We start from the raw sequence: 57,671 nt of genomic DNA, 5'->3' as shown, positions 1-57,671 counted from the left end.
TGAATAAAGTCGCACGGCTCGCTGCACAAATACTTGTTGTGACAAACGCATTGCGGAAGCGTGTCCCGCGACTGGCAATTTTGTCGATGTTCGGCGTTTTCAGAATGGGATGTCCGGCACACGAGAGGAAATCCGCCCGTTGGTCATCCGACAAAAAGAACACCACATTCGGTCGCTCGGCCGCTTCGACAATCGCCCGAGTCCCACCAAAACAACACAATAACGCCAAAGCGACGAACGGAATTTTCATAGAGACGCTCATTCAGAGAAGGGATCGTTCGACCTCATTGTAATGGTCACGCATTGCATCGCAATCAACCCCAAAACTATTGATCTGAGGTTGCAGTTGCAAAAACTGGGGATGACTTGGGGGGCACGCCAGAACCGGGGGGGCACGCTGTGACCAAAGGGAAGGAGGTCGGCTCTGCGTTCGCCACGCCCATCGCTTCGCTCTGGGACGTGTCACCCCTGTCTGATGCGAACCAAGAATGCGATTCTTTACGCTCAATAATCGATCGCTCGAATCATCAAGGGGACACCGACGCGTGTTGCCTGATGAACTTCACCACCTGGTCGGGCTTGGGGTGATCGAAGTGATGGCCATTCGACTTTTCCGTCCCGACCGGCACGGATATGATTTCCATCTCGTGTCCCAACTTGGCCAGGCGGCTTTTCAAGAGATACGTGTTCTCTGGCGGAGGCACGACCCGATCGTTTTCGGAAACGATGTGTAAAAGCGGAATCTTGGCGGCAGCAATGACTTCCGCATGATCAATCGGGTTCTTGCGGAATTCTAATGCTTCTGCTTCCGTAAACCCGTAAGCATCCAGGCACTGTTTCCACGCCGCCTCCGAACCGAGTCCCTTGCCGCGACCGCCCGGCCAACTTTTGAAGTCGCACACGGGCGTATCACAGTAGATGCAGGCGACTTGACTCGGGTTCTTGGCGGCCCAGTTGTAGACGAACAACCCGCCGCGACTCACACCTTCCAACGCCGGCTTGGCTGCGAGTTTTCGTTGAGTGGTCAGGTACTCGTAAAACGCATCGCCAATTTGCATCGCCTGCGGGCTGCCGAACATCCCGCCCACATCAATGTAGGCGATATGAAAGCCCTGCTTCACCAGTTTAACATCCATCTCAGCGTGATAACCCGGGAATCGAGCCCGCCAAACCCAAGGATGACCGGGAGCCGCTTTGGCCGGGGCAACGATATACGCGTTTCGATCCGCGACCCGAAAATGGTACTGATCGAAGCCATTCCACTTCGTCTGGCGATCGAACCAGTTCTGCTCCTCCGCGATTCCCACTCGCTGTCCGAAAGTGAAAATCTGTAGCAAACAGAAGATGATGATGCTCGCTACGCGTACCCAATTCCGGCTCGACATGCTTTTAATTCCGATTGATAGTCCAAAAAAATCGCGGCGGTCACTTGTCCGATTTGGTTCCCATTTGCCAGAAAAGCAGTGAGAAAACCGACGCCGGAACCGCCCACACGGTGATTTGGCTAGTCTGGCGAGGATAGAACGATTCCTCAAGCGGTACGGATTCGTCTGTTCCTCATAAACGTGGGCAAGTTAAGTCGAGTTCACCAATCATTCTGGCGATAACTAATGTACGGGTTGGTCGGATTGTAGTAATTTGGCCAACAATCGGCTGCTCCACGGCGGAGGATGACGTGATGAAAGCCACAAAATGGTTGTTCGCAGGAATCGTTGGTGTTTGCGCAATGGGGGTTCCCGCTGCCGGCCAGGCACAGGAATTTTCACTGCTCTGGGATCGAGCACCAGCGGCAGACAATCTGTTCGTCGAACTGGATGCCCTATTTTTAGCTCGTGACGAAACCGACGGGACGGTCGTTGCGGCTCTTAATAGTCGCGGACAAGTCGGTCGGCCAGACATCCTCGTCTCCGAGGAAGTCCACTTCGATCTGGAAAGCGGCTTCCGAATTGCAGCGGGAGCGGCCCTGACCGAACGACAATCTGTCGAAGCGGTTTACTTCGGCATCAACGATTGGACCGGCGATCGGGAAAGCATCACACGCCCCGCGAATTCCGGCTTGCGAATCACGGCGGCATCGCTCGCGATTCAAAACTTTGCGACACAAGTTTCTGCCAGCGGCGAATCGGAGTTGCACAACGGTGAATTAAACCTGCGGCATCGTCTTCGAGATTGTTCCTGTGCGTTACAAACCACGTTGATCACGGGTTTCCGGTTCATCCACTTTGGCGATCAGTTCGACGTCTTTGCACTTGCTCCGGAACCGGGACCGGCTCCCGCTACCGAACGCACGACGGTCGAGACCGACAACTACAACATTGGTTTGCAACTCGGGGGCGTTCTGGATTGGCATGTGAAGAACTTCACGCTTTCAGCGTCTGTCAAAGGGTTGATGTTCGCGAACGCCTACGATTCTGTCGCTACCAACACGCTGAACGACCCGAACGGTTTTTTCCGTCCCGGTCAGACGAGCCGTGTCACTCAGAACGATGATGGTGATGTCGAATTCGGCGTGGGTGCCGATTTGGGAATTCAAGGTTCCTACTGGGTCACAGAGCAACTTTCGGTGCGAGCCGGTTACCATTTGATCGTGTTGGGAAGTCAAGCGATGGCATCGCAACAACTCCCAGGGATTGCAGTCGCCCCGGCACTTGGAGCGAACACCCCAAACCGACTCAGCGAAACCACCGACGCTCTATTCCACGGCCCTTCCTTCGGGATTGTCTACGCTTGGTAACGGAGTCCGGCGTCTGAATGACGTCAACAAGTGATTCCGAGATGCAATGCTCTGACTCATCATGAGTTGTGAAGTCTTTGCATTCTCGCCATGATGCTAAGTGAACACCGAAACAATCGGCTGTCCAAGCCGTGGGCTTTCAGGAGCACTTGCACATGACACCGCGGGAAAACCGCACGGGAACGCAATTCACTTCTGACCCATCTTCACCGGTTTGGAAGACAGACATTCTGGCTTCGGTGGTGGTGTTTTTGGTCGCGTTGCCATTGTGCATGGGGATCGCGATTGCATCAGGCGTTCCTGTCGCCGCCGGTCTCGTGACGGGCATCGTGGGCGGCATTGTCGTCGGGACACTCTCTGGGGCACCGTTGCAAGTCAGCGGGCCCGCCGCCGGACTGACGGTCATCATCTTTGATCTCGTCCGCCAACACGGATTAGAAAACCTCGGGATTGTCGTGCTGCTTGCTGGCGGATTGCAGTTGCTCGCTGGCGTTCTTCGACTTGGTCAATGGTTCCGGGCGGTTGCACCAGCAGTCATCAAGGGGATGCTGGCGGGCATCGGCGTGTTGATTTTCGCTAGCCAATTCCACGTGATGGTCGATGACTCGCCCCAAGGCAGCGGACTAAAGAACCTCTTGACCATTCCACGGGCGATTGCCAAAGGTCTCCCCTGGCCAACACTGCACCCTCGTGAAGAACGGGTATTCCGCACGCAACATTTGAAAGAACTGGGGGTCCTGCACGCGGAGCAAATCGCGTTACGGGAAGAGGTGGGTGAAGTCGTCCCGGAGTTGGCCTTCACTCAGGTCGAAGACGGGCAAATCGATCCTGCTCAACTCAGGATCACGGCGGCAGGATTCCAACAGTTGATCCCGCGGCAAGAAAACATCAACAAGGAGTTGGACCGTCTCTCGCAAGAACTTGAGGAATGGGAGGTCACGCACGGCGAAAGCCAGGAGGCGAAGCGAGTTCACGAAGCGGTCCTTGTAGCTCGCAAGGCGAATGACACCGCACTGGCGGATTTACGCAAAAATCGCGTTTTGAATGTCCGCAATTCGCAGGAAGTTGCCGCCAGGAGTATTCTGCGACTCGAACAAAGTGTGACCAATCACGCATGGGCCGCCAAGTTGGGAATCTTGACGATCCTCATCATTTTGGCTTGGAATGCAATAGCGAAACTGAAACTTGTACCAGCCCCGTTACTTGCCATCAGCATTGCAACCGCGTTGGCCGCATCATTGCAGTTGCCGGTGCTCTACGTCGAAGTGCCGGACCAATTGCTGGAATCACTGCATATGCCGTCAGTAACTTTCCTGAAGAACGCCGACATTCCGGCGATCCTCGCGGCTGCCGGTGTGATTGCCTTGGTGGCAAGTGCGGAAACCTTGTTGTGTGCGGTGGCTGTCGACCAGATGGCGGTCGGCGTTCGTACCGATTTCAACAAAGAGCTGCGAGCACAAGGCGTGGGTAACATGGTTTGCGGGATGCTTGGCGCGTTGCCGATGACCGGCGTGATCGTGCGAAGTGCCGCCAATGTTCAAGCCGGCGCTCGGACACGATGGTCCGCCGTGCTGCATGGAGTTTGGTTGCTGGTGTTTATTGTTGGACTAACCTTCGTCCTGCGTTTGATTCCCACCGCCGCCCTCGCCGCGATGCTGGTTCACGTCGGTTATAAACTCGTTAATCCCGCTGGCGTGAAGAAACTGGCCCAATATGGGAAAGGCGAAGTTGTCGTCTATTTCGCCACCGTTACTACGATTGTGTGCTTTGATCTCTTGAGCGGTGTCATCGTGGGGATCCTGATTTCCGCATTGAAGCTCCTTAAGAATTTGTCGTACTTGGAAGCCAACGTGACAATGCAATCCGACGGCTCCGCAATCCTCAATCTTCACGGAGCCGCCACATTCTTACGCCTGCCTATTCTCGCGGCGGAATTGGAGAAAGTGCCCGATGGTACGGATCTGCATGTGCAATTTGATCAGCTGACGTTCATCGATCATGCGTGCCTCGAGTTGCTGCAAAACTGGTCGAAGCAGCACCAAACCACGGGAGGCTTGCTCGTCGTGGAGTGGGAACAACTTCGAGCCCGCTATACCAGCCCCTTGTATAAGTAACACCCAACCCGAAGCCGGTAATTCCATCGAGCATCGTGATGAAGAAGTTCTCGATTCCAAATGGAATCGTAAGGAGATGCGGCAGTTGAGTAAGTCAATTCAGTTGCGGATCGGCCCGGTGATTGAACGGGCCGAGAAACTCGCCGAACGAGTCCGCCAAGAGCTTCCCACACACGCGGGGCTGGCGACCGTCGCCGAAGGGGTGCGAGATTCCGCGCGGGAAGCCGAGGGTGTCGCCCGACAACTCCGCAAACCATGGGGGTTTCATCGGCTGCCAGTGATTTTTCTGGCGCTGAGTTTGATCGTGTTTAGCTTATGGTTGTACTTCCGCTTCTTTCATGTTTCCACCCTGCGAATTGCGTTACCGGTCCGTGATGCCGTCGCGTTGCACGATCGAGTCGCCGGAGGCGGTCGGGTCAAGTTCGAACAATTGGATGTCCTCGGTTCGCGGGAAAGCGTTGAGAAACTGCAATCGGGCGACGCCGACGTTGCATTCGTACAAGGCGGGATCCAAATTCCCAACGAGTTGCCTCGTCTCAGTATCCCAAACACCGAAACCCTGTTGTTCTTTCTGCGAGACGGAATCGAGAACACACAAGATGTGCGGACGATTCTGACATCATTCCCGGATCAAGGTAGTCACTCGGTCGCTCGTGATGTTGTCGCGCTTTGGGGATCTACCGATCGTGTGAAATACGTCCACGAATGGCGTGAAATGACAGCTGACCCAGAGTACAAAATCGCAGATGAAATTGACGCAGCATTGATTGTCAAAGATCTAACCAGTGATCAGACACTTGCAGGAATTCAACACATCCGTCAAGCGGGATTTCGTTTGGCGTCGACAGGTCTTGGGGCGCGTTATGCACGGTTGAAGTACCTCTCGCCTCGTGTCATTCCACAGGGCTATCTGCTCGCAAACCCGCCCACGCCCAGTAAACCTATCGAGTGTTATACGGTAGCCGCGTTTTTGGTGGCCCGGGCGGACCTGACACCACGCCTCTTCGCCGAAGCGGCTAAACTACTAGATACCAACCCTAATACACTCACCGATCTCGGATTCGAACCAACCGTTCGCGAGTCGATTGGTATGTTTGAAGGTATTGAAGCTTTTTTAAGTATCCTAGTTTATATCGGACTCGCATTCCTAGCCTTGATGGGCCTCGAAGTGACGACATATCGACGGCGTTTCAACGAACTCAACACGCTTATTAGCTTAATCAGCATGCATCAAAGCAACAAAGACGTGTTAGGTGTCGAAGATGCGAAACGTCGTCGCGAGTTCTTATTGTATCTTGGTCTGTGCAGTGACTTGCTGGGGTTGATCAGTGTGATTACGGGCTACTATTCGCAGGAAAATCCTTCACTCCTATACAACAAGCTGTTAGAGATCATCCACCATCGTAGTAGTGGTTTGAAACTCAATATCCAACTTAAGATCCTGCACGCAGGGCTATCGACCGAATCACTAGGGCATCAGAAAGCTGGCGATTGAAGCGGTTTGTCAAGTAGACCGTTCATTTCCGTAACGCATTGCAAGGCGCGTTCGAGTGTGTTCTGCAATCGCGTGGCATCATTGCCGTAACCGAGTCGTCTTGAGAGGAAGATAAATTCCTCGCTGTCGGTGGACGGAACAGTCAAGTCTTTCGCGTTCCCACGGACGACTCGTAAGGCATCGATGAGTCGTCTTAGGAAAATATAGGCTTCCCGAAGTTCTTCATAGTCGATTGATGACAAATAACCGAGTTCGTGCAATGATTCCAGGGCCTGAAGGGTGTTCGGCGTACGAAGTGAAGGATGCGATTTGCTATAAGTCATTTGCAGACCTTGCACGAGGTATTCGCAGTCGACTAATCCTCCCGGGCTAAGTTTCGCATGCACGGTGTCGGCTTTGACAAGTTGCATGACCTGTCGCTCACGCATGGCTCGCATTGCAGCGCGATCGAAAGCGTTTCCATTGTAGATCATGTCGTCACGTAATTTTTCAAGTTCCGCTCCAAAATCAGCATCACCGGCGACTGGGCGGAACCGAACTAACGACTGGCGTTCATAGGGCCAGGCATCTCCCTCTGGACCGAAGTAGGAGGCGAATACTTTTTTAGGAACAGCCAGTTGTCCGGCTCGTCCGTAGGGGCGCAATCGTAAGTCGACCTGAAAACTAGCCTCTTCCCGAGCCGTGATCGCCTTACGGAACGACTTTGCAAGTTCGACATAATAGTCGGATGCCGAAATCTTAGCACCGCTTCGATCTGTACGGCCTTCATCTTCATAGAGAAACATTAGCTCGATGTCGGACGCATAACCGAGTTCACGTCCGCCAAATTTTCCAAGAGCCGCGATACACATCCGTGATTCTTCACCATTCGACAAGCGTGGTGTGCCGTATCGCTCGCGGAGCTCACGATCACAGATCTGGTAGGCGTGCTGCACGATAATCTGTGCAAGTTCAGAGAGTTCTTCGGAGAACTCGCCAAACTCCGCAATATGTCCGAGAATATGACGCATATCGATGCGGAACATTTCTCGGTCTTTGAATTCGTTGAGCACTTTCCGCTTTGTCTGGGGATCGGAGGTTCGTTCCAGTAGACTTTCGAGTTCTGCCCCGAGTTCTTCCGATCGCTTACGTTGCGCAAGCGCTTCGACATCACGGATGATCGGAAATAAGTTTTCGTGCTGAACACGAAGGAAATCTTCCCAAAGAAAATCACTGGCTCCCATCACTTTCGCGAAGGCATTCAGGACACTCGGTTGATGCAATGATGCTAGTTCTTCGAGCCAATTGTCTCGTCGTCGAGCTTCGTCTAGGAATTCTCGAAAGTGAACCAATGCCGCTTCCGGGTTCGGTGAGCGGGGCAACATATGCGTAAAGTGTTTGATCAATACGACTGTCGTTCGCAACTCTTGAAGTCGAACCGGATCGATAATCTTCGCGTGGTCTGTGTCTGTGACATAGATGGTGTCGAAAACTTGGTTGCCGACCGAACTAATGGTGACTCGAGACATATCGATACCGGCAGTCGTGAGGGCATTCGATAGTTCGTAGAGAAAGCCGACAGTATCTTCGCCGCGAATATGTAGTACGGTGTGCAAGTCGGAACTCTCGACATCAATGTCGATTTGCACAGGAAGCAAAGCGCTCACAGGTTCGGACGTCGACTTGACTGCACTAGCAACACGTTTTGCCAAATGCCCTTGAGCTTTGCTGCTTCCTCCGTCGCGGACTTCTTGCATCATCGTGGCGAGTTCGTTGCGATAGCGTGTCCATAGATCGACAGGTGTCTTTTCTGGTGGACGTACTCGGAACACGTTGACGAACTTTCGATGCAATGTCTCACCAGTATGACGCGCCTCCCAACCGCGTTCGCCGTCGAGCATTTTCCGGTCTGGCATTTGGGTTTCGGTGAAGACATTGCCACATTCAATATCAAAACCGTAGACAAACATGAGACCGCAAATTAGCGATAGATCGCCTGGCAAGTCAAAACCGACAATTGTGACGAGCCATCGCGAGGGCGTTTCTTCGACGGAGTCGACTTCGACGACATTGTCGCTTGAAAGTCGCCGCATGAGGACGGCATGTCTAGCAATTGCCGCTTCGCTAAAGGTGTCTGTATACGACCGATCCATGTGTGCCAGATGGTCGGGCAGCCGTTCAGAATCGGCTAGCGATTCGGCAGGGGGCTCGTCGACTTGTTCGAGGTACTTTTCGAAGATTCGCCGAATGGACGCGCATTGCTGTTCATAGTGATGCAAAAATTCTTGGCTGTTCGGATAGTCTAACCGCCTTGCCAACCACGCCCGTCCGCGTTCGTCAGACGGAAGGGAGTGCGTCTGTTTATAGTGCAGCAATTGCAAGGCATGTTCGACGGTTCGCAGAAACGTATAGCCGGTCGATAACAGACGATACTCATTGGCCTGGATTAAACCAGCGTCGGCAAGACGAGCAATTCCGTCTAATGTGTTAAAACTGAGTATCTGCGGATACTCCGCTCCATGTGCGAGTTGCAGGAACTGCGTCGTGAATTCCACGTCTCGGATCGACCCGGCACCGCTTTTGACTTCGCCCCACTCACGACCTTGTTTTTTGAGGTCGTCCTCGATGCGTGCCTTCATCTCTCGAACTTGCGAGCGGACCGATTCGATTGGCGTCGAAAGAATCAACGAGCGGGTCTGTTTCACAAACTCAACGCCCAATTGCAAGTTTCCGGCGATCGGTCGAGCTTTGATGAGCGCCTGTTTTTCCCATTGTCGGCCGTCACGTTTGAGATATTGCCAATAGGCATCGAGCGAATTCACTAACGCTCCCGAACGCCCCCACGGTCTCAACCGCATATCAACGCGATAGAGAAACCCTTCGCCCGTGGTCTCCGACAGGGCTTGAATGAGTTTTTGCCCCATCTGCCAGTATTTCGTGGCATCATCGCGAGACAGAAACACAAGGTCGATATCGGAACTATAATTGAGTTCCTCACCGCCTAGCTTTCCGAACGCTAAAACGACGAAGTCGTCAAGAGCCGTTCCGGTTTGCTCCGCGAACAACGATAGACAGCATTGCACAATGGCATCGGCAAGTAGAGAAAGTTGGATCGTCGCGGACTTCAAATCGAATAGACCGAACGAATCACACGCCCCAATGCGAAGGAGTTCCCAGTGTTGAAACCGTCGCAGTCCGTCAATTTTCTCCTTCACCGTCGGCAATGAGTCAATTTGCTCGCAGGCTTCTTCGAGAAATTGGTCCCGACTTTTCATGTCGGCTAATCGACGATGTTGTGTGAGTTGCTGCAAGTACTCGGGGTTGCGAAGTAGAATTTCGGTGAGGAACTGACTTCCCACAAACAACTTGACCAGGATTTCAACGGCTCGTGGATTCGAAGCCAGGCACTCGAGAATGTCGACACGGTCCGTTACGTTTTGGACAAAACGCTCGAAGTTGACGAGTGAACCGTCCGGCATCACGGCGTCCGACAATGCAAACAACAACGCCGGCAACGAGGTCGCCAATGCATCGCGACTCTTTGGACTGGTGGGCAAACCACGAATCCGTTTAAGGGCCTGTTCTGGGTCTGAAAACCCGACTTCGCGAAGCAAATCCAAAGCTTCCGCATCGTCGAGCGACCCCGGTGTGAGCAACAATTTGGCTTTCGTGAACATCCTGTGGCCGTTTTCAAGCTGGTCGGAAGAATCGCGCTGGTTTCGCCATTGTTATCAGCGGAGGTTCTGAATCCGCGTGATACACTGAGGGTTACACGAAAACGTGGTCCAAGGAAACCCATCGCCGTCAAGTTGGTGCTTGGCTGGATGTTTTCGGCGCAAGAGACCGTTTGCATCAGCCAGCATAACGGTTCGAATCGTATCGGCATCCAGCTCACAAAGCTGGCAATACGCATAAGAGATTGATTGCCGAGTCGTCGCCGAACTTGAAGATCCGATCAGCAACTGAGCTGCCGAGTGTCATTAAATGCGATAAATCTCGAAGCCGGATATCAATAGGTGACAACCGGCAGGAGTTTATGTGATTTGCGAGTCGTTTGTTGCGGGTTCTTCTTCGAGTTCCACAGATGATTCTGCTTCGGAATTCTCTTCGCTTGCCGATGTTTCGTCGGATTCGTCTGTGGCTTCTTCCGGTTCAGGCGGTTCGGGTTGCTTCCGGCGTAAGCGTTCGGCCATCGGTAAATCGTCTAGCGAACGCAAACCAAAGACTTCGAGAAATTGACGAGTCGTATCGTACAAATACGGACGCCCGAGCGTGTCCTCTTCGCCACATATACGGACCAAACCACGTTCCATGAGTTGCTTGATCATCTCGGCCGATTGCACGCCACGCACGGCTTCCACGTCGGCCCGTGTGACAGGTTGCCGGTACGCGATGATCGTGAGCGTTTCCATCGCAGGCGGAGACAACTTCAGCTCAGATTGCCGTTCGTGTACGCGTCGCAACCAATTGCTGTAAGCAGGTCGCGTGAGAAGTTGAAACCCGCTGGCGACACGTTCGATACGAAACGCCGAGCCGGAAGCGTCGTAATACTCGTTGAGTTCATCCAGCAATCGTTTGGCTTCCGCAGTGTCGGCGAGCGTGGCGACCTGGGCGAGTCGTCGCACGGACAACGCCCCGTCAGCCACAAACAACGCCGCTTCCAACCGCCCGAGTTTCTCGGACCGCAAACCCTCGCCCGCGGCTGGGTCAATGCGATCCGCCCGGTGCCTGTCGGTTTTAGCATTCCGATAGTGTCCGGAAGTCTCGTCGGCTAAACAACTGCGAGTCCAGTCGCCAGGACGATGCCAAGGCGATGCATAATGACTGTGGTCAAACATATGGGACTGCAAATTCAGGAGACAATTGGGCGATTGGCAACTCGGCAAGCACAATGGCAATCATGAGACAGACACAAGGACTTGTCGTCGCCGAACGGTTATCGGTTGCTGTTTCGCCACTGTTCGACTTGTGTCAACACCCGTCCGATGGCTTCCAACGGTTCACGACCAGACGCCTCGAAGTTGCGAGTGATTCGTGGATTCACTGGCGATTCAGACACACAGCGGAAGTAGAACAGTCGATCATTCTCGGCCGGTTGCAATGAGAACTTGGTGATGTTCAACTCCTGCAGTCGCTCACGAGCAGCCAACCAAGATTCCGGCTTCTCCGGTTGAGTGTTCTCGGGAGTCGCCGGTTGCCGGGAAGTCGCAGCTGGCGGCGGTTCCCAACCCGCGTTATTAGTGGCCACGGGTTCGCGAGGCAACGATCGTTGCGGGTCGGGAATATCGACCCGCCGATCATTGGTTTCTGGCGGTCCGAAAAGTGTTCGACCGGGAGTTTGTCCTTGGTCGTTTGTTGCTAACCGGCGTGGTGGATTCGATGTTGTCGACGGCGGACCGAAAACGGAATCGTCGACAGCCGGGGAACCTGACGGCTTTGCGGTTTCCGTCGGATTGGGGTTCCTATCGAATGGGTTCGTCGATTCGTGGGACAGCGTTCGCGGGGGCGTGTCCAGGTCCGGAAAGTCTTGTGGGTAATCGGTCGATGGCTGTGAGGGTTCACGGTTGACCGGTGGTTGATGAGGAGTCACCGATTCCGAAGGTGTCGATTTGCCGAAAGCTGGGGAGTTCTCAAACGGGTTGTTCCAATTCGTTTCACTCGGCTGATGAGCCGGCGTGTTGACCATGAGAGAGGTCGGTTGCGACGCTTCTTCGACACGTTCACTGGGCGTGGTGTTTGTTTCGGGGGGCGTGTCGAGAGCCGGCAAACTTAGGGGGTGTGACATGCGGTTCGCATTGCTCGTCGATGACGAGAACGAAACCGGGGTGCCGGTTGGTTGTGTTTCGTCGAGCGGAGCGAACAAATCCTCCGGGGTTCGACGAGCCGACGCAGAATGACCGGCGCCAGGTTCAGGAAGTTCAGGCGCGAAATCCAACGCCTCTAAATCCACCGCACCGGCGGCGATATCCTGCGTGGGCATCGACACCCCAAACGCGGCTAGAAACGGTACGGCCAAAAGCGGCACGAACATTAGTAAAGTGGCTGTCAGACCGTTGGCTACAGAATTCATGAGCGGGGACCTCCTTGTCGGACCGCGATGGTTTCTTTTCGGACCAGTCTGTTCAAGTCACTTGATTGCATGGATTCCAGGGGAAAACGGGTTCTGCAATGTTATGACCACTGGTTCTCGGTTTCTCTCGGAGAGAAATCGAATTCGATTTTTCGGAACCGGTCAACGCGTCCCCCCTCTTCAGCCGACCGGATCGCCAGTAACTCAGGCAGTTTTCATGCCAGAACAGAAAAAAATGACATTTCGGCATCAAATGTGCCTTGGAGCGACCCCTGTGGCGGTCTTCGGAGCGGGAATGGAGAAAAATCCTGCTCGCCGCGACCCGGTTCTGGTAATCTTTACAACAGAATCGGCAGATATTGCACAACGCAGCCGCAAAAGGGAGTCAGCCGGTGAACACTTGGAAAAATTTGCGACGCTCTGCAATTGTCGGGCTTTTGATTCTGCTCGCCACTGCCGTGTGGTTTGGTTGGAGTCACGGCGTCGATCAACTCGATGCACAAGATTCCACTGTGCCGAAGCCCGCGATTGATCGTGGCTTGGTCCAAGTGGCTGCAACTCAAGATTCCGTTGAAACGCATTCGCTCACTGCCCCGCTTCGATTGGCCAAACGATCTCGGGCGGCAGTGGAAAACCTCGAAGAATACGCCTGCCGATTCGCTAACCGCGATGAAGTCAAAGGCCGAATCTATCAACATCAGGCGGCTGTCAAGTTTCGTGCTCAGCCGCACAGTGTCTACATGCGATTCGAGGGGGAACACGTTGGCCGAGAAGTGTTGTACGTCGAAGGACGACACGATGGCAAACTTCTCGCCCGAGAGAAACGCGGTTTGGCCGCCCTCGTCGGAACCGTGATGTTGAGACCGGAAAGTTCGCAGGCCCTGTCGGAAAGTCGCCAGCCGATCACCAAGTTCGGGATGGCTTACGTGCTGCAAGGGATCATCAAGCAATGGGAGACCGAAGCGCGATTTGCATCATCGGAAACCGTCTCGCAGTACTACCCGAGTGCAAAACTTCAGGACATGGATTGTCAGGTCATCGAAACCTATCACCCTGTCCGACGCCAAGAGTTCCCCTATTACCTGACGCGATTGTTCATCGATAAAGCCACGCAACTTCCGGTTCGTGTCGAGCAGTACGACTTCCCGTCGCGACCGGACGCCACGCCGCCGTTGGTCGAAGAATACACCTTTTGGGATATCGTTCCGAACCCCGGTTTCACCGAAGCCGACTTCGATAGCCGTAACAGCGAATACAGTTTTTGATCCGCATTGAAACAACACTTTAGCGAATCGCTAAACATGTAAGTGTTCCTTTACGGTCTTTGGTGTAGATCCGCTGATTTGCCAGCACGACGTGTGGCCATACATCACCCGAACCAAGTCGCTCCCGGCGAGCCAATTCCTTGTAGGAGTCGGCTCGCTTTGCTGTTTCCACCAGCAAAAGTTCCCCACGTCCGCCCCAGACGATGAGGCGATCGTCGCTTGTCAAAATGCAGGAACCGGCATCACCAAATCGACCACCGCTCCATTGAGATTTGCCGGTTTCGAAGTCTAAACAGTGGAGTTCCCGCCACGCCCAGTAGACGTGTCCATCGTGAATGATCGGGCTGCAAACCTTCGACGAAAACGGTGCCTCCCAAACTTTATTCGCACCGGCCAAAGTGATTTCTAGCTTGCAGATGGCTTCGTGATTGTACGCCGAAGTGATGAGCACAAAGTTCTTATGAACTGCAGGTGTTGCAATATTGTTGATAAAACTTGTGGTCCACTCGTACTGGGCAACCGTTTCGCCCGGCGATTTCTCATCAATTCGAATCACGTAAAAGTGGTAGCAACTCAATACTGCGATACAGGGAATGTTCTCGACGGTGATCGGCACTAAGCCGCCGGTATGCCCAGCCGGTCCATTGGCCTCTGAAGTCCACACGCGTTCGCCGGTCGCTTTGTGAAAGGCCATTACTAAACCGTCCGTAGCCCCCACTTCGACCAGCACCCAATTACCGTGAACGAGTGGAGCTGTCGTGTACCCATAGTCTCGCAAACCCGACCGACCGATCCTAGGACGCCGACCGATCTTGTATCGTTCGTACAAATTGAGACGCCAAACATTCTGGCCTTGGTTTTTCGTGTCCCAGCAAATCAAATCACCGTCACAACTGAGAGTGTAGAGAAATCCAGTTCCAGGGTCGTATTCTGGTGTGGACGTCGGTCCGGAGTACAACCCTTGATCGCCGGTCGCAAGACGACCAAAACGCGGGCATTGATAGCTTTTCGACCATCGCACTTTGCCGGTTGTCGTATCGAGACAGGACAGCACATCTTGTCCACGTTGCCAGCCGAGAACGAACACCTCGTCGTTAACAACCAACGGAGAACTTGCACCTTCCCCCACATTCGCGGACCAGACCGGTTCGTCAGCTAACCATTGACCATCACGAAATCCGGATGTTTCACCAACAATGTCGTTTCGATTAGGACCACGCCAATGCGTCCAATCGTCTGCCGAGCCATTCGAAGCGACAATCAGCGTGCCGGCGAGAAACAATAGTATCCACTTCATAATCACGCTTTCGGTAAGCGGCCTAACAATTTCTTGCCCTTGCGACGCCAGCTGTTCTGTCTTCTTGCGATAGCTTTCGGGCTACCATCGATGTCCATAAACATCGCCCGCAAATATTCGCGAGCGGCTTGGTAATTCTCTTGGTCTGCGTGCATCACCGCAAGAAGGTACATTGCTTCGGGATGTCGCCATCGATCGATATGTTGCTTGAGATGCTCAGTCGCTTCGTCGGTTTCATCCATCAGGTAGAGACACTTGCCATAAGCAAGACTGACATCACCGAACTTGTAACCAAAGTCGGACTCTAAGATGCTCAGCAGATGACTCTTCGCAGCAACGAATTCTTCGAGTTCAATCTCTGCCAAAGAGATGCCCCACAATGCGGGGTGGTTTTCCGGTTCGCGTTGAAGAGCGTGACTGTAAGCGGTTCGCGCGTCGGCGTACCGACCGTGCTCGCGAAGAACTTCGCCGTACTCAATATGCTGATACGGGTTCCCAATCTGTTCCGCCGCAATGCGTTTTTGTTCGATCTCTCGCTTTCGGCCAAACCGTTTCAGCAAGCCCGAACTGATCTGCCGTCGCGAAAAAATGACCCGCGCGAACACATAGACGATTGCCGTTGGCGGGATAATTAGCATCGTAAAGAACCAGAAATCCCGATCGGGTTCCCAGAGGTAACAATGGATCAACATGGCGAGCCAGAAGAGGCCCAATAGTGTCACGACGATCCACACGCCGTATGGTCCGAGAAAATTCATCAAGACATGCATAAGACAATCGGCTCACCGAAGACAGGAGTTTGCGACGCCATTGTGGCATAGCGACTGCCAGTTTCCAACGACGTGACATCGCCTGCGGTGAAATCTCTCCGGCTGCATAGTGTAGGCAAATTGAGAACGAATTACCGATTAGTCGGGTTGTTCCCCATGGCATGCTACAATCGCTTTAATTCACACGCAGATCGAATTCGAGTTGTTGTCTTAGTCGGATTCGGAAATAAGCTAAAGTTACGCATTCCCAGCGGTTTCAGAGAACATTCTTTATGTGGTTGGTGAAGGGTCATCAAAATCGTTGCTCCGTTGTCTTCCTGCTGAGTCTTTTGATTTGCCAGGCGGCTAACGCTCAGGGTCCGGTTTTGCTTCCCCCACCAAACTCGATGCCCGGCGACTCAATCCCCTTTGAAAATCAGCAAACGCCCGAACTCGAATCCGGGAACGATTTTCCGTCTGAGCCAGCAAATACCTATTGGGTCGTGAGTAGTCGTCGTTGCCGCCAGAACGGTTCGCCGGGTTGTGTTTCTGGCGAATTCGGTTATGTGTTCTCAGGGCCGGATGGCCAAAAGGAAGTCCGAGATGCCGCTGCGTTTCAGGCGACGCTACGACCGGACTTGCCGATCTGTGTCATCGTGCATGGAAGTTTTATGGAGTGGGCGGAGCTGTACGACTTCGCTCCGAAAGTCCAGCGTTGGATTCAAAGTGGGCAACCCTTAGCTCGTGCACAGTTCGTATTTTTCACTTGGCCAAGCGAAGATCGGAACTTGAATCTCGGCCCGATCGATCTGGCTCCGCGTGGTATCCAAGCGAGTTACAACGGTATCTATTTGGCTCACTTTCTCACGCAACTCCCGCCGCAAGCTCCGGTAAGTTTAGTGGGGCACAGTCATGGAACTCGAGTCATTGCGGCGGCTTTGCACATGCTTGGCGGTGGTTACGTGAGTCGTTACCGCTTGGCAATGCAGCCTCAGCCAAGGCGAATTCGCACGGTATTTCTCGCCGCTGCTTTGGACCGTCATTGGATGATGCCGAACGGCCGATTCGAAGCGGCACTCCCTATGATGGAACGCATGCTCAACATGGTGAATCGGTCGGACTACAGTCTGCAACTGTATCCGCTCCGGCGACCATTCTCGGACGTTGCGATCGGTCATGTGGGACTTGGAACTTCCGGCTCTGCATACTTAGGACCATATCGGGACCGCTACCGGGACTATGATGTGACGAACTTTCTCGGCGCGAGTCACGGTTGGGAAGCCCACGTTCGCCATCCGCAACTTGCTCAAGTGATGGCGAACACCGTGTTTTTCAGTGAACCCGTCGCAATTGGACAGCGAATCAACCACTACCGACCAGTCCCGAGTCGAGCAACTCCAGTCCATTCGCAGGGATGGTGCGGTTGCAGTTCGGATCAAGAAGCACAGCGCAAAAAATAAGCCTCGAAGAAACGACTTCGAGGCTTATCATCTGATTGGTCACGCTACGTGTTAGGCGGCTTTCTTCTCTGCCGTTGACGGGGCGGGTTCTTCGTCAGGCTTGCCTTCGAGTTTGTTCTCAAGGTACTTCAATGCCCGCGAGAGTTGTCGATCTTTAAATTCGCTCTCGGACGTTCCTTCTTCGCGAATGATGTCGCGGTCTCGGCGGTCATCGAGGTACTTCTTGATTTCCTCGTTCGAGAACTTCACGACGACATCAGGCATGACGCCCCACTCACCGGTCTTCTCAGACTCAGCATTGCGGTGGATGTTCTTGCCACTCGGTCGGTGATACGTTGCGGTCGTCAATTTGAGGGCGCTGGCACCGTTGTCCAACTCGATCACGTTTTGCACGCTGCCCTTACCCCAGCTGCGTTCGCCGACGACTAACGCTCGCTTATGGTCCTGCAAAGCGGCACTCAGGATTTCACTGGCAGAGGCACTAAAGCGATTGATGAGCACGACCATCGGGAAATCTTTGAACGTGCCCGGTTTATGGGCGTCCCAAACTCGCTCGGGAGTGTTCCGTCCTTTGGTACTCACAATTCGGCCATCTTCCAAGAAGAAGTCCGCGATCTGAGTCGCTTGGGAGAGCAACCCGCCCGGGTTGAATCGCAAGTCGAGCACAAGGGCTTTCATCCCCTTCTCTTGCAGGTCTTCCATAGCCTTGAGTAACTCATCGGCAGTCCGACGGCTGAAATGCGACATCCGCACGTAGCCGATCTTCCGTTCGTCGTCGAGCATGAAATTCCAGGTGTCTTTGCCTTCGACACGGTTGAAGCCGAGGATCGTATCCATCTTGATAATGTCACGTTCCATCGTCAGTGTTTCCGGTTTGGTCTCGCCCAGATGGAGAACACCAATGCTGACTTCCTCACCCGGCTTTCCTTTCAGGGCCTTGACGGCATCGTCAATGCTGTAGCCGTCGGTCGGTTTCCCTTCGATCTCCACGATAACGTCCCCAGCTCGCACGCCGGCTTTATAGGCGGGTGTACCAGGAAGCGGCGTGATGACGGTCAGCCGATTCGACTCGGGATCAATCTGCACCTGAATTCCGATGCCGCCGAATTCTTGATCCACCGACTGATTGAATCGAGCCAATTCTTCCGGCGGAATGAAGGTGGAGTAGGGGTCCAGGTCTTTGAGCATTCCTTGAATCGCCGCTTCCATGAGCTTGCGACGATCGACGTCGGTCACATAATTCCGATCGATCTGCTCGAACGTGTCGACGAAGGTCTTCATCAATTGGTAGTAGTCGGCGTCCTTCTCCGACTTGGGTTCGGCGATCTCTTCCGCCATCCCGACCGACAGTCCGCAGGTCATCGCTATTGCCGTGAGCACGGCTGCAATGGATCGAATACGTATTACAGCGAGCATCAGCCCCTCCTTAAATCGTCGTGCGTCCAACCAGATTTCCAAATCCACATCGTTTTATGGTATGGGAAATCTGGGGAATCGGCAAGATGATCGGGAATGTTCCGGCCGTTGGGTGAAACAAAAAACGCCCGGCGATCTCAGATCGACGGGCGCTTTGTTTTGAACTTGGAATCGTCAGTCAGCAACGTCCAGAATCGCCTTCTCAGGTTGATGAAGACATTCGCCACCAGTTCGTTTGCCTGAATGTTCTCTCAGGGAGAATCAAATCAAACGGGTGGGACGAGCATCTTCAACGCCCTATTAGAGTGGGCGGACGTTTTCGGCACGCGGTCCCTTGGGGCCTTGTCCTTCAGTGTACGAAACCTGTTGACCTTCGTAGAGGTCGTTGTAGTGGACACCGTCCAGGTTGGAAAGGTGGAAGAACAAGTCTTTTCCTTTTCCCGTGTCGATGAATCCGAACCCTTTTTCCGTCAGTTTTTTGATCGTGCCTTCCGCCATGGACCCTGCTTTTCGTCCCAAAAGTAAGTAGCTGGAGAGGGATGGTTCAGCAAACGATCCTCACAGTTCCCGCTCCGTATCGCCAGCAGTATATCACTTCGTCTAGCGCGAGGGCAAACGCGATTGGATGAAAACCCACAAAAATCAAGGCGACTTTTGAAATGAATTTTTCGGCGACAATCGCGTTCCGACGCCGTCCGAATTACTTGAGTTGTTCGAGCAGGTCGAGTGCTTGCCGAGTTCGCTCGATACCACCGAGGTCATCAGCGAACTTTTTCACTTCCATCAATTCGGTTCCCGAGAGGTTTGATTTCTTCGGGCTGCGAGTTGCCTTCGGGCTGGAAGTTTTCTTCGGAGCGCTCTTTTTCTTCTTGGTGGTTTTCTTGGTTGTCTTCTTGCCACCGATCGTCGACTTGACTTGGCTCACCAAACCGGCGGTCACAGAAACGCCTTTTGCTTCCAATGCCGGAACAATCTCTGATGCCGTCGCTCCGGGGTTGTCGGAGAGGTAGTCACGGATTGCTTGACTTTTGTTGACGCCGCCCGCTGTTTTCTTGGCCATGGTGTCGTGTCCTTTGTAGTAGAACCAGTACTGAGTGTTTCCCCTAATGGCTGATTCATACTAGCGACTAGTCCTAAAGTCAATCTTGTGATCTTGAAAGCTAGGACGTTCTGACTAAAAAAGCCTGAAAACCGGACTTAGAGTTCTCTAAGATCTCAAAAAACTAGTCTCCACCTCGAATTTCGGAATCGTCTAAAGGTTCGATCACAACTGATGGGCTCCTTTTAGTGAGATCGATCTGAGCCGAATTCGCTTGCTCGGTTCGTGAGCTGTCTTGCCGATTTAACCACTGCCAATATCCCAAAGCAGTCGCCGCCAACAGCAGGACTACTCCAACAATATAAGGGCTAGTCAGGCGTCGATGAGGCTGAGTTTTCGTCCGGGTTTCAGTCTTTCGGATTTGAATCGTGGGATTGGCGATGCTTGTGTTCGAGTTGCTATTTGACCGGGGGCGTTTGCGTTCAGAGGCCAGGTTTGAATCCGGCTTCGATGTAGCGGCCGAGCGTTTTGCAGGGTGTTTACGCGGACTATCAGGCTTAGTTGCATGGTCCGATGATGAAGTCCGCCGTGGTTTCCGACCGCTGGACTGGGTTTGAGTTTCAGACGATTGAGTCGTCGTCGGTTCCTGTCGGTCTGAATTCGACTGCGGAGGAGAAGGTGAAGTTTCGGCAGGTTTATTCGCCAGAACTAGGTTCCAGTTCCGTTTTCGCCAAGTTGAGTCTGCGTGAGATACTAGCCAAGCTGCGAGGACGTCGGCGACTTCCTGGGCCGTTTGATACCTGTCTTCCGGCTTTTTAGCCATCATTCGATTGAGGATTGTAATAATTGCATCCGGTGTGTCGGGCCGGTCCCGTTTCACTGAGGGCGGTTGCCGGGTTTGATGGGCCAGCAAACGCTGAACTAGGGTTCCATCACAAAACGGCGGATGTCCGGTCAATGAATAGTAAAGCGTGCAGCCGAGGGCATAAATGTCAGCGCGCTCATCAACTTGATGACTATCAACTGCCTGTTCAGGTGCCAAGTAGTCTGCAGTCCCCAGGACCTTTTCATCGTGTTTGACGGTGAGTGACTCCTCCTCCGTCGCTTTGAAAAAGCGAGCTAGCCCAAGATCGACTAGCTTCAATGTGTTGTCCGGGGTGATTAGAAGATTCGCAGGTTTGATATCGCGGTGAACCAGGCCTGATGCATGGGCATGGGCCAGCCCTTCGGCCGCTTGACGAATTAAGTCAACAATCAGTGGTAGCGGAAGCGGACCGGACTGCACAACGAGCTGCTCGAGTGTTTTTCCCTCGACATATTGTAGGACCAGGTAGTGCAAATCTGTCCCGTTTTCATCTTGGCAGCCGATATCATAAGCCCGCACGATGTTCTGGTGATCTAACGAGGCGACCGCTTCGGCCTCACGGTAGAATCGGCCCAAATAAGATGTGTCTTTGACACGATGTCCGGGAAGGACTTTGATCGCGCATTGCCGATTCATAAAGAGGTGATGTGCCAAGTAAACGGCACTGGTTTCCCCGGTACTTAACAGTCGCTGCAAGCGATATCGTCCTAGGAAAAAGCCCTTATAGCGGCCTTGTTCCAGCTTGGATGCCTGCCATTCGGTCAATGCATCCGTTTGAACGAATGCACGCGAAAGAGCTTTGGCATCATCGAGATCCACACCTCGATCTCGGAACGTAGATAGCAAACGTTCCAGTCGGTTGGACTCGATCAATTTGCTCCGCTTTAAACAAGCCAAGAAGGACGCCGCAGTCAGTTTAAGCGTCATCGGCTAGATTCCTTGCAATTCACTAAGGGACTGATTGTGTGGTGAACAGAAATGGAGGAAGTTCGATCAGACCTTGTTACCATTCTCTGTCGCGTACTGGTGAAGTCTGGGGAGATGATCTGTTCCCAGTGATGAACACTGATCCCCAGAGTTTTGCACGATCTGGTGTATCATCTCAGTTTTTCCATAGTTGACGACCTCTCTCAAGCTATGTTTACCCAGAGTCTTGTTTTCGAGTCGATTCTGAATCGAGTTGCAGGGATCATGCAGTCATGTCGAAAATTCAACACGGCGATCGGGTGTGTTTGCATTACACAACGATGTCGGAGAACGGCTGTACCTTGGATTCTTCAGTTGGGCGGACACCGCTAACGTTCATTGCCGGAAACGGTGATGTCTTGAAAGGCTTGGAGCAGGGGGTGCTGGGGTTACAGCCAGGGGATCGCCGAACCTTGTATCTTGCGGCGGAAGATGCCTTCGGAGAGCGTTACTCGCAATTGAAGCGAAGTGTGCCTGTCTCGGCGTTGTCGAGCGAAGTCGCCCGTGCCGAGCAACTTTCCGTGCAGGTTGATCAGTACTCGTTGGACTTGCATCGTCAGTTCGATGATGGCCAAGTGATCCATCTCGACGCCAACCATCCACTCGCCGGTCAGAGTTTGACGATTGAGATCGAAATTCTCTCGGTCGAATCGACGACTGTAAACGACCGCTCCATGAGTTAATGTCGTTATAATGCAATCGGCAGACGAGCCGGTTCTCGAAGCTGACGGGTAGTGTTACATCAGCTCGTCGAGGACGTGGGAATTCCGAGATTCGATCCGTTCGATTCGTTGTTGAACTTCACGGGCTCGCTGGGATTGCCCTTGCTGCTCGAGTGTTTCGCAGAGTGCTTCGAGCGTTTGTACGAACTCAGGGTCGCATTCGTCCATAATCTGCTCTTGGATTTCGATAGCGCGACGCAAGAGTTCCTCCGCCTGAAAGAATTCCGCTTGCCGAGCACTCAAGTCGGCGAGTTGTTTGAAGTCGCAGGCGACATCGCGACTGTGCTTTCCAGTGGCTTTCTCTTGGATTTGTAGTGTTCGCCGGACTAAATAGGCGGCCTTGCGATAGTTCTTTTGATCGGTGTAAACCTTCGCGAGGGTTCGCAGCAACGGTGCGAAACCGACTGTATCGCCGTCGACATTCGCCTCAAAGAGATTGATGGCACGAAGAAGCATTGTTTCCGCGTCACCGAGTTGTTGACAGCGATGATGGACAACCGCAGTGACCCGCAATCGTTCGATTTCAATCCAAGGTGCTTGCTCCGCATTGGTTTCGGCGATGGCCTCCGCCCGAGAACACCACTGTTTCGCTGCTTCAAAGTTCGTCGTTTGCAGCCCGAATGTTGCCAGTTGTGTGTAGCCTTGGATTTGATCGGACTGCGTATCAGGCATTGATCCGCACATTTCAATTGCTCGGCGAGCCACATCGATCGCATCATTCACACGGCCGGTCTCGCCGAGAATCCTTGCCAAACGATAGAGCGTACGAACAATTTCTGGATTGAATACGCGTTTTAGCGACTCTTGAATTTCCAGTGCTTTTCGATAGCAGACTTCAGCTTTGTGGACATCACCGACGGCAGCGTGAAAGTCTCCAGAGGTGCACAGTAGACTAGCAGCATCGGTGCGTGACAGGTTTTGTCCTTGCTGCGAGATTTCCAGGGCGCGTTCGAGGTGACGTTCGGCGGGGCCGCGACGATGACGAGCAAGACAAACTCCTGCTAAATGCCCGAGAGTTTGGGGCAAACGAGGATGGGTGTCGCCCTGAAGTCGCTCGTAAATGCGAATGGCCTGCTGCAACATGCCCTCCGCTTGATCAAGTCGACCGGACTCCCAATGGACGCGACCAAGTGTCACAAGTGTCGTCGCGATTTCAGGATGATTCGCCGATCGGGTTTGCGTACGGATTCGCAGGGCATGAGTCAGGGCTTCGCGAGCTTTGTCGAGTTGTCTACGCATCAGCCAGACGGTGCCGAGATTGCTCAAACTCTGTCCGACCAGCGGATGAGACCAACCAACGGTCTGCCGACGCATTGTTAAAGCGTCCTTCATACAGCGTTCAGCTGCCTGGTATTCACCGCGTTGACGGTAAAGTTCACCCAAGTTGTTCAACAATGTTGCGACGGTCGGGTGGGAATCTCCGTGAACTTTCTTAGATAACTCGACCACTCGGTGCAGAATCGGTTCCGCACGATCGAGCCGACCTGCATTGAGGTGAATTGCTGCCAAATTGTTATGCAGTCGTATCGAGATGGGAGAGGTCTCTGGTTGCGACTGGCGACAAAGATCAAAGGCTTCCTGACATGCATCTAAAGCAGTAGTGTCCGCACGTGCAAAACGTAGTTCACCCAGCTGTGTCAGTGCCTCAATCAATCGCGGAAGGTACCGATGACCCGCTGTGCGAAAGACTGCAGTCGCAGCCTCAGCAAACGGAATTGCGTCCGAGATCTCTCGACGTGTTGCCAATAGAATTGCTAGTTGTAACTGTACACCTGCCGTTTGAGGACTGTCGGCACCATGTTGGTCGGTGCAGACGCGGAGGGCGGTTCGCAACTCGGATTCGGCGGCCGCCAAGTCGCCCGCTTCAAACAATTTGGAAGCCCGCGCGAGTCCTTCTTCCCAGACCACCGATTCGGCTCGTGCAGCATGCGTCGGGATCGGAGTCGGTTCCGATGAGGACGGCTCGGGACTCGGGTTCAAGTCGGGCATGTTCTGAGAATCGAGTTGCACTTGTTCTACCAGTGACGTTGGTCGGTGAGCATTATTACAGGAATCACGCGTTCTCGAAATCCCAAATCCAAGCCGACTCGTCGGTTGGTTCTGCGGAATGAGCGGCTTGAGACGTCGACTCTTCGCGGACTTGGTGTGGTGCGGAAATGAATTCGCTCACTTCCATGATCTCTGTCGATTCTTCGAAGGTTCGCATATCGGCTTGATTGGCGGAACTTAACAGGACTTCAATTCGCCGGGCCGCCTTTTGATTCCCAAGCTCGCGATGATAGGCCAATGCGGTCTGCCAGTCCGGCAAACCGGTCGCCAGGGTTTCTAGCAATTTCTTTTCGAGACGCTCGGCTGTTGCCAATGGTAACCAATGTTGGTCGAGAACTAACTGCGGAATCCGCAAGAGATCGATCGCTAACAAACGGCTCGGTGATGGCTCCCGATCGTTTTGCAAAGACGAATCGATCACTCTTTCTTGCAGCGACAGGACTGACTGCCGACAACATTCCACCCCTGCAAGAACAAGTCGATCTGTCAGTTGTGAACCGAATTCGTGACACTCGCGATCAATCAGCGTTGTTCGTTTCTGCACTTCCAAACGAAGGTCGACTGCATCCTGTGACAGATAACGGTCTAAGTCGGGATGTCGGTCGACGAGTCGTATCCAACGCTCGATTAGCACAATCGCCGACTGTTGAAGTTGCCGAAACTCTGCAAATCGACGAGAAGACTCCTCTCCCGCGGACGAGCGAGAGAACGCAGATTCCTCGCGTAGCGATTGCAATAACCGCATGACCTGGTTTCGACGCTGCAGCGGTTGATCCGTGAGGAGGGAACTGAGTTCGCTGTGGAGTTTGGTCAATCCCGCCTGCCAGAAAGCCCAACGGTCTGCAACTTCCGGGTGACGTGTCACCGTTGTTGGAGTGACGGTCCAATGACTCTGCAGGAAAATGAGTCGAGCGGTTTGATAGCGAAATCGCTTCTCGACCTTCTGGTGAATCCATTCGCGAATCTCAGTGCGAAGCCCAGTCCACGCTCGATGCCATTGCGTCGCAGACATTGACGTGGCAAATACGCTCTTCGCCTTACCTGCTAACCGTCGGCTAGCCAGGGCCACCTTGATGCAAAGATTCGAAAGTTGCGGCTGTCGTTCGATCAGGGGAAACGAACGTAGCAGTTCGCCCACGGAAGAATCGGTCAGGACCAATGCGGGGGTGAGACTTGCGGAACGGAGAAATAGCTGAAATGCCAATGACGAGTCATTACCGGACGTCTCTCGCCAATCAGAGGCCAGCGATTTCAAGTCTTCCTGGAGTCCCACACCGATTTCACCGTCAGCGTTTTGAACAACGCGGGAAAACAGAATTGCACGGATTAATCTCGCGGAGATCACCGCATGTCGCTCTCCTCGGGTTTCCATGCAACGAGCGAGTTGATACGCCAAACCCAGATGGTTGGCGATCAACAGTTCCTCGATCACCGTCGACTTCGCGACTAGCTTCTCGTCTCTCGGACAACTCAATGCCCACCGAGCCGCGCGTTTGACTGGTGCCAGCGAAGACTCTCCCTGCATAGCGGCCGTCAATCCCATGGTTCGTGGTGGAACCGTTCGCGGAAGGCTTTTGCGTTCAGAGCGATCGGTCGAGTTTGTCCGTCTCGCATCTTTCATAGAAAGCTACTTTTCGTCCGATCCCAGGGAAATTGCATATCGAAGTAAAATTGAAGTTCGTATGCAGGGCTAGTCTGCATTGAATGAGTGAATGCTGTCGCCTTCGACGAGTTCATGGGTCAATTCTCCATCGTCGTCGGTTGGCTTGTCAGCACCGTTGCGTGTCGATCGAGACGTCGCTGAACCATTCAGATTCGCACGCTCACTAGCGAGTCGCTGTTCGAACGACTCGATTAAAACATCGAAGACAGCCTTTTGGACGTCTGGCGAATTAAACGAATTGACCACCGCCGCCATACTGGGAAGATTTGCGAGCAACGTTTTGTAGTGCAGGGAACTCATAGTCGGTCTTGTCACCATCATGAGAAGAAAGTTTTTGCTGATGGCTCGTCGCACGTTGATCGTGCCAATCAGCCGTAACGGGGCCAACTTTTTGCGGGCTAGGGCACTTCGTGGTCGTTGATGTTCGTGAAGAACGCGGGAAAGCCTTCGTCTTTCGAACTCTACGAGACAGAAGCCGCCACGATGCTAAGTCGACTGGTCTAGTTCCAGATCGCGTAGGAGCTATCACGACTGACCAGCCGTCCACGGGCGGCCGCCGCTGCGAGTTCTTGTCCGTACGCGTTGGAAACACGATTTAACTGTTCGAGCCAGTCGGCATCGGTAAGATCATCCGTCGGAGAGACCAAGCCTGCAAACGCAGCGATCGGGTGCGAACCATCGACGAGTTGTTGGATCGACTCGTTGGGCACGCCGTGATCCCATTGGCTCAATAGACGATCCGCATCGGCTCGAACGGTTTCCAGCGGTCCGAACGATTCACGATCCTGGTGTTCCAAGACAAGCACGAAATCCAGAATTCCTCGCGCTGCCTCTCGAACGGCACAGATGTTGATATCTTCCGAGACTTGCGTGAGTGTCGTGGCGTCGAGTTCTTCCTCGGTCGGTGCGGATTGCGTCGGCGAAATCCGCGTTTTCAGGTTGGCGACGCGAGTGCGGAGTTCGCGTAGATCATCGATCAATTGGAGTGACGGCAGCGATTCCTCGTCCGCCAAATCCTCGGCAGCCTGACGAAGGTCTAAGCTCACCTTAGCAGCGAGGGCTTGGATTTGTCGTAGTTCGTCCTCATGTTCCGGGATCGTCGAAATCACAGCACACCTCGTGGTTCTAAAAAAGCCTATGCGTTCGCGGATTGCGAAACTTCAGCAGTTCGCCTTCGATCATTACCGCTTCTGTCGTGCGGCATCGCAGAGACAGAAGACCAGCGAAGGATCTCAATCAGTTCAGAACCTCAAAGCAAATCCTGTTCGCACTGTGAACTCGGATGGGTTGAACTCGCAGACTTCCCCCGTTTAGCAAGACAACGGTGTCGAATTCCCTAGTTATGCCGATTGTAAACGGTGGTCGGGAATTCATTCGCTGATCGGGCGAGCGGTGAGTGGCTCGTCTCGCCGGAGTTCACGTCAACAATCGTTGTTGCCAAGATGCAACACACGTGCGGATTTTGCATCGGGACGCGTGTCAAACTTGATTCGTACTCGCCCGCGTCGGTCCGAGTTTTTGACTCACGACGTACAGCGGAAAACCAACCACTAATGGGATGACACCAAGTAAGCTCAATTCGCGTGCCCACATGAGACTTGAGTACAGCATATAACCCGAAGTGCTACAGAAAACGAGTGGCAACCACGGGTACAACGGCACACGAAATGGGCGAGGCAAATCCGGTTCGCGGAGTCGCAACACAATCACCGCAAGACCACTGAGTAAGAAGAACCCCCAAAACATCGGGGCGGTTGCTGCAACTAATGTGTCAAACCCCCCGCCGAAGTCGTTCCAAGTCACTGGTGATCGGCCAAGAGTTTCCAGCGATCGATCGACGAAGTTTCTCCCCGATTCGGTACCAACCGCGATGATGAGGACAATCGACACCACACTTTGGACAATGAGAGACGCCAATGGGGCCTTCCCTTCTTTCGGACGCCAACTCAACCACGCGAACAACCGATGATCGGCTCCTAAACTCGCATGCACTCGTGAACCAGTCAAAATCAAACCATTGAGTGCACCGAGTGTCGAAATCATGACCAAAACGCACATCGCCGCAAACCCGGTGGAACCGAACATCGGCTTGAGGACGTCGGCGGCGGGAGCTTCGGATTGGCGAATACCGTCCCAACCAAGACCGTTGAGGTAAGCGGCATTGATCAGAAGATAGCTCAACGTGACGAGTCCCACACCGCCCAACAACGCTTTCGGGATGTTGCGAGCAGGATCTTTGACTTCGGCTGCCACAAAGGCGGCATCGTTCCAACCGCCGTAGGCGTAAAGAATCAGTACGAAAGCCAATCCGAAATTCGATACCTGTTCGCCGGTCGGAGGTGGCGTATCGAGTAAACCGTGGCCTCCAAATAGTCCGCAAACCGTGATTCCGACAAGTCCTAAGATTTTCGCAAGAGTCAGTACGTTCTGCGTCGTTTTGCCGAAGACGACACCACCCACATTGAGCAGCGTCAAAGCAGTCACCGCGATCACGGCTGTCAGTACGACGCTGTTCGCGGGGAGATCGAGCAGTAAGTTGGTGTACTCGGCGAAGATGTAAGCCATCGAACCGATGCTGCCCGTCAGAATACCCGTGAGGTGCGCCCAACCGAAGAGGAAACCGACGATCGGCGCATAGGCTCTCGTTAGATAGACATAATCGCCGCCGGACTTTGGCAACGAAACGGCCAATTCCGCGTAACACAACGCTCCGCAGAACGCAACGAGTCCGCCAACCAGCCAGACAAGCAATCCCGCTAGCGGACCTGGAACGCAACTAAAAACGATCGGCGGAACTTTGAAAATTGACGCTCCGACGACAATCCCCACGATCAAACTCGCCGCGTCTTGCCAACGCAGGATTCGTGATTGGGAGGCGTCATCCTCCGAGGGCAGTTGTGAGTCCATGGGCAATCTGATCAATCTTCGGGGAACTCACGGATGTGGCTGTAGCGTTTGTAGGTCTCGTAGATGTCTCCACCGTCGAGCACGCGTGGATCGCCCGTCTTCCGCAAATAGGCTTCAAACTCTTGGCCTAGTTCGCCTTTGATGGTCGCGTACATCGGGTTGTCAGCGAGGTTGATCAAATTCGCGGGATCGTTTTCGATGTCATAGAGTTCGATTTCCGGTCGCTTCTCGACGGACCATTGGAAGAATTGTCCCAAGCGTGGATCATCGCGGTGTTCCCAGAGAAACGTCTTGCTGGGACAAGCGTCGATATCGTAGTAGCCAAAGGCATCGTTTTTGAACCCAGCAGGATGACCGGCTGGCCAACGTTCAGGGCGGAAGTTGCGGATGTAGAGATACTTCGGCGTCCGCATGGCACGAATCGGGTAGGTGCGGTTGTCGAATCGTGAGGAGGAATGTCGTTCACGAGCCGAGTAGGCACGATTCCGTTTCGGGTTCAGTTGGCCATCACGTTTGCTCATCAACACATCGAGAAAACTTTGGCCGCTCATGTCGGAAGGCACTTCGACACCGGCTGCATGCAGCATCGTCGGAGCAAAATCGATGAAGCCCACGATGTCGCTCACTTCCCGGTCCGCCGGGATTTTCGCTGGCCAACTGATCGCAAGCGGTGCATGGATGCCGAATTCATAACAATTCGCCTTCGCCCGGGGAAACGGCATCCCATTGTCGGCGGTCACGATGACGAGTGTGTTCTCCAACTCGCCAGCTTCTTCCAGTTGATCGAGAATCCGCGTCAGGTGACTATCAAACCACTCGATTTCGACAGCATAGTCGAGGATGTCACTGCGAATGGTTGGTGTGTCCGGCAGGAACTTTGGTACCACTGCATCCGCCAGGGATTTGCCCTGTTCGCGACCGATACCGTTCTTGTAACTGCGATGCGGTTCTGTCGCTCCGAACCAAAAACAGAACGGTTTATCAGCCGGTTTCTTGTTCAGAAAGTCACTGAAATTGGCTGCATAATCGTTACTGGATATTCCCGGCGGCGATTTCATCTTCCGTTTTTGCCAAACCGGACCAGCGGGATTTCGCTCGCGACCACTGACCTTGAAGTTCCCTGGTCCCCAACCTTTGCCGGTGTAACCGACGAAGTAACCGGCGTCTTCAAGGATATCAGGATAGACCGTATACTTCTGCGGAAATGAACTCGCGTGTGTGCCGGCTTGTTCGATTTCCCAGGTGTTCCGCCCAGTGAGCAAAGCCGCTCGTGAAGGACTACAACCAGGGGACGCACAAAAGGCATTGTGAAACAGCACCCCGGATTTTGCCACACGATCGAACGCCGGTGTGTGAATCCCTGACGTGCCATACGCACTGGCATACGGATAGGATTGATCGTCCGAAATCGCGAGCAGAATGTTCGGCTGTTTCTCGGCCGCTTCAGTTTCGTTTCCGCTAAACCACGATATCACCGCACCGTAACACAGCGTTGCTAACAGAACCATTTTCAATTGCCGAGCCATCGACGCTTCCTCTTGGACAGGGCGAGCGAATTTGATGGCTCCGTTCTAACCGGTTCGGTCAGCAATTCCTAGTGGTCTGGCAATCGATGAGATCCCTAGCGCGCAACCCGATCGCAGTGCTCTTGCGTTGCCAATGAAACCGACCGACGGATCAGCGGTTCATCACGGAGGCGGCATCCACGCGATAGCTATTGTTCAGTAGCACGACTTCGCAACCATCAATCAATTCCTGATTGGTGATTTCGTAGCGTCCCGGCGGGAGCGTGACCGGTAAGGCGGTCCCGACCTGAAAAGCGGACACGTAACGGGTTATAATGCATTCGGTTTTGGAAGCGTTGTTTAGCGCAATCATCGAAACTTGAGCGAGTTTGAGTAAAATTGAGCGAAGTCCCGATGTCAGTCGTGTGGGCGACGATATCAGGAAATCTTTGTGTGTGGGTGAGAAAGCGATTCTCAGAGAATGCAATCCCGAATCGCCCGCCTAGCGGACACACTCCGAAAGTTGCATTGTGGGGATAAGATGTATTATCGGAGTGAAGTTAGGTGACATTGACGAGTTTTTCAATCCCCAGCGAAATGAATGTCCAGTCGCGGACGGGTTAAATGGTTCACAACGGAATGATGCATTAATGAAGCTTGATTCACCGATTCGTGTTTGTAGTTTCGAGAGTCGTCGCAATAACGAGATGCACACGCTGATCGAGCGGTTTGGTGGCATCGCTACCGTGGCTCCGTCGATGCGTGAAGTGCCGTTGGGTGAAAACGAAAGTGTGTTCGCCTTCGCGGAACAACTGCAAGCCGGGCAGATTGATGTCGTCGTGTTCATGACCGGTGTCGGAGCACGGGCACTCCTTGAGACTTGGCAAGTCCGTTATGAGGCTTCGCTATTCTTCGAGGAGTTGGCAAAGACGACCGTTGTCGTGCGCGGACCGAAGCCGATGGCGGTTCTGCGGGAGTGGGGTGTGCGAATCGATCATCGCGTGCCCGAACCGAATACCTGGCGGGAGTTGCTGGAAACGCTCGATGCGAATGTTCCGCTCGCAGGCACGACGGTTGCCGTGCAGGAATACGGTGAGCCAAATAATGAATTGTACGATGCGCTTCACGCTCGGAATGCAACTGTGATCCCGGTTCCGGTTTACCGCTGGGCATTTCCGGAAGATACCGGCCCGCTGAAAGACGCCATTCGACGAACCATTGCCGGCGAGTTTGACGCATTGATGTTCACGAGTGCCCAGCAAATCGTCAATACGCTCCAAGCCGCTGCGGAAGACGGTTTGGAGGACAATTTTCGAGCGGCTACGAAGAATACGCTCATTGCATCGATCGGTCCCACTGCAAGTGAACGGTTGCAGTCTCTGGGGTTCCAAGTCGACGTCGAAGCCTCACTGCCGAAAATGGGACCACTCGTGAGAGCCACAATCGAAGCCGCGAAGAATCAGCGTGAGGTCAATAACGAGCATTGAGAACAGAGAGCACATGAACCTCGCGGTTTGTAGGACTCAACGCAGACTTGTTCATCAATCGTTTGCTTTTTCACCGATCCTGCAAAAGGGAGCCCCGTTTTACAGGATCCAACGAGTTGAATCCGATGTTCAAAAGTCTTTCGTTTGTCGCGAGTTTGCTCACTATTGTCATCGTGTTCGATGACGTACCGAATGTTGCACTGGCTCAGGAGCAACCTGCTCGAAGGTACTGGAACACGAGTTTTTCGCTACGGGATGCGGACGTCGCTAAACTCAATCGCCGCTTGAGTTTTATTGGAATCGGGCTGCCGTTTACGATTACCGGAAACGTCACTACGGAACTTAATATCGGCGTTCCACTTGGTGCCATTCGTGATGCAAAGGCCTATCGAATTGATGGAGCCGTCTCGTCGCCGTCGTTGGTGGTCTCCGGGGTGCGTCTCGACACGGTACGGATGGACCTCAAGTATCGCGACGGTGTTCTCGATCTGCAGCCGATTGTCTTCGACCTGCCCGATCTCCCAGCGGACCCGAATGCGGAACCCGTTGCAAACGGACAATTCCGTGGAGCAATCCGTCTTGGCCTAGTGCCAACCGACGAGATGACAGCTGATCTCACCTTGACGACCATCCCGATACGACCCATCACGCAGCAGATTCCAAACTTCCCTGTGATTGACACCGGGGCGTTGGACGGCCAACTGTCCGCGTCCGTGCCGTTAGACAAATTGAGTGATCTGACAGCATGGGATCTCAATGGCAATTTAACGGTTTCGAATCTTAAAGCGTTCGACCAAACGTTGCGGAGTGTGCGTGTCGATGTGGAAGCGGACGACGGAGTGCTCGAAGTCAGCAAGCTAGACGGAACCATCGACGGAGCAACGATTGGCGGGAATGCGAACCTCAAACTCACGGCTCCCTTCGGATATGAGGCCGATGTCAAAGTGCTCTCAGAGAACATCGCCGGAATCGGCAAGCAGAACGCTGATGACGCCGATTTTCGGGGACAGTTGGAACTCACCGGGCATGTGGAAGGAACTCTGAGTCCGTCCACCGTAGCTGCGAACGGCCGAGCGCGATTGACGGACGCAGAGTTCGCGAACATTCCGGTTCCGGTGGCTGGGTTCGAGTATCGGCTAAACGATGCAGCGATCGAACTTCAAAATCTGACGCTGCAAAGTCTCGACGGGAATTTAATAGGTGCGGTTCGATTGCCGCGTGTCGGCAATGCTCCGGCGACAGCGAATCTGCAAACCGAGAAGCCGTTCTCACTGACGAGCTTGCTGCAAGTATTCGACCTGGCCGATCTCCCGATTCGCGGCGGAGTTGACGGGACGATTGCGATCACCGCTCCACAAGCACAATTGACGGAACCCACGAAGTGGCAAGCCGCTTTCGATGTTTTCGTCCGTGAGGGCGAAGCGTTCGGGTTACAAATCGGCCCGGAACCGATTCAAGCTCGGCTTGCGAATGAACGGTTCGTTCTGAAGGAAACGAGTTTCAAACTTGGTGCAACTTCGCTCGCTGCAGGCGGAGAAATTGCAACTGCCAAGCCATTTGCATATTCGGCGAAGTTGAAGCTCAACGCGACTGACCTATCGGACTTGAATCGACTTGATGAGAGCCTGCAAGTACCAACCGCAATTCAAGGTTCGATCACAACCGACCTAACAGCCAAGGGCGAATTGGCTCCGTTTACGATTGTCGGCGATGGTACCATTCAGTCCGACCAGCTTGCCGTTGCCGGTGCAAGGATTGATTCGCTTGCGGCCAAACTCAGCACCGATGGGAAAACGGCCACTCTCAGCGAACTCGCCATCAAACTCTATGAGGGAAGTCTCACAGGAACCGCAAAAATTCCTCTCCGTGCAGACAACGAACAACTGCCGAATGTCGCGAAGGACCACGATTTCAATCTCGATGTGAAAGACGTCGATCTCGGGCGGTTGGCAGCTGATCTTGCGAGTCTGGAATTCGATGTCGCCGGTCGTTTGAGTGGTCGTCTCACCGGGCAGTACGTTGCCAATCCTGACAAAGGTTTGCCGGTTCGTTTCCAATCGAGATGGCAGATTCCGCAAATCACTGTCGGGGGAATTGGGACGGGAAACATCAACGCGACCGCCGGGCTGAGTGATGAATCCCTGGACTACAAAGTCGACGGCGAACTTTTCGATGGTGCCTTGGAACTTAAAGGCAGTTTCCCGCTAGAAGAAACGGACGAGGAAACCTCGACGACCAGTACCGGACGGCTCCGTTGGAACGGTGTGTCGATCGTCAATATTGCCAGTGCCTTTGATGTGGAACCGCCGAATGGCCGCACTCGGGGCAATGTCTCTGTGGAATTCGATTTCCGACATAGCCAAACACTGACCGCCATCGAAGGCAGCGGACGCGTGCAAATCGTCGGTTGGATTTGGGGAGGGCAACCCGTAACCGATCGTCTCGAAAGTCGCATTGCGATCAGCAAGAATGTACTGCGAGTCTCATCGAATGGGGAACTCGCAGACGGAAGGCTGATCGCCGATATCACCTGGAACTTCCAGAATACGCGTGCAAATCGTTTCTCCGTGGACTTGCTGAATGCCAACGTGGAAACGTTCTTGCTATGGGCACCGGCGGAAGTTCGCACCCTGTTCACCGGACGCCTCGACATCCAACGAGTCAATATCGACCCAGGAGACCCCTGGCGAGCCGAGGCGGTGTTGTCACTCACGAAGGGAAGTGTCGCCGATGTAACAGTATCGTCCCTGAGCATTCCATTTCGCGCCACCTGGACCGACTCCGGCGAAAAAGCCGAGATCAATGTGCGTTCGTTTAGCGGTATTGTCGGGGGCGGCCACGTCCGAGGGAATCTCTTGGCACACATGGATGGAGGAAACCGAGTCGTCGGGGCGATGGATTTTGAGAACGTGAATCTCAGTGCGATCAACGAAATTGGGAAGGAAAGCGGTGCACTCAGTGGCAGCCAAGTTAGCGGGGAATTGACAATCTCGGGCAAACGTATGCGGTCACTGAACGACTTGGTTGTCACCCTTGACGCGAATTTCAGTCGAACTCGCAGTAGCCGTTTGCCGTTGATCGCCAGTTTGCTTCAGGCCATCCCGGGGGTGCGTGTTTCGCAACCGATCCAAGAAGGACACGTCTACGCACTATTGCAGGGCGACGTTGTCACCATCGACGAACTTGCAATTCGCACCCCGAGTTTGGTGATCTATGCCACCGGGACGGTCACCCTTCGTCAACGGCTGAATTTGGAACTGGTGGTGGCGACCGGCGATTTTGATCGGCCACGTGGCGGACTGCTCGGACTTTTGCTGTTGAGGCGGATCGACGGTGCGGGGCCTTCGTCGGCGGGGTTATTTGCACGGTTTGGTCGTCTGTTGACCGATCAGCTGATCTCGTTCAACGTTCGAGGAACGATCGCTCGACCAGTCCTCAAGGTCCGTTCGATTCCGCTTCTGCCGGAAAACGGCGTGCAGTTTTTCATCAGTGGAAGTCGTCGACGAGGTTGATCGTCAATCAAAATCTGCTCCGCCGTCAAATCCAATTGTAGCGGTTATGCCGATTGTACCGATGATTGTTCATAGGCCGCATGTCGTTTCGCGGTTCGACCTTTGAACATCGGAAGACGCTTGGGGGGCAGCCATGCCAACACGGATGGTGCAAACCGGTTTATGGCTCTCACTTGGCTTGGTCCTTATCCTGAGCGGATGTGGAACAGGTCCTGGCGGCGCATTTGCGTTGGCACCCGACACGCATAGCCTGATCGATGCTGCAGACACAATGCGACGCTGGGTTCGCCAGCCAGCACCCGTAGCGCGCGAACTCAGCAAGACCGTAATCCCGGTCTATATTGTCGAACCCGGTGATGTGTTAATTGTTGAAACCGCATACTTCGACTCTCCGTTGCGTTTGCCTCAAGACCAAACTGTGATGCCCGACGGTACAATTGACTTAGGACGTTTCGGGCGTCCCGTTGTCGCCGGAATGAGTTTGGAACAAATCGAGGCGAATCTTTTCGATTTGATCCAAGCCGCCAAACCAACCGACGACGGCAAACCGCTGACGGCCGAGCAAATGCAGGTCAATGTGCGTCTTCTCGGACCGAACGGCGTGTACTTCTATGTCCTTGGGGAAGTTAACAATCCCGGTGCCTATACTTACACCGGTCGCGAAACGGTGTTGGATGCCATCTTGACTGCCGGCGGCATGAGCGACCGAGCCAGCAAGAACGATATCATCCTCAGCCGGCCGACCGCACCTGGGGAATGTCGTGTGGTGTTGCCGGTCTGTTACGAACAAATCGTACAACTGGGCGACACGACGACAAACTATCAGATCATGCCCGGCGATCGCATTTTCATTCCAACAGATCGGGCTTGTGATGGTTGCTTCAAGTGTTTGGGGCTGAAAAAGGAATGCAACGCCTGCAATGCGGAGCAGTGTGGAACGGCGAATTGTCCATTGCCATTCGCCGCACCGACCCACTACGAACGCCCGGCCTCTCCTGAGGCAGCGCCACAAGTCGTTCCTGCTGCGGAAATCGCTCCCCAACCTGCGATCGAAGTCCCACCCAAACCGACCGAGTAATTCGCACCAACTACGGTGACTTTCGGAATCGCAACTCGCTGAGATGCCGCCAATCGGCGAAGTCGTTATCATTGGCTCTCAAAATTCACGCGTTCAGGGAGCCTGCCATGATTCGAATTTCTCGCCATATTGCGTTGTCGTTGTTGATCCTGGGGTCGTTGTCGTGTTCTCAATCGACCGAGCCAAAGCAAGCCGAAGAGCAAGCAAACAGCGAGCAGCCGACGCAATCGACCGAACAGGGGTCTGCCTCAGAGGACGAAGCCCCTGTTGATCCGATTGAATCGCTCAAGACTTTGGGGACGGTTCGACTTGACGGCGATGGGAACGTCATTGTCGTGCAAATCCCCGATGGCAAAGCGACCGATGTGACGGCAAAACTGCTGTCCGATATGACGTCTCTCAAAGACGTCCAGCTGACCGGTGAAAATGTCACCGACGCGGCTATCGACAGTTTGGCCGGGTTGGACAAGCTCAAGGTGTTGAAGCTTGACGGCACTGCAGTTGGCGACGCGGGGCTTGAGAAACTCCAAAAGCTTCCGGCGTTGGAGCAAGTTTACCTCTCAGGAACACAAATCACTGACGCGGGGCTGAAGCACTTAGGCGCGTTGCCGCGTTTACGTCGGCTTCGAATCAGCAATACAAAAGTGACGGGCGAGGGAATGCAGCACTTGAAGTCAGCTGCCAAACTCGAAAACCTCGATGTCAGCAAAACTAGTGTCGATAACGAAGGTTTGCGACATCTGAGTGAGATCGCCACTTTGACGAACCTCAATCTTTACACAACCAATGTCGCGGATGGCGGCATGGAACATGTCACAACAATGACTCAGTTGACATGGTTAAACCTTGACAATACGACAATTACCGACGCGGCTTTGCCGAAACTCAAGCCGCTCGTGAACCTAACCTATTTGCATCTCGGTCGTACGCCAATATCCGACGCTGCCATCGAGAATCTTTTCGGCCTTAAGAACCTCACTCGACTCGAAGTCACCAACACCCAAGTGACCGAACAAGGGGCCGAGAAATTACGTGAGGCACTTCCAGGTTGCGAAGTTCTGTCTGGTGTCACAGACGCAAAATCTTAGTCACCTTGCAGCAGCCAAATCGTTTCTGCTGCAGGTATGGTTATTCTTGCTTCACGTTAGAGAGATTGATCGCGATTTCGCTGATGGAATCTCAGTAACTTCAATACAGTCGATAGTTCGCTCTGTTAGTCCTTGCCAAGAAGACTGTTCCTGTAATGTCATCCCGTAAGACGACATAATCTCGCGATGACTATAATGGTGATTGGTCTTAGACATGGCTTGCAATCATTGTTGTTCGAATTGACTAACTTGGACAATGATAACTCTCAACACTCTAGGATCCCAGCAAAGCGTTTCGCGAAGCCCACACCGCATCTTTTGAGGTACTGATGACAAACCACCACATGCCAAGTACGACTCGCAGACAGTTTCTCGCACACACTGGGATGGCCGCGGCTGCATGCTGGTATCCCTCAATTCTTCGAGCGGTCGCCGCTAGTCCTTTAGAGGCAGTCGATCACCAGGATGAAGACGCGGATGTCCTAATTGTAGGCGGCGGACTTGGCGGCTGTGCCGCTGCATTGTCAGCGACCAATCAAGGACTACGAGTTGTAATGACCGAGCCTACGGATTGGATTGGTGGACAACTCACCCAACAAATTGTTCCGCCGGATGAACATCCCTGGATTGAATCATTCGGGGCACCTGCGAGTTATCGTCGACTACGAGACAACATTCGCGACTACTATCGGTCGAACCGTCCACTTACACCGGCAGCAAAAGCACGCAAGAATCTTGATCCAGGAGATGGTTCTGTCTCGCGACTTTGTCACGAACCGCGCGTTGCCCTCGCGGTTCTCGACGAAATGTTAGCACCAGCGGTGAAGAAAGGCTTACTTAAGATTCGACTCAATACCCGCCCCGTCAAGGCTGATGTCGACGGGGACCATGTCCGAGCGATTCAATTTGAGAGTGCTGATAGTTTACGCCCGATTACTGTCAAAGCTAGCTATTTCATCGATGCATCCGAGGAAGGCGACTTGCTTCCTCTAACCGGTACCGAGTACGTCACAGGCTCCGAGTCTCAGAGTGAAACCGGGGAGCCAAGTGCCGGTGAACACGCTCGGCCAGACAATATGCAGTCGATTACGTGGTGCTATGCGATCGATTATTTGCCAGACCAGGATCATACAATTCCTAAACCGGCTATGTACGATTTTTGGCAGAAACACGTGCCGTCGCTAACTCCGCCCTGGCCGGGTCGATTGCTAGCCCTGCACTATTCGAATCCGTGGACGACGGAGCCGAAAGCCCTAGGATTTGCACCCCGAGCAGCCAATCAAACAATCCCTTCTGTCAAAGGGCTCAACCTTTGGCTTTATCGACGCATCATCAATGCGAACAATTTTGAAGACGGTACCTATCCAAGCGATATCTCCGTCGTCAACTGGCCTCAAAACGACTATATGCTTGGCAACATTATCGATGTTAGTCCTGAAGAACGAGAGAAACATTTAAACGGTGCGAAGCAGTTAAGTCTTTCACTGTTATACTGGCTCCAAACTGAAGCACCTAGACCGGACGGCAAAGCCGGTTGGAAAGGGTTACGACTGCGACCTGATGTCGTCGGTACTGAAGATGGACTTGCGAAGTATCCCTATATCCGTGAGTGCCGACGTATCAAAGCTGAGTTCACGATTCTTGAACAGCATATCGACACACGCGAAGAAAACCGACGGAAGATCGGTGAACATCGTGTAGCGAAGGCCTTTGCTGATTCCGTTGGTATCGGTCACTATTCCATGGATCTGCATCCATCGACAGGCGGGGACAACTATCATCACACGAGTTCCTTGCCATACCAGATCCCGTTAGGCGCGTTAATTCCCCAGCGAATGAGAAACGTAATCGCTGCTTGCAAGAATATCGGAACGACTCACTTCACTAATGGTGCCTATCGGTTGCATCCTACAGAATGGGGAATCGGCGAAGCCGCTGGTGCGTTGACAGCGTACTGTTTAACAAAAGACCGCACGCCAAGCGGAGTCCGGAATAACGCAAAACACCTTCAGGGTTTCCAAGATCAGCTCGTCAAAAACGGGATCGAACTAGATTGGAATAAACTCGCTTGAGGGAACGCACTTGGACGGCTCTCAAGAATGACTATAACGGCAGTTTGATAGCGCTTCGAATCAGGTTCCTAATGCTCTGTCGCAATCGGAAATCTAGGGATCGCACGCGACGTACAGATAGCGTTCAAGCTTCAAACGTCGCGTGTCGATGCCGACTTGACTGGCGACAGTAATACTGACGAACTCGAGTCTCAAAGTGCTTCGGGGGTCTTCTGAATGCAACCAAGTAAACCGTTCTGTTCGGTGATCGATATTGCCGAATTGAGTTGCACTGTATCGACGTCACAATCGTTCCCAGCGAGGCTCGACGTAACAGCGGCAGAACATCGGTTCGCCGGGTTTCTTTGAACGGCAACGCTTGTTAAAATCTACTGTCTTCTTACCACCGGTAGACAGAATCGAGGTTCGTTCAATACCATCGTCACCAACGAGTGTCAGAGGTAAAGACGAGTCGAACAGGAAGATACCCTAAGTTACGCAAGAGCAACAACTTGGGGCCGTAGCTCAATCGGTTAGAGCAGCGGACTCATAATCCGTTGGTTGCCAGTTCGAGTCTGGCCGGCCCTACTATCTTAAACCCTTGACTCATAACGAGTTAGGGGTTTGTTTGTTGTGTGCCGGAACTGAGGGATTGTGCACAGAAGTGGACCGTTATGGACTGAATTGGACAAATTTCAACACGACTTCTGTACTACTTCTGTACCGCTTTTAACCGCCAACGACGCGGTGTTCAAGCCCGTTTAATCTTCCTTGCATGAAATGTCAGAAGAAGTACTTACGCGAATCATGAATCCGATTCTCTTCAAATACTGCAACAGAGGTCGCCCTGTCCAATTTCGTGACCACTAATTCGGTTTCGCTTGTTCAGTACTCTGGTTAAACTGTTGTCCTCACCTGGAACATCACACCACGTATTGAACGACGAACACCGAACCGACTATGGCTAAACGGAAATCGAAGGCTGCCTCGAAGAAGGATAGCCCGAACGGGGCCAATCTTGGCTTCGAGAAGACACTCTGGCTGGCTGCTGACAAACTTCGCAACAACCTGGATGCGGCTGAGTACAAACACGTCGTTCTCGGGCTGATCTTTCTGAAGTACATTTCGGATGCCTTTGAGGAACAACGCAAGGCGTTGCTCGAAGATGAATACGCCGATCCCGAAGACCCCGATGAATACCGGGCCGAAAACGTCTTCTGGGTTCCGACCGAGGCCCGTTGGGAGCACATCCAAGGGCACGCGAAGCAACCGACGATCGGGCAAATCGTCGATGATGCCATGGATGCCGTCGAACGCGACAACCCTCGGCTCAAGGGCGTGTTGCCGAAGAATTACGGGCGACCCGCTCTCGACAAACAACGTCTCGGCGAACTGATCGACCTGATCGGCACCATCGGCCTGGGTGACAAGGAAAACCGCTCGAAGGACATTCTCGGTCGTGTCTACGAATATTTCCTCTCGGAATTCGCCTCGGCCGAGGGCAAGAAGGGCGGGCAGTTCTACACGCCGCGATGTGTGGTCCGTGTGTTGGTCGAGATGCTCGCCCCCGCCCCGAACAGTCGCATCTTCGATCCCTGTTGCGGATCGGGCGGGATGTTCGTGCAGAGCGAGAAGTTCATCGAAGAACACGGCGGCCGCATCGGCGATATCTCCATCTACGGCCAGGAGTCCAACCCGACCACGTGGCGGTTGGCTCATATGAATCTGGCGATTCGCGGCATCGAGGGCAATCTCGGGGCGCAGCATGCCGACAGTTTCCATCACGATCAGCACAAGGACTTGCGGGCCGATTACGTGTTGGCCAATCCGCCGTTCAATGATTCCGATTGGCGGGGCGGGCAGTTGCAGGAAGATGCCCGTTGGCAGTACGGCACACCGCCGAAGGGGAATGCCAACTTTGCTTGGGTGCAGCACTTCGTCTATCATCTGGCCCCCACCGGCACGGCGGGGTTTGTGCTGGCAAATGGCTCGATGAGTTCCAACCAATCCGGCGAGGGCGACATCCGCCAAGCCCTCATCGAAGCCGACTTGGTCGATTGCATGGTCGCGTTGCCGGGGCAGTTGTTTTACTCCACGCAGATTCCCGTCTGTCTGTGGTTCCTCACCCGCGACAAAAAGAACAAGAAATTCCGCGACCGTCGCGGCGAGACGTTGTTCATCGATGCCCGCAAACTCGGCCGCATGATCGACCGCGTCCATCGGGAACTCACCGACATAGAAATCGCCCGGCTGGCCGACACCTATCATGCCTGGCGGGGCGATGCCGACGGCTCGCAGACTTACGAAGACATCCCCGGCTTCTGCAAGTCCGCTAGCCGCGAGGAAATCGCCAGCCACGGCTACGTGCTCACCCCTGGCCGTTACGTGGGAGCCGAGGAACTCGAAGAAGACGACGAACCCTTCGAAGAAAAAATGCAACGCCTCGTCCAAACCTTGAACGAACAATTCACCGAATCGGCACAGCTAGAAGCCGCCATTCGGTCCAATTTGGAGGGGCTGGGTTATGGCGAGTGACACATGGCGAGAATGTAGCGTAGAGGAACTAAAATCGTCGGCTGCAAATGCACTTGCAACGGGACCATTTGGTTCTGCTATTAGTTCTAGGTTTTTTCAAAGTTCGGGCGTGCCAGTTATTCGTGGTAGTAACCTGAGCCAGGATATAGGAATTCGAATCATCGACGATGGCCTTGCGTTTGTATCTGACGACAAGGCATCGGAATTCAATCGTTCTATAGCGCGTAGAGGAGACCTTGTTTTTACTTGCTGGGGAACGATCGACCAAGTTGGTTTAATAGATGGAAGAGCGAAGTTCAGTAAGTATGTTGTATCAAACAAACAAATGAAACTTACTCCCGATTCTACAAAAGCTGACAGTCTGTTTTTGTACTACGTGTTTTCATCGCCGCAAATGCGGAATACGATACTAAATCAGGGCATTGGAAGTTCTGTACCCGGTTTTAATTTGGGACAACTTCGCCGTTTACCGCTTCTATTACCGCCGATTGGCGAGCAAAGAGCGATTGCTAGCATTCTAGGGGCGTTGGATGACAAGATCGAGTTGAATCGGCGGATGAATGAGACGCTGGAAGCGATGGCGCGGGCGACCTTCAAAAGCTGGTTCGTGGACTTCGACCCCGTCCGCGCTAAACTCGACAACCGCCCCCCCAAAGCCCTCGACCCCCAAACCGCCGCCCTCTTCCCCGACAGCTTTGAGCACGCAGAGTTTGGCCTGGTGCCGGATGGATGGAACGTAAGCACGGTTGGCGACGAATTCAAATTGACGATGGGGCAATCCCCGCCCGGCGAAACTTACAACGAAACTGGCGACGGGATTCCGTTTTTCCAAGGTCGCAGAGATTTTGGCTTTCGCTTTCCGTCAGTGAGAGTGTTTTGTACTGGCCCAACACGGTTTGCCGAGAAGAACGACACGCTAGTCAGCGTCCGTGCTCCTGTGGGAGACCTGAATTTAGCCTCACAACGATGCTGTGTTGGTCGAGGAGTTGCTGCTGTTCGTCACAAATCAGGAAGCAGATCGTACACTTACTATGCAATGGGGGGGTTAGAAACGGATTTCGCACGTTTTGAAGCTGAAGGAACTGTGTTCGGATCAATTAACAAACGCAATTTCCAAGCACTCCCAATGATTGCCCCCACTGAAACTGTTGTTTCGGCCTTCGATCGCCTAGTAGGACCGATGGACGATCGAATAGAAGTCAATTCGTCGCAAGGCGAAACGCTTGCAGCAACTCGCGATGCTCTACTGCCGAAACTCTTGTCCGGCGAACTGCGCGTGAAAGATGCGGAAAAGTTAGCCGAGTCACATTTGTAGCTGAACTACCAGACGAATGTTAAAGGGACCATGAAATGTCTTATGGGAGTCAATGGCATCTGCTGCGCTACTTGGGGTATCACCGCCAAAAACTGAATCGATTGGTTGGTAACGCGATTGGTGGCGAAGTCGTCGAGTGGTTGGATATGCGGTTCAACAATTCGTCGGACTCGATCGATCGTGAATGGCGAGGACTCGACTTCTTAAATGAGCTTCATCCGGTGCAGAAGGAATGGCGGGAGTTCTGGCCACACTCCGGCAACCTTCACAACTGGGATGCCGTTGGTCGCACTCGAATTGATGGAATCGAGCAGTGGGTGCTTGTCGAAGCCAAAGCCCATCTCGACGAAATGCGTTCATCATGTGCCGCAATCGAACAAGACGGCGGCCAACGTGACCAGATACGTGCTGCCTTTGCAGAGACGAAAACGAGCATGAAGATTTCACCGGCACAAGATTGGCTCCAACCGTACTATCAATACGCCAACCGCCTATCGACGCTGTATTTCTTGACGAAACACAACATTCCCGCGCGTCTGCTATTCGTGTACTTCTGCGGTGACAAGAACCCACACGGCAACTGTCCGACCGATAAAGCCGGTTGGCAGGAGCGTTTGACGGAAGCTAGTACTCATCTCGGCTTAAATGGTCGCTCGCCATATGAACGAAAGATCCACAAACTATTTCTTCCCGTTTGCCCAGCAGTCTAAATTAAACACTTGAGGATGCAACATGGAATTGGGTCGACTGGAGAAGGTAGAACTGCGGGACGTGTGGACGACCGAGGCCGGGGATTTCACGCCGTGGCTGGCGGGAGAAGAGAACGTGCGGCTGTTGGGTGACACCATCGGCCTGGATTTGGAAGTCGAGGCCCAGGAGAAGGACGTCGGGCCGTTCCGGGCGGACATTCTCTGCAAGGATACGGCGTCCGGGGATTGGGTGCTGATCGAAAACCAACTCGAACGCACCGACCACACGCACCTCGGCCAACTGATGACCTACGCCGCCGGTCTCAATACGGTGACGATCGTGTGGGTCGCGTCCCGCTTCACCGAAGAACATCGAGCCGCCCTGGATTGGCTCAACGACATCACCAACGACGACTTCCGCTTCTTCGGTTTGGAAGTCGAACTCTGGCGAATCGGCAACTCCGCCATCGCCCCGAAGTTCAACATGGTCTCCAAACCCAACGACTGGGTCAAAAGCATTTCGGGTGCCGCGAAACGTATTGACCGTGAGACACTGACGGAAACGAAACGCCTGCAGCTCGAATATTGGACGGCGTTTCATGAGGTGCTGGCGAAGCGGGGTTCGCACGTTAAAGGTACGAAGCCGTTGCCCCAATACTGGAATGATTTTGCAATCGGGCGTGCGGGTTTCCAACTTTCGACCAGAGCAAACGTTCGCGACGGATTCACGGAAATCGTCGTGTATTGCAGCGGTCCCTATGCTTATACGCGATTCTTACAACTAAAAAACCAGCGTGAAGAAATCGAAAGAGAAATCGGAGAGAGCCTGGATTGGCAGGACAATCCAAACAAGAAAGACCGCATCATCAGTCTGAAGAACAACGAACAAGACCCGAACGAACGTTCGAATTGGTCCGAGCAACATGAATGGCTGGCCAACATGCTCGAGCGATTCCATCGGGCATTCTCCCCTCGCGTCAAGTTACTTGATGACACTCTTGCTGAGACAGGCGAGACGATGCCATGACGATCACCGAGAACACCGTGGAATTGGCGACGCTCTCGTGGTTCGAGGAACTCGGCTATGAGACGCTCAACGCGATGACCATCGGCCCGGATGCCGATCAATCCGAACGGAACTCATACGGGGACGTTGTGCTCGTTGGCCGACTGCAGGCGGCGATCGATCGTTTGAACCCCGACATCCCCCCATCGGCACGTGAAGAAGCCCTGCGGACTGTGACGCGGTTGGATTCGCCCGCATTGCTAGTCAACAATCAAACGTTTCACCGAATGTTGCGGGATGGTGTTGAAGTCGAATACACCCGCAACGATGGCACAATTGTTGGCGACCGTGTGTGGTTGATTGGTGATGAACCCGCATCGAACGATTGGCTAGCGGTCAACCAATTCACGATTGTGGAAGGTCATCACAACCGTCGCCCGGATATCATTGTTCTTCTCAATGGGCTGCCGGTGTGTGTCATCGAGTTGAAAGCCGCACTCAATGAAGACGCCACGATTTGGTCGGCTTGGAATCAGCTTCAGACGTATAAGCAGCAAATCCCTTCACTGTTCGCTTACAACGAACTCTTGGTGATCTCCGATGGTCTCAACGCCCGCATCGGCTCACTGACCGCCCCGAAGGAATGGTTCAAACCATGGCGAACGATCGATGGCACCGATCCGCCCGCAGGCATGCTCGACTTGGAGATGCTAGTCCGTGGTGTCTTCGAGAAGGATCGTCTGCTCAAAATTTTGAAGAATTACATTGTCTTCGAGCAAGACACCGAGACCGGAAACACTTACAAGATTCTCGCGCAGTACCACCAATTCCACGCCGTAGAGAAAGCCGTCGAAGCCACGTTGACCGCCGCCGACACCGAAGGTGATCGACGTTGTGGTGTCGTGTGGCACACACAAGGGTCCGGCAAGAGCTTATCAATGACGTTCTACGCCGGACGCATTGTCACGCATCCCGAGATGCAGAACCCGACGTTGGTGCTGCTCACTGACCGTAATGATTTGGACGACCAGTTATTCGGCCAGTTCGCCCGTTGCCATGAATTGTTGCGTCAACAACCGGTTCAATCGGAAGATCGGGAGTCCCTGCAAAAGCTGTTGTCGGTTGCCTCGGGTGGAGTGGTGTTTACGACCATCCAAAAGTTCTTCCCCGAACAGTCGAAGACCGAATACCCGAAGCTATCCGATCGGCGAAACATCGTCGTCATCGCCGACGAAGCCCATCGCAGCCAATACGATATGATCGACGGCTTCGCCCGTCACATGCGAGACGCGTTGCCGAATGCATCGTACATCGGCTTCACTGGAACGCCGATCGAACTCACCGACAAGAACACCCGCGGAGTCTTCGGCGAATACATCGATATCTATGACATCCAACAAGCCGTCGCCGACGAAGCGACCGTCCCGATCTACTATGAAAGCCGTGTGGCCAAGCTGGAATTCAATGCGTCTATTGTTCCGCAGTTGGATTCGGAATTCGACGAACTGACCGAGAACGAAGAAGAGGACCGACGCGAAAAACTTAAAACGAAGTGGGCCGCGCTCGAAGCGTTGGTCGGCAGCGAAAAGCGGATTCAACTCATCGCAACAGATTTGATCAAGCACTGGGAGAAGCGGCTGGAAGCCATGGACGGGAAGGCAATGATCGTCTGCATGAGTCGCCGCATTGCCGTCGACTTGTATAACGCGATCGTCGCACAACGCCCGGATTGGCATTCCGAGAATGACGACGAAGGCGTGCTCAAGGTCGTGATGACCGGCTCAGCATCCGACCCACCCGAATGGCAAACGCATATCCGCAGCAAACAACGGCGAAAGGAGATGGCGAAGAAGTTTAAGGATGCTTCCAGTGACTTCAAAATCGTCATTGTGCGGGACATGTGGTTGACGGGTTTCGATGCTCCGTGCATGCATACGATGTACGTCGACAAGCCAATGCAAGGTCATGGATTGATGCAGGCGATCGCGCGGGTCAACCGTGTCTTCCGGGACAAGCCAGGCGGGTTGGTGGTTGACTATCTCGGCATCGCCGACCAATTGCAGAAGGCGATGAAGACATACACGGACAGCGGCGGCAAAGGGAAAACCGCCTTCGACACGGCTCAAGCCGTCGCCGTCATGTTAGAGAAATACGAAGTTTGCTGCGCAATGCTGCATGGTTTCGACTGGTCTGGTTGGCACTCTGGCAGCCCTCAAGAACGTCTGTCGTTGCTGGTGCCGTCCCGTGAGCACATTCTCGCCAGCGATCCCGAAGATGGTAAACGACGGTTCTGTCGCCACGTCTACGACCTCTCGCGTGCGTTTGCACTGTGCCCGACACACGAGGAGGCCGTCGCGATTCGCGATGACATCGCGTTCTTCCAAGCGCTTCGATCGGCATTTCTAAAAACCGCCAACAGCCATCGAGACCCCGCCGAGATCGAATTCGCAATCCGGCAATTGGTTTCTGAAGCCGTGTCGGTTGGTGATGAAGTTATCGATGTGTTCTCGGCTGCAGGGCTCAAACGTCCGGACATCTCAATCCTAAGTGACGAATTCCTCGCCGATGTGCAACACCTTCCATACAAGAACGTCGCCGTCGAACTACTAGAGAAACTGCTCAAGAGCGAAATCAAAACGCAACGACGACACAACGTCGTGCAAGCCCGATCATTTGCCGAGATGCTCGAAAAGTCAATCAATGCGTACCACAAAAGAGCAATCACGACACAGGAAGTGATTAACGAATTAATCGGCATCGCGAAGGAAGTCCGTGACGCACAAGCCCGTGGCGAAGCCCTTGGTCTATCAACAGATGAAGTCGCTTTCTACGACGCATTGGCGGACAACGGATCGGCCAAGGAAGTCATGGGCGATGAGAAACTCGCCTTCATAGCTCGTGAACTCGTCGGAAAGATCAGAAAAAACGTGACCATCGACTGGGCCGTTCGTCAGACTGCGCGAGCCAAAATGCGAGTACTTGTGAAACGAATTCTGAAGCACTTCGGCTATCCGCCAGATTTGGAAAAGAAGGCGATTCAGACCGTTTTGGAGCAGGCAGAGCTTCTTTGCAGCGATCGCATTGCCTTATAGTTTGCGATCGGTAACACTGTTTCGATTTCTAACGAGCACAAATTGAGCCCGCAAAAGTATTTCCTTTTCAGCAAAAAAACGCCCGATGGCCGAATATTGCCTTCGGCCATCGGGCGTTTGGTACCAGGATTAAACTGTGAACTCTAAATGGATGTAGCGTTAGAACGGAATGTTGATGACTGGGCCGTTTGAGGTGGTTCCGCCGTTGCCTCCGCCACTCAGCGTCCCGTTCCAAACTCCTTTTACCGGTCCTGCTTGACCGTTATTGAGGAATCCCCATTTGCCTTTGAACTTACACTTTCGTCCCTGCTCGTATAGCTCCCAGCTGAACCAACCTGTGGTTCCGTCAAAATCCCAAACGCCTTTTATATAGACAGCTTTGACGTCAGTAGCGCCTGCGTTAGGGCTGTCAGGGCCAGGGAGAGGCCCGTTTCCGGAACGCTCAGGGGTTTGTTGGCGTTCACCAATCTCTGTGCGCACTTGCGACAACGTGCCGTTGCCATATTCGGTTTCATACTTTCCGGAACCAAAATTCTCATCCTTTTTCTTTTTTAGAATGATTTTGGCATCGACATCGCGGCCGCCTGCAGATTCATAGACAGAGTTCCAGGCCGTGTTGAGGGTTGCATCTGGATTTCCTTGCTGAGCATTCGCGAGCGCGCCGCCCGTGATCGTCACGGCAAACAGTGTGATCAGTGTTTTCATCATTGAAGAAGCCTTCCTGAAAAATGAGTCGATCGTCGTTCCTTATAGAGATCTATTTGAATCGACCAAGAGGCCGTCACTTTACTCTTCGTTATACCGGTACAAGGTCGCCGAATCGCCTATGCAGTGTCGAGGTGAAAGCGTAAGGCAAAATTCCGCGCCCTTTCACGATTGGCGACTGAAGCCAGCCAAAACCAAGGACTCGATCACAACATTATGGTCGTTTGAAAATCGTGATGAATATTTACCAAGATAAATGACTCATTGAAGGAAACCTCTTTCTGGATTTCCCACTCTGGTCGTCTTTCTTTACGGTAGCTTGTGCCAGTTATGGTCCCCCAGACCTTTTTACCGAAGGTTTCAACCGTATGGTAAACTTGAGCTGCATCCTCAAGGACTTCATTTGCTCCGTCGATTATTTCTGCAGTCCAACCACTGGCCGTGATTGAAATGTTCGCCTGGAACGCCAGCTCACCTGTCAAGGTGTTTTGGACTTCGAGCCTCGCCTTGACGCCGTTCGCTTCAAACACGTACAGCTTCCCGCCCTCATTCGCAAGCGACCACGTTTGCTGGAGACCTATGCGGCCAACAACTCCTAACTCTAGATCCTTTATCTCGACTATGTTTTTTATACTAAGAGCCTCCTGAATCTCTGCATTCGATTTCCAACCGGTTCCAACTTCTAGCCAGCCGGCTAGATCGAGTGTGAATTCTCTAAGGTAAATACCTTTCTGAATGTCAGTTCTTGCAGCGCTTAGAAATTTGTTGACCCCTCTCGTATCTAGGCCAGCAGAGATTCCTAGGTCAATTGTGCTTTTGAAGTCCACCCACCACTGGATTGGAACAGCCCCAACGAAATAAGTCCCCCCGGCGACAGGGGTCTCAAAGGTCAAGTTTTCCTTGCCTACAAACTCGCTTAACGTGAGGTCGATCTCGACTAAATCTTGAACTTCACCGAATGCGATTTTGAGTAACGCATGCTTGTTGCTGATGATTGGAAAGTCGACACCTAGTTCCCGAAGGGACAGTAGTGAACTACCTTGTGCGAGTTGGGAGAATGGATTATTGGCTAAGCCCTCAAACTGGTCTGCTGTGATCCTGTAGGTGCCGACTCCGACGTAGTTACTTTGCTCTTGCAAGGATCCGAAAAAGCGGTTTATCGTTGTAAGTTCGTTGTGTAACCTCACAATCTCCTTCGCAGCTGGGATCTTCTCAAAAACGTCGCGCCATCGGAGGTGAAGGCCGAACTCATCGATGTCGATGATCTTCTCGTCAAGAAACGCTGTCAGGGGATTGAGGCGTGGCTTGATATAGTTGTGAAGTTTCTCTGCCAGACGTTGTAAGGCATCTCCTAACTTCACTGATAATGCAACTTGATCGCCAATAAAGTCGCGTTGACTGTTCCGGTAGGCGAAATCGCCGCTGAGTAGTGCTGCTAGGTCTAACTGTAGGTGAACAGTGTCTTCGCCAGCTTGTCCAAATAGGTAGTCTTCACCTGCGTTTCCTCGTAATGTGTCATCGTGGTTTCCTCCATAGAGTCTGTCGTTCCCGCTAGAACCAGAGAGGTAATCCTCACCATCCTCTCCATAGAGAGTGTCGTTACCCGTGTCGCCGTAAATCTTGTCGTCACCCTGGCCTCCATATACAATGTCATCTCCCGAGCCACCACCGATTATGTCCGCTTCTGGCCCTCCGTGCAGAACGTCATTGTCGTCTCCGCCGTCGAGATATTTTTTTCCTGATGACCCTCCGTAGAGATAATCATTTCCACCTTCACCAAAGAGCTGGTCGTATCCATCGTTGCCGTGGAGCTCGTCGTTGCCAGGACCTCCGTAGAGTTTATCGTTCTTGGGGCCTCCTTCCATGATGTCCTTACCGATGCCTCCGTAGAGCACATCATAGCCACCGCCACCAACTATGTAGTCGTGTCCGTCCTCCCCATGGAGCTCATCGTCACCCAGATCGCCATATAGCTCGTCGTTCCCACCACTTCCCCAAAGGACGTCATTCCCATCCATCCCACTTAGGAAGTCTGCGTCAGCCCCGCCCCGCAGGACATCATCGTGGTTTCCTCCGAAGAGTTTGTCGTTCCCATCGGAACCAGAGAGGTAATCCTCGCCGTCCTCTCCATACAGAGTATCGTTGCCAAAATCGCCATAGATTGTGTCGTCGCCCGCCCCTCCGTAAACTATGTCGTCGCCTGTTCCTCCTCCAATCCAGTCATCGCCATTGCCTCCACGCAGAAGGTCGTTCCCGTTACCACCGACGAGATGATCATCCCCCGACGAACCACCGGAAAGATAATCATCACCGTCTTCACCATAGAGGTGATCGCTTCCATCGTCACCATAGAGCTTGTCATTGCCTGGGCCTCCGTAGAGCTTGTCGGTCTTGTCGCCGCCACCCATCCGGTCATCACCCTCGTCCCCGTAGAGAACATCGTAGCCACCACCACCGACCAGGGCGTCGTCTCCGGCCTCGCCGTGAAGTTCATCGTTGTCATGGTCACCATATAGCGTGTCGTTTCCTTCACCCCCCCACAAAATGTCGTTTCCGTATGTGCCTCTTAAGAGGTCTTCGCCAGCCCCACCTCTAAGTAAGTCATTGCCATTTCCTCCAAACAACTTGTCATTTCCGTCGGAACCAGAGAGATAATCATCTCCATCTTCGCCATACAGGCGATCGTGTCCGTCGTCACCGTAGAGCTTGTCGTTGCCGGATCCGCCGTGAAGAACATCGGTTTTGTCTCCACCTCCCATCCTGTCATCGCCCGCGTCACCATACAGCACGTCGTAGCCGCCACCACCGACTATATAGTCGCCATCGTCTCCACCATGTAATTCATCGTTATCGAGGTCACCAAAAAGTTTGTCGACCCCTTTTCCACCCCAGAGTGTGTCGTTCCCATCCATTCCGCTCAAATTGTCTCTTCCAGAGCCACCATAGATGACGTCATCTCCATTTCCGCCCTTGACGATCGAATTCAAACTGACACGGCCGAGGTCAATCGTGTCGTTGCCCGAATGGCCATTGACTTGTATATGACTGATCCCGGCTACTGGGAAACTCCAATTTTGGGTACCTATCGAGTTGCTCGCTTGAACGAGGATAACAGAGCTTCCCTGGTCAAGCGAAATCGTATCGTGCGTCCCCGTGCCGTCGATTGCCAGAACTCCTTCAACCATCTGAGCTGAAATTCCAGTCAACATCTGACGAGTCTCAAGAGGTTCAACCAAGCATACGAGACCTCCTAGTCGATCACTGACGCGATGGCGTCGCCTCTTAGACGCTGGTCTGCTTAACAAACTCTTGTGCTGAGGGAGGCGTGATAACACCTGGCCGATTGCTTCAACATAACGAGGAGTTTTCATGCGAATGTATTCCTGTTTTCTAGGTCGCTCTCTGGAAGGCACAGCATTGCTAAAAGAGGACGACGACCTTTGACGTCGACCCACCCCTCGATCGTCGATACTGCTACAATTGGACGTGAAAACTCGGCTGTTGCACGCCGAATTTCTAGCTTGTTCACCGCACTGCTTAACCTCGCGTTCGGTTGTTCCCGGCTTAGTGTGGTAGCGGGTTTACCTTCGGGGCCCTGTGTGCAGTAACAATCGAGTGGCTCGGTTACTAAATCGTAAAGCAGAGCTCCATCCGGCAACAAATTTGGAGAAATCTCAAGAGTGCTGAGAACTCTCCTTTGGCGACTCATTGATTGTGGATGCCGAGTTTGGCGTGGAGATCATTGACTTTGAGAGCGTTGGCTCGGAGTGGCGAACCCGCCGCCGGATGTCGAAGCCGTCGGTGAATCCTAGGAAACGATTGCCGAACTGGCCAAGCGGGCGCAACTAGAAGGAGATCGACTTGATGGACTTCGATGAAGCGCGGTTTGCACTGGAGCCGAGCGTGCCTTACGCTTGGCAAACTGAGCAACGCACTGTGAGTTGCCCAATCGCCGTGGCAGAGGTGTCTCGGCATTGGGTTTTGTCGACACTTTAAGCCAGAAAGTTCCTTACACCACCGAATCGACTGTGCAATATGAGGTTGTCACCAAAGTGTTCGATGACTTCTGCCGACACATCGACAAAGAGACATGAGGTGCTCCAGAAAATGCGTCGCCTCATACCATTGCCGAATCCCATGCAAAGATTCCTGAACGGCAAGTGGCTTTTATGCATTTACAACGGTATTCATGGCGATCATGGTGTGTACGAAGGCAATGCAGACAATCGATCTGCATAGTCGAACGTTTACTTTTCTATCGCACACGTCCCTAGCTGCCGCCATGCTCTGAGCGGCACCGGCGGATGTGCGGCTCAATTCCCAATATCCGAAATGGGCTTTGGGCCGGTTCTTGGTCATAGCCTGCATCGGCATACAAGTTCTGCGGAGAAGAATTAGGACTGTTCAGATCGATGCTCTATTCTTGTTTTCCGGGGCATAATACCTTCAGCACAATTCGCTGATGTGCGTTGGTGTTCACCTACGAGTGTAAAATGACCAGCGTAACTCCATTTTTGTCAACCAGTACCTAGTATTTCGTGCCTTCTCCGCGGCGTTCGACGGGGCCGGGTCCAGTCGATCTACTACGGCCCAAACGCGGCCCTGGCTGGAGTCGATGATGGCCGTGTCCAGGTCGAGCTTCCCTAATTCGTGCAACTGATCTAAAAACCGCTTTTAAAGGTCTGGCTACATGTCGAGATTTTGCCAATGCTCAAGCCGCTTGTAAACCGTTTCTCCGCAACTCTCCAAGGCCAGAGGCACCTCGTCCCAGTGGATGCCGGTTGGTCAGGACATACCAGATCACTTGCCTCACAACCTCGTTCTCGGTTGTCGGTCGCCTGTACCGGGGTCACACTGGTTGCACCGCGGGCAGCAGGTCTTGAATGTCGTCATTATGATACGTTGACATTCTCGAGTGAGCCACGGTGTCTCGTCAAATTGAAAGTCGATTAACGGTGGCGTAACTTTTCTACCAATCAAGTTTTTTCTTCTTACTCTTGCCAGTCACCCTGATGATGACGCCGACGGTCCTGCTTAAATCGTTTATTTGTGCGATACAGCGGTGTGATCCGAGCAAGCAAGTTGGAAGGGACTGGCTTCGGGAATACGATTTCAATGGTTTCGTCATACTGGTCCCATGTCGTTAGCCCCGCTGACTGTACTGCGTGTAGCAACTTACCAAGACCAATTGCCGTCTGGACGGTCACTTCAAGATCCGCAATGAAGTGTTGTCGGTGAGCGTCACGCACAAATTGAAGATCTTCATCTCCGATATAGAATGCGTTCGTTTCAACATTCTGCAGCCAGTCAGTGCCAACAGTGGGTTTCAATTCGAGGTGCAGTGCTGCGGGCCAGTGATCCGCGATAGTTGTGAAAGCGATTGCTGCAAGATTTCGGTGACGATGTCGAACTTGTGATAGCCAGTGCCAAAGCGTTACTGATGATCGTAGGTCGGATTCAACAATAGTGTCGTCATCGAGAAGGGAGATTCGCTGCATCAGCATCAAGGGAACGGCGTAAACACCTTTGCCTCGCCGCCCGCTTCCGAGCTTAATGCCGCTTCGTTTCACCCGGGAGATCTTTGGCTGGGGAATTAGATGCACGAACTTCATTCTGCGATCGACCCCTTTTGGCGGTTAACAACCGCGATCATTGGATTGCTAGTATACATGCTCATTTGTGAACCAGGTGATTGACTGCTCTTCATGCACCCATTGTTCTCCTTCACTTTCGTTACGGATTGACTTTTTCGATCTTAGTTCAGCTTGTTAGCTTCGCTTGATGAACAGTCATTAATCTGTAAGAGAACAGTGTGCCATCCTACTTCGGCTCTGGGCTCGACACGGCTGCGCTGTCAGTCTCTAACGGCCTGATCCGACGGTACGTGACGATAATGACTCCTTCACGAGGCTTCAAATCCTTTGGAAATTCCTTTCCGCTCCGCTTTTCATCGATGTACTGTGCCACCTTCAGCGTGTCCTTGTCGATCCTATATCGCGTGAAGCCCGCCCATTTGGACGACTTCTCATCCCAAAACTCAATCCACTTATCGCCGTCGTGGCGGACGCGGAACCACGACGCACTGAACGGCATGCCTCCCCTGGCAATCGATTGAACCCCGTTTATGCGGACGATCCGGTAATCGTCCGCAACGACCCGCTCATCCAACCGCCCATTTTCATTCCATTCAACCAATTGCCATGTGCCGTCGATCTCAGTTTGTGCATATGGCGAATCAGCATTTTCTTCAGAGATACTGCACGGATCGCTTCCGACCAAATGCGCAATATGAGCCTTCGTCTCGTTTGGAGTGTCACCGGCCACTCCAATGGCGGTCGTACTGCAGATCACCAGACTGGCTGCAGAAATCAATTCTATCCGCATACAGTTCACCCATCTTTTTTTAACGCTCTTCACTCGAGACTTCCGAGAGGACTAGCACCGCCCAAATGGTAGCCGTAAATAGCGGTTTCCCTTTACGTCTCAGCGCGTAAGTGCGTAACGATTTTCGTTAGCAATGGCAGTTCCGCATCATTTGTGAGCGACCACGCGGAATTTTCGATGGCAATCGAATTTGGCATCTACGCATATCCGTTCATCGAAATGCTCGACTACTGCGATGATCCTGAGCTCTTATCTTCCAAGATGCTCTCAATTAACGGTCTAGTAGGGATCATTGCTGTGACGTGCTTACCATCCACGTATAATTGGCTCGCCCAACTGATTCCGACTTTCTCGACGACCGAAATATTCGATCTCAATTGCTCGTCAACCGAATCTGATAACGACTTGTTGCGCAGTTTGTCGGAATCGAGTCCAAAATGGGCCGCTGCAGCGATTGCAGCGTCTTCGTCGAAATTCTCTTGATGGGCGAGAATCCATTCGTGCATCTCCCAGAACGCGTCTTGGCCTCCGAGTTCGGATGCAGCCATGACAAGCCGAGCCATCTCAGTCGATGGACCATAGAAGTCTGCTTTCCAGCCGGAGAACTTCGGGTTCAACTCTTTGCTGAGTGGATAGACCACGACTCGATACGCGCAGTCCGTTCTTTCCTCAACGAGGGTGCGAGCTAATTGGTTCATACCGATCGAATATGGGTTCGCATAGTCAATGATCAGCACAAGTTCGCGATCAGCTTCGGCTGGGCCGATTCTTCCTCCTGTTAAATTCGGGGGGAAAGCAATTGTTTCTTGATCCCGCCATCGTTCGACAAGTCGCGCGATACGTCCTTGCGGTCGGTCGCCGTGGGGCGATCGTGGAGGAAGATCCTTTTTCAACAATTCTTCGATGGCAACAGTGACATTGCCTTCGACGTCCGCCGATTTCAGTTCGACACCATTAATGAATACCAGCGGTGTCCCATCGATGCCCAGTTCGACGGCTCGCTCAATGTCGGATCGAATAGTCTTTGCAACGCGTTTGCCCATCATGGTGTCGAAAAAAGTCTTGTGATCATCAAACCCTAGGCGGGGCAAGACGTCTCGAAGCTGTTCCTTGTCGAATAGTCCCTTTCGCTCGATGAGCCAATCGTGCATCCGCCAAAAACCTTCGTTCCCGCCGAGAATTCCAGCAGCTTCGGCGGCATACGCGGCTCGACAGGCGTTGTCATGGAATCGGGGATGCTTGATAATTCGATTGCAGTCCTTACACAGCGGAAAATGAAGAAACGAGACCGAAAGGCTTTCATCGCGAAATGCATCCAGCTCAGATTCTGCATTGCGACAATCTTTGCACTGGTAGTCCCCCCACATGACGATCCGAAGCCGGGCAATCTCCGGTCCCTTTCGCCAGCGGGCCTTCAATACACCTTCTTCATTGGCAGCTGGTTTCTTGGCTGCCTTGACGACATCAGAAATCGTGTCAGAGGTCTCAGCGCTGGACTTCTCAGCCACGACTTTTTCGACATTTTGCTGTGCAAGCCCTAAGCTCGCAATTACGAACAAAAAGACGCCGGCCGGTACCGCGAGCAATTTGGTCTGGAACTGCGACTGAGACGACGAGAAAAAGACAATGATGGCGAACAGAAGATTGCCAAGATGTGCTAGCAGGCAATACAAGCAAAAGTGTTGCTCGGCGATCATTACAATCGTCAGCCCGAGCGAAACCGCGACTCCTGCCCCTACGACGGACCGAAAGCCCCAAGTTACTCCACCGCTCGACAGCCACCACCCGACCGAGATCGCACAGAAGTATGCAAGGCCAACATAAGACAGAGGCCAGCCTGCAAGGGTGCCCCATGGCCCGTTTGACAAACTCGCACATGCACTTGAGGGACCACATCCATGGAGGGTCAACCCATACAATTGCTGTAAGACGAGAAGTGAAGCGGAAACTAAGCTTAGCGATAACGATAACAGCCCCAAGCATCGCCAAACGGCACTGATTCGACTTGCGGAAGCCCCAACGATTATATCGTCCGTCATAGATTCTTACTTATCTTACTTATCGAGATCGGGAGTAAGCCTTGACCGAACCGCCGGTCGGCGGGCAAACAAAAGGAATCTCTAGGCTCGGGCCCGCGCAACGCCCAACGTTGCTCAACGGGATAGAGCAACCGATACGCCTGAGTGTCCGCATTCATCTGCGATAAACCATCCGACATTTAACAACTTCGCAGATGAATGCGGAACTCAAAGCTAGTCGACACGAGTGTTTCAGACGATTCCGTATTGGGTCCGATCGGCACAACCTGGCTCACAGCAGGCCAATTCCCAGCCCGCCCCCGTGGGCAGCAGCTCGCCCACACAGCTCGGCATGTCGCAGGCCAATTCCCAGCCCGCCCCCGTGGGCCGCAGCCGGCCCACACAGCCCGGATCGT

At 53.2% G+C, this 57,671-nt stretch carries 39 protein-coding genes, 1 tRNA gene and 1 pseudogene (1 of these 41 running past the window's edge); 18 read left to right on the top strand and 23 right to left on the bottom strand.

Translation table 11 applies throughout. The features are described from left to right. Both AC5DDB_RS22355 and AC5DDB_RS22350 read right to left on the bottom strand, forming a co-directional pair. Positions 1-250 carry the 5' portion of a sulfatase family protein gene (locus tag AC5DDB_RS22355; RefSeq protein ID WP_491741995.1) on the bottom strand. The gene continues 1,181 nt to the left of window position 1, outside the view, so 250 of the gene's 1,431 nt are visible here — the first part of the coding sequence; it begins with the start codon at positions 248-250; its stop codon lies off the left edge, out of view. A 277-nt stretch (positions 251-527) separates the two neighbouring features. Continuing rightward, a complete protein-coding gene (locus AC5DDB_RS22350) occupies positions 528-1,385 on the bottom strand; it encodes an alpha/beta hydrolase family protein (RefSeq protein ID WP_491741994.1) in 858 nt (285 codons plus the stop codon). 293 nt (positions 1,386-1,678) lie between these two features. On the opposite strand from AC5DDB_RS22350, the gene AC5DDB_RS22345 reads away from it, so the two are divergent. The 3 genes and pseudogenes from AC5DDB_RS22345 to AC5DDB_RS22335 all read left to right on the top strand — a co-directional run bounded on the left by AC5DDB_RS22345 (position 1,679) and on the right by AC5DDB_RS22335 (position 6,343). Further along, a complete protein-coding gene (locus tag AC5DDB_RS22345) occupies positions 1,679-2,734 on the top strand; it encodes a BBP7 family outer membrane beta-barrel protein (protein ID WP_491741993.1) in 1,056 nt (351 codons plus the stop codon). Between the two features lie 155 nt (positions 2,735-2,889). Continuing rightward, positions 2,890-4,470: pseudogene (locus AC5DDB_RS22340) on the top strand (SulP family inorganic anion transporter); the annotation flags it as partial. A gap of 463 nt (positions 4,471-4,933) precedes the next feature. Continuing rightward, complete coding sequence (locus AC5DDB_RS22335) at positions 4,934-6,343, top strand: TAXI family TRAP transporter solute-binding subunit (RefSeq protein ID WP_491741992.1); 1,410 nt, start codon at positions 4,934-4,936, stop codon at positions 6,341-6,343. Here the strand turns inward: AC5DDB_RS22335 and AC5DDB_RS22330 are convergent. The 3 genes from AC5DDB_RS22330 to AC5DDB_RS22320 form a co-directional block, all read right to left on the bottom strand. Further along, the gene (locus AC5DDB_RS22330; protein ID WP_491741991.1) at positions 6,325-9,999 is read right to left on the bottom strand and encodes a [protein-PII] uridylyltransferase family protein; all 3,675 of its coding nucleotides are present in this window, start codon (positions 9,997-9,999) and stop codon (positions 6,325-6,327) included. The genes AC5DDB_RS22335 and AC5DDB_RS22330 overlap by 19 nt on opposite strands. A 357-nt stretch (positions 10,000-10,356) precedes the next feature. Beyond that, positions 10,357-11,160 (bottom strand): SMC-Scp complex subunit ScpB, encoded by an 804-nt coding sequence (gene scpB / locus AC5DDB_RS22325; RefSeq protein ID WP_491741990.1) that lies wholly within the window; start codon positions 11,158-11,160, stop codon positions 10,357-10,359. A gap of 98 nt (positions 11,161-11,258) precedes the next feature. Continuing rightward, positions 11,259-12,392 carry a hypothetical protein gene (locus AC5DDB_RS22320; RefSeq protein ID WP_491741989.1) on the bottom strand — a complete coding sequence of 378 codons (1,134 nt, stop codon included), beginning with the start codon at positions 12,390-12,392 and terminating at the stop codon, positions 11,259-11,261. Between the two features lie 392 nt (positions 12,393-12,784). Between AC5DDB_RS22320 and AC5DDB_RS22315 the strand changes: the two genes are divergently transcribed. Then, positions 12,785-13,657, top strand: a complete 873-nt coding sequence (locus tag AC5DDB_RS22315; RefSeq protein WP_491741988.1) for a DUF1571 domain-containing protein — start codon at positions 12,785-12,787, stop codon at positions 13,655-13,657. A 19-nt stretch (positions 13,658-13,676) separates the two neighbouring features. Here AC5DDB_RS22315 and AC5DDB_RS22310 read toward each other — a convergent pair whose 3' ends face one another. Both AC5DDB_RS22310 and AC5DDB_RS22305 read right to left on the bottom strand, forming a co-directional pair. Next, positions 13,677-14,954 carry an outer membrane protein assembly factor BamB family protein gene (locus AC5DDB_RS22310; RefSeq protein WP_491741987.1) on the bottom strand — a complete coding sequence of 426 codons (1,278 nt, stop codon included), beginning with the start codon at positions 14,952-14,954 and terminating at the stop codon, positions 13,677-13,679. Positions 14,955-14,956: 2 nt separating this feature from the next. Then, complete coding sequence (locus AC5DDB_RS22305; RefSeq protein WP_491741986.1) at positions 14,957-15,724, bottom strand: tetratricopeptide repeat protein; 768 nt, start codon at positions 15,722-15,724, stop codon at positions 14,957-14,959. Between the two features lie 386 nt (positions 15,725-16,110). Between AC5DDB_RS22305 and AC5DDB_RS22300 the strand changes: the two genes are divergently transcribed. Continuing rightward, the gene (locus AC5DDB_RS22300; RefSeq protein ID WP_491741985.1) at positions 16,111-17,163 is read left to right on the top strand and encodes a hypothetical protein; all 1,053 of its coding nucleotides are present in this window, start codon (positions 16,111-16,113) and stop codon (positions 17,161-17,163) included. A 51-nt stretch (positions 17,164-17,214) separates the two neighbouring features. Here the strand turns inward: AC5DDB_RS22300 and AC5DDB_RS22295 are convergent, their stop codons facing one another. The 4 genes from AC5DDB_RS22295 to AC5DDB_RS22280 all read right to left on the bottom strand — a co-directional run bounded on the left by AC5DDB_RS22295 (position 17,215) and on the right by AC5DDB_RS22280 (position 21,410). Further along, positions 17,215-18,579 carry a S41 family peptidase gene (locus AC5DDB_RS22295; protein WP_491741984.1) on the bottom strand — a complete coding sequence of 455 codons (1,365 nt, stop codon included), beginning with the start codon at positions 18,577-18,579 and terminating at the stop codon, positions 17,215-17,217. Between the two features lie 300 nt (positions 18,580-18,879). Continuing rightward, positions 18,880-19,077, bottom strand: a complete 198-nt coding sequence (locus AC5DDB_RS22290) for a cold-shock protein (RefSeq protein WP_491741983.1) — start codon at positions 19,075-19,077, stop codon at positions 18,880-18,882. 202 nt (positions 19,078-19,279) lie between these two features. After that, the gene (locus AC5DDB_RS22285) at positions 19,280-19,639 is read right to left on the bottom strand and encodes a hypothetical protein (protein WP_491741982.1); all 360 of its coding nucleotides are present in this window, start codon (positions 19,637-19,639) and stop codon (positions 19,280-19,282) included. A gap of 163 nt (positions 19,640-19,802) precedes the next feature. Then, positions 19,803-21,410, bottom strand: a complete 1,608-nt coding sequence (locus AC5DDB_RS22280) for a serine/threonine-protein kinase (protein WP_491741981.1) — start codon at positions 21,408-21,410, stop codon at positions 19,803-19,805. Between the two features lie 272 nt (positions 21,411-21,682). Between AC5DDB_RS22280 and AC5DDB_RS22275 the strand changes: the two genes are divergently transcribed. After that, complete coding sequence (locus AC5DDB_RS22275) at positions 21,683-22,132, top strand: FKBP-type peptidyl-prolyl cis-trans isomerase (RefSeq protein ID WP_491741980.1); 450 nt, start codon at positions 21,683-21,685, stop codon at positions 22,130-22,132. A 54-nt stretch (positions 22,133-22,186) separates the two neighbouring features. On the opposite strand, the gene AC5DDB_RS22270 is transcribed toward AC5DDB_RS22275, so the two are convergent. From AC5DDB_RS22270 to AC5DDB_RS22240, 7 genes are all read right to left on the bottom strand, one after another. After that, complete coding sequence (locus tag AC5DDB_RS22270) at positions 22,187-24,160, bottom strand: tetratricopeptide repeat protein (protein ID WP_491741979.1); 1,974 nt, start codon at positions 24,158-24,160, stop codon at positions 22,187-22,189. Positions 24,161-24,224: 64 nt separating this feature from the next. Next, complete coding sequence (locus tag AC5DDB_RS22265; protein WP_491741978.1) at positions 24,225-25,841, bottom strand: hypothetical protein; 1,617 nt, start codon at positions 25,839-25,841, stop codon at positions 24,225-24,227. A gap of 69 nt (positions 25,842-25,910) precedes the next feature. Then, entirely contained in the window at positions 25,911-26,183 is a 273-nt protein-coding gene (locus tag AC5DDB_RS22260) for a hypothetical protein (protein ID WP_491741977.1), read from the bottom strand. A 200-nt stretch (positions 26,184-26,383) separates the two neighbouring features. Beyond that, entirely contained in the window at positions 26,384-26,992 is a 609-nt protein-coding gene (locus tag AC5DDB_RS22255; RefSeq protein ID WP_491741976.1) for a hypothetical protein, read from the bottom strand. A 370-nt stretch (positions 26,993-27,362) separates the two neighbouring features. Then, entirely contained in the window at positions 27,363-28,790 is a 1,428-nt protein-coding gene (locus tag AC5DDB_RS22250) for an APC family permease (RefSeq protein WP_491741975.1), read from the bottom strand. A gap of 11 nt (positions 28,791-28,801) precedes the next feature. Continuing rightward, on the bottom strand, positions 28,802-30,316 hold the full coding sequence (locus tag AC5DDB_RS22245; protein ID WP_491741974.1) for a sulfatase family protein: 1,515 nt from the start codon (positions 30,314-30,316) through the stop codon (positions 28,802-28,804). A gap of 151 nt (positions 30,317-30,467) precedes the next feature. Beyond that, complete coding sequence (locus AC5DDB_RS22240; RefSeq protein WP_491741973.1) at positions 30,468-30,617, bottom strand: hypothetical protein; 150 nt, start codon at positions 30,615-30,617, stop codon at positions 30,468-30,470. Positions 30,618-30,945: 328 nt separating this feature from the next. Here AC5DDB_RS22240 and AC5DDB_RS22235 point away from each other — a divergent pair, with 328 nt between their 5' ends. The 11 genes from AC5DDB_RS22235 (at position 30,946) to AC5DDB_RS22185 (ending at position 48,148) form a co-directional block, all read left to right on the top strand. After that, positions 30,946-31,782, top strand: a complete 837-nt coding sequence (locus AC5DDB_RS22235) for a uroporphyrinogen-III synthase (RefSeq protein ID WP_491741972.1) — start codon at positions 30,946-30,948, stop codon at positions 31,780-31,782. A 125-nt stretch (positions 31,783-31,907) separates the two neighbouring features. Next, complete coding sequence (locus AC5DDB_RS22230) at positions 31,908-35,294, top strand: hypothetical protein (protein WP_491741971.1); 3,387 nt, start codon at positions 31,908-31,910, stop codon at positions 35,292-35,294. Positions 35,295-35,427: 133 nt separating this feature from the next. Continuing rightward, entirely contained in the window at positions 35,428-36,372 is a 945-nt protein-coding gene (locus tag AC5DDB_RS22225) for a polysaccharide biosynthesis/export family protein (RefSeq protein WP_491741970.1), read from the top strand. Positions 36,373-36,479: 107 nt separating this feature from the next. Further along, positions 36,480-37,460, top strand: coding sequence for a leucine-rich repeat domain-containing protein (locus AC5DDB_RS22220; protein WP_491741969.1), 981 nt, complete (start codon positions 36,480-36,482; stop codon positions 37,458-37,460). Between the two features lie 344 nt (positions 37,461-37,804). Further along, positions 37,805-39,532 carry an FAD-dependent oxidoreductase gene (locus AC5DDB_RS22215; RefSeq protein ID WP_491741968.1) on the top strand — a complete coding sequence of 576 codons (1,728 nt, stop codon included), beginning with the start codon at positions 37,805-37,807 and terminating at the stop codon, positions 39,530-39,532. Positions 39,533-40,025: 493 nt separating this feature from the next. Then, positions 40,026-40,099, top strand: a tRNA-Ile gene (locus AC5DDB_RS22210). A gap of 372 nt (positions 40,100-40,471) precedes the next feature. Beyond that, complete coding sequence (locus AC5DDB_RS22205) at positions 40,472-42,046, top strand: class I SAM-dependent DNA methyltransferase (protein ID WP_491741967.1); 1,575 nt, start codon at positions 40,472-40,474, stop codon at positions 42,044-42,046. Further along, positions 42,036-43,361, top strand: a complete 1,326-nt coding sequence (locus tag AC5DDB_RS22200; protein WP_491741966.1) for a restriction endonuclease subunit S — start codon at positions 42,036-42,038, stop codon at positions 43,359-43,361. Before AC5DDB_RS22205 ends, AC5DDB_RS22200 begins: the two co-directional genes overlap by 11 nt. Before the next feature lie 35 nt (positions 43,362-43,396). Beyond that, positions 43,397-44,071, top strand: coding sequence for a hypothetical protein (locus AC5DDB_RS22195; protein WP_491741965.1), 675 nt, complete (start codon positions 43,397-43,399; stop codon positions 44,069-44,071). 22 nt (positions 44,072-44,093) lie between these two features. Beyond that, positions 44,094-45,077 carry a DUF4268 domain-containing protein gene (locus tag AC5DDB_RS22190; protein WP_491741964.1) on the top strand — a complete coding sequence of 328 codons (984 nt, stop codon included), beginning with the start codon at positions 44,094-44,096 and terminating at the stop codon, positions 45,075-45,077. Continuing rightward, positions 45,074-48,148, top strand: coding sequence for a type I restriction endonuclease subunit R (locus tag AC5DDB_RS22185; RefSeq protein WP_491741963.1), 3,075 nt, complete (start codon positions 45,074-45,076; stop codon positions 48,146-48,148). The genes AC5DDB_RS22190 and AC5DDB_RS22185 overlap by 4 nt, the downstream gene beginning before the upstream one ends. 159 nt (positions 48,149-48,307) lie before the next feature. On the opposite strand, the gene AC5DDB_RS22180 is transcribed toward AC5DDB_RS22185, so the two are convergent. After that, positions 48,308-48,856, bottom strand: coding sequence for a hypothetical protein (locus AC5DDB_RS22180; RefSeq protein ID WP_491741962.1), 549 nt, complete (start codon positions 48,854-48,856; stop codon positions 48,308-48,310). Positions 48,857-49,059: 203 nt separating this feature from the next. Further along, positions 49,060-52,062 (bottom strand): calcium-binding protein, encoded by a 3,003-nt coding sequence (locus AC5DDB_RS22175; protein WP_491741961.1) that lies wholly within the window; start codon positions 52,060-52,062, stop codon positions 49,060-49,062. 655 nt (positions 52,063-52,717) lie between these two features. Here AC5DDB_RS22175 and AC5DDB_RS22170 point away from each other — a divergent pair. Further along, entirely contained in the window at positions 52,718-52,849 is a 132-nt protein-coding gene (locus tag AC5DDB_RS22170; protein WP_491741960.1) for a hypothetical protein, read from the top strand. A gap of 995 nt (positions 52,850-53,844) precedes the next feature. On the opposite strand, the gene AC5DDB_RS22165 is transcribed toward AC5DDB_RS22170, so the two are convergent. The 3 genes from AC5DDB_RS22165 to AC5DDB_RS22155 form a co-directional block, all read right to left on the bottom strand. Continuing rightward, positions 53,845-54,423 (bottom strand): hypothetical protein, encoded by a 579-nt coding sequence (locus AC5DDB_RS22165; protein ID WP_491741959.1) that lies wholly within the window; start codon positions 54,421-54,423, stop codon positions 53,845-53,847. A 250-nt stretch (positions 54,424-54,673) separates the two neighbouring features. Beyond that, positions 54,674-55,270, bottom strand: a complete 597-nt coding sequence (locus AC5DDB_RS22160) for a hypothetical protein (protein WP_491741958.1) — start codon at positions 55,268-55,270, stop codon at positions 54,674-54,676. A 194-nt stretch (positions 55,271-55,464) separates the two neighbouring features. Next, positions 55,465-57,276: a DsbA family protein gene (locus AC5DDB_RS22155; RefSeq protein WP_491741957.1), complete on the bottom strand. Its 1,812-nt coding sequence runs from the start codon at positions 57,274-57,276 to the stop codon at positions 55,465-55,467. Between the last annotated feature and the right edge of the window lie 395 nt (positions 57,277-57,671).

This window comes from Thalassoroseus sp., assembly GCF_984380535.1.
This window is presented reverse-complemented; position numbering and strand designations above follow the sequence as displayed.

Excerpts from the sequence above, each read along its gene's own strand:
- AC5DDB_RS22350 (WP_491741994.1), bottom strand. The coding sequence starts at position 1,385 with ATGTCGAGCCGGAATTGGGTACGCGTAGCGAGCATCATCATCTTCTGT.
- AC5DDB_RS22345 (WP_491741993.1), top strand. The coding sequence starts at position 1,679 with ATGAAAGCCACAAAATGGTTGTTCGCAGGAATCGTTGGTGTTTGCGCA.
- AC5DDB_RS22330 (WP_491741991.1), bottom strand. The coding sequence starts at position 9,999 with ATGTTCACGAAAGCCAAATTGTTGCTCACACCGGGGTCGCTCGACGAT.
- scpB (WP_491741990.1), bottom strand. The coding sequence starts at position 11,160 with ATGTTTGACCACAGTCATTATGCATCGCCTTGGCATCGTCCTGGCGAC.
- AC5DDB_RS22320 (WP_491741989.1), bottom strand. The coding sequence starts at position 12,392 with ATGAATTCTGTAGCCAACGGTCTGACAGCCACTTTACTAATGTTCGTG.
- AC5DDB_RS22310 (WP_491741987.1), bottom strand. The coding sequence starts at position 14,954 with ATGAAGTGGATACTATTGTTTCTCGCCGGCACGCTGATTGTCGCTTCG.
- AC5DDB_RS22305 (WP_491741986.1), bottom strand. The coding sequence starts at position 15,724 with ATGCATGTCTTGATGAATTTTCTCGGACCATACGGCGTGTGGATCGTC.
- AC5DDB_RS22300 (WP_491741985.1), top strand. The coding sequence starts at position 16,111 with ATGCCCGGCGACTCAATCCCCTTTGAAAATCAGCAAACGCCCGAACTC.
- AC5DDB_RS22295 (WP_491741984.1), bottom strand. The coding sequence starts at position 18,579 with ATGCTCGCTGTAATACGTATTCGATCCATTGCAGCCGTGCTCACGGCA.
- AC5DDB_RS22290 (WP_491741983.1), bottom strand. The coding sequence starts at position 19,077 with ATGGCGGAAGGCACGATCAAAAAACTGACGGAAAAAGGGTTCGGATTC.
- AC5DDB_RS22285 (WP_491741982.1), bottom strand. The coding sequence starts at position 19,639 with ATGGCCAAGAAAACAGCGGGCGGCGTCAACAAAAGTCAAGCAATCCGT.
- AC5DDB_RS22280 (WP_491741981.1), bottom strand. The coding sequence starts at position 21,410 with ATGACGCTTAAACTGACTGCGGCGTCCTTCTTGGCTTGTTTAAAGCGG.
- AC5DDB_RS22275 (WP_491741980.1), top strand. The coding sequence starts at position 21,683 with ATGTCGAAAATTCAACACGGCGATCGGGTGTGTTTGCATTACACAACG.
- AC5DDB_RS22270 (WP_491741979.1), bottom strand. The coding sequence starts at position 24,160 with ATGCCCGACTTGAACCCGAGTCCCGAGCCGTCCTCATCGGAACCGACT.
- AC5DDB_RS22265 (WP_491741978.1), bottom strand. The coding sequence starts at position 25,841 with ATGAAAGATGCGAGACGGACAAACTCGACCGATCGCTCTGAACGCAAA.
- AC5DDB_RS22260 (WP_491741977.1), bottom strand. The coding sequence starts at position 26,183 with ATGAGTTCCCTGCACTACAAAACGTTGCTCGCAAATCTTCCCAGTATG.
- AC5DDB_RS22250 (WP_491741975.1), bottom strand. The coding sequence starts at position 28,790 with ATGGACTCACAACTGCCCTCGGAGGATGACGCCTCCCAATCACGAATC.
- AC5DDB_RS22245 (WP_491741974.1), bottom strand. The coding sequence starts at position 30,316 with ATGGCTCGGCAATTGAAAATGGTTCTGTTAGCAACGCTGTGTTACGGT.
- AC5DDB_RS22235 (WP_491741972.1), top strand. The coding sequence starts at position 30,946 with ATGAAGCTTGATTCACCGATTCGTGTTTGTAGTTTCGAGAGTCGTCGC.
- AC5DDB_RS22230 (WP_491741971.1), top strand. The coding sequence starts at position 31,908 with ATGTTCAAAAGTCTTTCGTTTGTCGCGAGTTTGCTCACTATTGTCATC.
- AC5DDB_RS22225 (WP_491741970.1), top strand. The coding sequence starts at position 35,428 with ATGCCAACACGGATGGTGCAAACCGGTTTATGGCTCTCACTTGGCTTG.
- AC5DDB_RS22220 (WP_491741969.1), top strand. The coding sequence starts at position 36,480 with ATGATTCGAATTTCTCGCCATATTGCGTTGTCGTTGTTGATCCTGGGG.
- AC5DDB_RS22215 (WP_491741968.1), top strand. The coding sequence starts at position 37,805 with ATGCCAAGTACGACTCGCAGACAGTTTCTCGCACACACTGGGATGGCC.
- AC5DDB_RS22205 (WP_491741967.1), top strand. The coding sequence starts at position 40,472 with ATGGCTAAACGGAAATCGAAGGCTGCCTCGAAGAAGGATAGCCCGAAC.
- AC5DDB_RS22200 (WP_491741966.1), top strand. The coding sequence starts at position 42,036 with ATGGCGAGTGACACATGGCGAGAATGTAGCGTAGAGGAACTAAAATCG.
- AC5DDB_RS22195 (WP_491741965.1), top strand. The coding sequence starts at position 43,397 with ATGTCTTATGGGAGTCAATGGCATCTGCTGCGCTACTTGGGGTATCAC.
- AC5DDB_RS22190 (WP_491741964.1), top strand. The coding sequence starts at position 44,094 with ATGGAATTGGGTCGACTGGAGAAGGTAGAACTGCGGGACGTGTGGACG.
- AC5DDB_RS22185 (WP_491741963.1), top strand. The coding sequence starts at position 45,074 with ATGACGATCACCGAGAACACCGTGGAATTGGCGACGCTCTCGTGGTTC.
- AC5DDB_RS22180 (WP_491741962.1), bottom strand. The coding sequence starts at position 48,856 with ATGATGAAAACACTGATCACACTGTTTGCCGTGACGATCACGGGCGGC.
- AC5DDB_RS22175 (WP_491741961.1), bottom strand. The coding sequence starts at position 52,062 with ATGTTGACTGGAATTTCAGCTCAGATGGTTGAAGGAGTTCTGGCAATC.
- AC5DDB_RS22170 (WP_491741960.1), top strand. The coding sequence starts at position 52,718 with ATGGACTTCGATGAAGCGCGGTTTGCACTGGAGCCGAGCGTGCCTTAC.
- AC5DDB_RS22155 (WP_491741957.1), bottom strand. The coding sequence starts at position 57,276 with ATGACGGACGATATAATCGTTGGGGCTTCCGCAAGTCGAATCAGTGCC.